Origin of the sequence: Massilia rhizosphaerae (assembly GCF_016093545.1) — a bacterium.
Taxonomy (GTDB): domain Bacteria; phylum Pseudomonadota; class Gammaproteobacteria; order Burkholderiales; family Burkholderiaceae_D; genus Telluria; species Telluria rhizosphaerae.
This window is the reverse complement of the sequence record NZ_JADKYX010000022.1, coordinates 56,701-114,371: the sequence shown is the minus strand read 5'-3', so window position 1 is coordinate 114,371 and position 57,671 is coordinate 56,701. Positions and strand designations below refer to the sequence as shown.

At 67.9% G+C, this 57,671-nt stretch carries 43 protein-coding genes (1 of these 43 running past the window's edge); 29 read left to right on the top strand and 14 right to left on the bottom strand.

The window, feature by feature from the left end; genetic code table 11:
- The first annotated feature begins 86 nt into the window (after positions 1-86).
- Positions 87-2,678, top strand: coding sequence for a hybrid sensor histidine kinase/response regulator (locus tag ISF28_RS25575; protein ID WP_198119996.1), 2,592 nt, complete (start codon positions 87-89; stop codon positions 2,676-2,678).
- Here ISF28_RS25575 and ISF28_RS25570 read toward each other — a convergent pair.
- A complete protein-coding gene (locus ISF28_RS25570; RefSeq protein WP_198119995.1) occupies positions 2,670-3,686 on the bottom strand; it encodes a GlxA family transcriptional regulator in 1,017 nt (338 codons plus the stop codon). The genes ISF28_RS25575 and ISF28_RS25570 overlap by 9 nt on opposite strands.
- Positions 3,687-3,778: 92 nt before the next feature.
- Here ISF28_RS25570 and ISF28_RS25565 point away from each other — a divergent pair, with 92 nt between their 5' ends.
- Positions 3,779-4,591, top strand: a complete 813-nt coding sequence (locus ISF28_RS25565; protein WP_198119994.1) for an MBL fold metallo-hydrolase — start codon at positions 3,779-3,781, stop codon at positions 4,589-4,591.
- A gap of 45 nt (positions 4,592-4,636) precedes the next feature.
- Entirely contained in the window at positions 4,637-5,428 is a 792-nt protein-coding gene (gene hisN, locus ISF28_RS25560) for a histidinol-phosphatase (protein WP_198119993.1), read from the top strand.
- On the opposite strand, the gene ISF28_RS25555 is transcribed toward hisN, so the two are convergent.
- The gene (locus ISF28_RS25555) at positions 5,414-8,059 is read right to left on the bottom strand and encodes an ATP-binding protein (RefSeq protein WP_198119992.1); all 2,646 of its coding nucleotides are present in this window, start codon (positions 8,057-8,059) and stop codon (positions 5,414-5,416) included. The genes hisN and ISF28_RS25555 overlap by 15 nt on opposite strands.
- 413 nt (positions 8,060-8,472) lie before the next feature.
- On the opposite strand from ISF28_RS25555, the gene ISF28_RS25550 reads away from it, so the two are divergent.
- Positions 8,473-9,831, top strand: a complete 1,359-nt coding sequence (locus ISF28_RS25550) for a diguanylate cyclase domain-containing protein (protein WP_198119991.1) — start codon at positions 8,473-8,475, stop codon at positions 9,829-9,831.
- A 1-nt stretch (position 9,832) separates the two neighbouring features.
- Here ISF28_RS25550 and kdpE read toward each other — a convergent pair whose 3' ends face one another.
- The 8 genes from kdpE to ISF28_RS25510 all read right to left on the bottom strand — a co-directional run bounded on the left by kdpE (position 9,833) and on the right by ISF28_RS25510 (position 18,600).
- The gene (gene kdpE, locus ISF28_RS25545) at positions 9,833-10,528 is read right to left on the bottom strand and encodes a two-component system response regulator KdpE (RefSeq protein WP_198119990.1); all 696 of its coding nucleotides are present in this window, start codon (positions 10,526-10,528) and stop codon (positions 9,833-9,835) included.
- Positions 10,521-13,244, bottom strand: coding sequence for a DUF4118 domain-containing protein (locus ISF28_RS25540; protein ID WP_198119989.1), 2,724 nt, complete (start codon positions 13,242-13,244; stop codon positions 10,521-10,523). The genes kdpE and ISF28_RS25540 overlap by 8 nt, the downstream gene beginning before the upstream one ends.
- 10 nt (positions 13,245-13,254) lie before the next feature.
- Entirely contained in the window at positions 13,255-13,830 is a 576-nt protein-coding gene (gene kdpC, locus ISF28_RS25535; RefSeq protein WP_198119988.1) for a potassium-transporting ATPase subunit KdpC, read from the bottom strand.
- A 14-nt stretch (positions 13,831-13,844) separates the two neighbouring features.
- Positions 13,845-15,890, bottom strand: a complete 2,046-nt coding sequence (gene kdpB, locus ISF28_RS25530) for a potassium-transporting ATPase subunit KdpB (protein WP_229519384.1) — start codon at positions 15,888-15,890, stop codon at positions 13,845-13,847.
- Between the two features lie 85 nt (positions 15,891-15,975).
- The gene (gene kdpA / locus ISF28_RS25525; protein ID WP_198119986.1) at positions 15,976-17,718 is read right to left on the bottom strand and encodes a potassium-transporting ATPase subunit KdpA; all 1,743 of its coding nucleotides are present in this window, start codon (positions 17,716-17,718) and stop codon (positions 15,976-15,978) included.
- Complete coding sequence (locus tag ISF28_RS25520) at positions 17,718-17,807, bottom strand: potassium-transporting ATPase subunit F (RefSeq protein WP_198119985.1); 90 nt, start codon at positions 17,805-17,807, stop codon at positions 17,718-17,720. The genes kdpA and ISF28_RS25520 overlap by 1 nt, the downstream gene beginning before the upstream one ends.
- Positions 17,804-17,896 (bottom strand): potassium ABC transporter ATPase, encoded by a 93-nt coding sequence (locus tag ISF28_RS25515; RefSeq protein ID WP_198119984.1) that lies wholly within the window; start codon positions 17,894-17,896, stop codon positions 17,804-17,806. Before ISF28_RS25515 ends, ISF28_RS25520 begins: the two co-directional genes overlap by 4 nt.
- Positions 17,897-17,919: 23 nt before the next feature.
- Positions 17,920-18,600: a hypothetical protein gene (locus ISF28_RS25510; protein WP_198119983.1), complete on the bottom strand. Its 681-nt coding sequence runs from the start codon at positions 18,598-18,600 to the stop codon at positions 17,920-17,922.
- Between the two features lie 259 nt (positions 18,601-18,859).
- Here ISF28_RS25510 and ISF28_RS25505 point away from each other — a divergent pair, with 259 nt between their 5' ends.
- The 7 genes from ISF28_RS25505 to ISF28_RS25475 all read left to right on the top strand — a co-directional run bounded on the left by ISF28_RS25505 (position 18,860) and on the right by ISF28_RS25475 (position 27,124).
- Positions 18,860-20,737 carry a potassium transporter Kup gene (locus ISF28_RS25505; protein WP_198119982.1) on the top strand — a complete coding sequence of 626 codons (1,878 nt, stop codon included), beginning with the start codon at positions 18,860-18,862 and terminating at the stop codon, positions 20,735-20,737.
- 89 nt (positions 20,738-20,826) lie between these two features.
- On the top strand, positions 20,827-22,425 hold the full coding sequence (locus tag ISF28_RS25500) for a sensor domain-containing diguanylate cyclase (RefSeq protein ID WP_198119981.1): 1,599 nt from the start codon (positions 20,827-20,829) through the stop codon (positions 22,423-22,425).
- A 53-nt stretch (positions 22,426-22,478) separates the two neighbouring features.
- Entirely contained in the window at positions 22,479-23,240 is a 762-nt protein-coding gene (locus tag ISF28_RS25495; protein WP_198119980.1) for a hypothetical protein, read from the top strand.
- 172 nt (positions 23,241-23,412) lie between these two features.
- Entirely contained in the window at positions 23,413-24,210 is a 798-nt protein-coding gene (locus ISF28_RS25490; protein ID WP_198119979.1) for a prohibitin family protein, read from the top strand.
- A gap of 250 nt (positions 24,211-24,460) precedes the next feature.
- A complete protein-coding gene (locus ISF28_RS25485) occupies positions 24,461-25,036 on the top strand; it encodes a porin family protein (protein WP_198119978.1) in 576 nt (191 codons plus the stop codon).
- Between the two features lie 58 nt (positions 25,037-25,094).
- Positions 25,095-25,541 carry a MarR family winged helix-turn-helix transcriptional regulator gene (locus ISF28_RS25480; protein WP_198119977.1) on the top strand — a complete coding sequence of 149 codons (447 nt, stop codon included), beginning with the start codon at positions 25,095-25,097 and terminating at the stop codon, positions 25,539-25,541.
- 20 nt (positions 25,542-25,561) lie between these two features.
- On the top strand, positions 25,562-27,124 hold the full coding sequence (locus ISF28_RS25475; protein WP_198119976.1) for a DUF6351 family protein: 1,563 nt from the start codon (positions 25,562-25,564) through the stop codon (positions 27,122-27,124).
- Positions 27,125-27,192: 68 nt separating this feature from the next.
- Here the strand turns inward: ISF28_RS25475 and ISF28_RS25470 are convergent, their stop codons facing one another.
- On the bottom strand, positions 27,193-29,658 hold the full coding sequence (locus tag ISF28_RS25470) for a TonB-dependent receptor (RefSeq protein WP_198119975.1): 2,466 nt from the start codon (positions 29,656-29,658) through the stop codon (positions 27,193-27,195).
- A gap of 233 nt (positions 29,659-29,891) precedes the next feature.
- Between ISF28_RS25470 and ISF28_RS25465 the strand changes: the two genes are divergently transcribed.
- The 4 genes from ISF28_RS25465 to ISF28_RS25450 are packed head-to-tail and all read left to right on the top strand — an operon-like array spanning position 29,892 to position 35,242.
- Positions 29,892-30,899, top strand: coding sequence for a LacI family DNA-binding transcriptional regulator (locus ISF28_RS25465; RefSeq protein WP_229519378.1), 1,008 nt, complete (start codon positions 29,892-29,894; stop codon positions 30,897-30,899).
- Positions 30,900-30,958: 59 nt separating this feature from the next.
- Entirely contained in the window at positions 30,959-33,301 is a 2,343-nt protein-coding gene (locus ISF28_RS31305; protein ID WP_370663498.1) for a glycoside hydrolase family 65 protein, read from the top strand.
- Complete coding sequence (gene pgmB, locus ISF28_RS25455) at positions 33,301-33,957, top strand: beta-phosphoglucomutase (RefSeq protein WP_229519377.1); 657 nt, start codon at positions 33,301-33,303, stop codon at positions 33,955-33,957. The genes ISF28_RS31305 and pgmB overlap by 1 nt, the downstream gene beginning before the upstream one ends.
- A 34-nt stretch (positions 33,958-33,991) precedes the next feature.
- Positions 33,992-35,242 (top strand): MFS transporter, encoded by a 1,251-nt coding sequence (locus ISF28_RS25450; protein ID WP_198119974.1) that lies wholly within the window; start codon positions 33,992-33,994, stop codon positions 35,240-35,242.
- A gap of 141 nt (positions 35,243-35,383) precedes the next feature.
- On the opposite strand, the gene ISF28_RS25445 is transcribed toward ISF28_RS25450, so the two are convergent.
- Together ISF28_RS25445 and ISF28_RS25440 are read right to left on the bottom strand one after the other, a co-directional pair.
- A complete protein-coding gene (locus ISF28_RS25445; RefSeq protein ID WP_198119973.1) occupies positions 35,384-37,489 on the bottom strand; it encodes a sensor domain-containing protein in 2,106 nt (701 codons plus the stop codon).
- A gap of 90 nt (positions 37,490-37,579) precedes the next feature.
- Entirely contained in the window at positions 37,580-38,395 is an 816-nt protein-coding gene (locus ISF28_RS25440; RefSeq protein WP_229519376.1) for a hypothetical protein, read from the bottom strand.
- A gap of 355 nt (positions 38,396-38,750) precedes the next feature.
- Between ISF28_RS25440 and ISF28_RS25435 the strand changes: the two genes are divergently transcribed.
- From ISF28_RS25435 to ISF28_RS25380, 12 genes are all read left to right on the top strand, one after another.
- On the top strand, positions 38,751-40,091 hold the full coding sequence (locus ISF28_RS25435; protein ID WP_198119972.1) for an MFS transporter: 1,341 nt from the start codon (positions 38,751-38,753) through the stop codon (positions 40,089-40,091).
- A 102-nt stretch (positions 40,092-40,193) separates the two neighbouring features.
- Positions 40,194-41,144: a glycoside hydrolase family 43 protein gene (locus tag ISF28_RS25430; protein ID WP_198119971.1), complete on the top strand. Its 951-nt coding sequence runs from the start codon at positions 40,194-40,196 to the stop codon at positions 41,142-41,144.
- 12 nt (positions 41,145-41,156) lie between these two features.
- A complete protein-coding gene (locus ISF28_RS25425) occupies positions 41,157-42,215 on the top strand; it encodes an aldose epimerase family protein (protein ID WP_198119970.1) in 1,059 nt (352 codons plus the stop codon).
- Between the two features lie 24 nt (positions 42,216-42,239).
- Entirely contained in the window at positions 42,240-43,127 is an 888-nt protein-coding gene (locus tag ISF28_RS25420) for an SMP-30/gluconolactonase/LRE family protein (protein ID WP_198119969.1), read from the top strand.
- A gap of 148 nt (positions 43,128-43,275) precedes the next feature.
- Positions 43,276-45,018 (top strand): IlvD/Edd family dehydratase, encoded by a 1,743-nt coding sequence (locus tag ISF28_RS25415; protein ID WP_198119968.1) that lies wholly within the window; start codon positions 43,276-43,278, stop codon positions 45,016-45,018.
- Positions 45,019-45,149: 131 nt separating this feature from the next.
- On the top strand, positions 45,150-46,142 hold the full coding sequence (araD1, locus tag ISF28_RS25410; protein WP_198119967.1) for an AraD1 family protein: 993 nt from the start codon (positions 45,150-45,152) through the stop codon (positions 46,140-46,142).
- Positions 46,139-47,728, top strand: coding sequence for an aldehyde dehydrogenase (NADP(+)) (locus ISF28_RS25405; protein WP_198119966.1), 1,590 nt, complete (start codon positions 46,139-46,141; stop codon positions 47,726-47,728). The genes araD1 and ISF28_RS25405 overlap by 4 nt, the downstream gene beginning before the upstream one ends.
- A gap of 67 nt (positions 47,729-47,795) precedes the next feature.
- On the top strand, positions 47,796-48,563 hold the full coding sequence (locus tag ISF28_RS25400) for an SDR family NAD(P)-dependent oxidoreductase (RefSeq protein WP_198119965.1): 768 nt from the start codon (positions 47,796-47,798) through the stop codon (positions 48,561-48,563).
- 142 nt (positions 48,564-48,705) lie between these two features.
- Positions 48,706-50,259 (top strand): alpha-N-arabinofuranosidase, encoded by a 1,554-nt coding sequence (locus ISF28_RS25395; protein WP_198119964.1) that lies wholly within the window; start codon positions 48,706-48,708, stop codon positions 50,257-50,259.
- Positions 50,260-50,262: 3 nt separating this feature from the next.
- The gene (locus ISF28_RS25390; protein WP_198119963.1) at positions 50,263-51,810 is read left to right on the top strand and encodes a glycoside hydrolase family 43 protein; all 1,548 of its coding nucleotides are present in this window, start codon (positions 50,263-50,265) and stop codon (positions 51,808-51,810) included.
- Between the two features lie 15 nt (positions 51,811-51,825).
- The gene (locus tag ISF28_RS25385; protein WP_198119962.1) at positions 51,826-52,851 is read left to right on the top strand and encodes an arabinan endo-1,5-alpha-L-arabinosidase; all 1,026 of its coding nucleotides are present in this window, start codon (positions 51,826-51,828) and stop codon (positions 52,849-52,851) included.
- On the top strand, positions 52,848-55,223 hold the full coding sequence (locus ISF28_RS25380) for a glycoside hydrolase family 127 protein (protein ID WP_198119961.1): 2,376 nt from the start codon (positions 52,848-52,850) through the stop codon (positions 55,221-55,223). The genes ISF28_RS25385 and ISF28_RS25380 overlap by 4 nt, the downstream gene beginning before the upstream one ends.
- A 5-nt stretch (positions 55,224-55,228) precedes the next feature.
- On the opposite strand, the gene rsgA is transcribed toward ISF28_RS25380, so the two are convergent.
- On the bottom strand, positions 55,229-56,257 hold the full coding sequence (gene rsgA / locus ISF28_RS25375; protein WP_198119960.1) for a ribosome small subunit-dependent GTPase A: 1,029 nt from the start codon (positions 56,255-56,257) through the stop codon (positions 55,229-55,231).
- A gap of 387 nt (positions 56,258-56,644) precedes the next feature.
- Between rsgA and ISF28_RS25370 the strand changes: the two genes are divergently transcribed.
- Complete coding sequence (locus ISF28_RS25370) at positions 56,645-57,607, top strand: ABC transporter substrate-binding protein (protein WP_229519375.1); 963 nt, start codon at positions 56,645-56,647, stop codon at positions 57,605-57,607.
- Positions 57,608-57,614: 7 nt separating this feature from the next.
- A protein-coding gene (locus ISF28_RS25365) for a sugar ABC transporter ATP-binding protein (protein WP_229519374.1) crosses the window boundary here: on the top strand, positions 57,615-57,671 show its beginning. Its footprint extends 1,461 nt past the window's final position; only the first 57 of its 1,518 coding nucleotides appear in the window; it begins with the start codon at positions 57,615-57,617; the stop codon falls past the right edge of the window.

Genomic DNA, 57,671 nt, shown 5'->3' with positions numbered 1-57,671 from the left:
GCGCCGTCCCGCCACGCTTTTCGCTAGCATGCGTCGTTCGTACAGTTCGTACAGTTCGTACAGTTCGTACATTCGGTGTTGTTCCGATGGAGACCCAGCCTACATGCGCCCCGTGCTGCGTCGATGACGTCCTCATCACGGCGGAACTGGAGCGGCGTCCGCGCCGGGCGCCGGATTACGCGGCGGAGAACCGCGCCATGGCCGCGCTTGCCAGGCAACTGGCCCTCGATCCCCATGGCGTGCCGCAAAAATTGGCCGAGCTCGTGCTCGACCTGTGCGACGCCGGCTCGGCCGGCATCAGCCTGCTCGAGGAACAGGACGGCGCGCGCGTGTTCCGCTGGCGCGCGGCCGCCGGCTTGTTCGCGGCGCACCTGGACGGCACGGTCCCGTTCGACGTGAGCCCGTGCGGCGCGGTCGTCGACCGCAATCAAACCATGCTGATGCGGCACGGCGAGCGCTGCTTCGCGGTGATGGCCGGTTTCGACCCGCCGATGATCGAAAACCTGCTCGTGCCATGGACCGCGGAGGGGCGCGCGGTCGGCACCGTGTGGGTCATCAGCCACCGGCTTGATCGCCACTTCGACGCCGAGGATGCGCGCGTGCTGCGCAATCTGGCCGATTTCGCGGCCGCCGCCTACCAGGCCATCGTCGCGCTGGAAGAGACGGCCGAGGGCCGGCGCGAGCTGGTGCAGGCGGCGGAGGAACGCACGCGCGTGCTGGCCGGGCATAACCGCATGCTCGAACACGAGATCGCCCAGCGCCGCCAGGCCGACGAGGCGCTGCGCGCCAGCGAGCAGCGATACCGCGACCTGATCGGCGCGATTCCCGCCGGCGTCGTCGCCTGCGACGCGGCGGGGAACGTCGTATTCCACAACGCGTGCGCCGACCGCCTGTGCGGCGGCCCGCCCGGCGTGGTGCCGGCCTGCTGGGGCCCGGAACCCGAGGCCGCGCAAGGCTGCCGGTTCGCCAATTTCGCGGCGCCGCTGCGCGCGGTGTTGGGCGGCGGCGAACCCGTCGTCGACTGCGAGTCGTCCATCGAGCGCTCGGACGGCAGCCGCATCGACGTCCTGCTCAACATCTCGGCGCTGCGCGACCACGCGGGCGGCATCGCCGGCGCCGTCAACATCGTGCAGGACATCACGGCGCGCAAGCGCGTCGAGGGCGAATTGCGGGCGTCGGAACTGCGCTTTCGCACGCTGTCGAACACCGTGCCCGTGCTGATCTGGCAGAACGACGTCGAAGGCCGCAACGTGTTCGTCAACCAGTACTATCTCGACTTCACCGGCAAGTCATTGGAGGCCGTGCTGGGCTCGGGCTGGCACGACCTGCTGCATCCGGACGACGCCCCCGCCTACGTCGCGGGGTATATGGAGGCCGTGCGCACGCGCCGGCCGTGGCGCAACCTCGACCGCGTGCGCCGTCGCGACGGCCAGTGGCGCTGGTTCGACAATTACGCGCAGCCGCTGTTCGCGCCGGACGGCAGCTATGCGGGTCACGTCGGCGCCGCGCTCGACATCACCGACGCCGTGCTGGCCGAGCAGGCGCTCAAGGAAACGGACCGCCGCAAGGACGACTTCCTCGCCGTGCTGGCGCACGAACTGCGCAATCCGCTCGCGCCGATCAGCAACGCCGTGCACCTGCTGCGCCATCCGGACGGCCGCCGCCGCGCCGACCGCCTCGTCGAGATGCTGGGACGCCAGGTGCGCCAGATGATCAAGCTGGTGGACGACCTGCTGGAGATCTCGCGCATCACGCGCGACAAGATCGAACTGCACCGGCAGCCGCTGCTGCTGGCCGACGTCGTGCAGGGCGCCGTCGAGACGAGCCGGCCGCTGATCGACCAGCACCGCCACCACCTGGACGTGCGCCTGCCCGACGAGGCGCTCACGCTGCACGCGGACAGCGTGCGCCTGACGCAGGTGCTCGCCAACCTGCTGAACAACGCGGCCAAGTACACGGACGCGGGCGGCCGCATCGAGCTCGCGGCGCGGCGCGACGGGGACGACGTCGAGATCGCCGTGCGCGACAACGGCATCGGCATCCCGCCCGCCAACCTGCCCGACGTGTTCGACATGTTCACCCAGGCGCACCGCGCGGCCGGGCGCGGCGAGGGCGGGCTCGGGATCGGGCTCGCCATGGTGCGCAGCCTCGTGCAGATGCATGGCGGGACCGTCGAGGCGAGGAGCGCCGGGCCGGGGCAGGGCAGCGAATTCGTCGTGCGCCTGCCGCTGGCGGACAGGCACGACGCGGCCGGCGACGCGGGCACGGCGGCGCACGCGGCGCCGCTGGCCGGACCGCGCATCCTCGTCGTCGACGACAACCAGGACGCGGCCGATACGCTCGCCATGCTGCTGGAAGCGGACGGCGCCCGCGCGCGCGCCGTGTACGACGGCCAGTCCGCGCTGGCGGCCATGCCGGGCCTGCGGCCGCACGCGGTCCTGCTCGACCTCGGCATGCCGGGCATGGACGGCCTCGAGGTGGCGCGCCGCATCCGCGCCGATCCCGCCTGGTCCGGCGTGCGCCTCGTCGCGCTGACGGGCTGGGGGCAGGCGAGCGACCGCGAACGCACGCGCGGGGCGGGGTTCGATTTTCATCTCACCAAGCCGGTCGACCTGGGCGTGCTGCGCGCGTGGCTGGGCGCAGTGATTGGTGGGCACGGGGTGCCCACCCTACGATGACCGGCCGTAGGGTGTGCGCCCCGCGCCCACCTTCGCCTCCTGCCGGAACGCCTTGCGGTACGCCGCCGGCGACGTCTGCAGCGCCGCGCGGAAGTGCTGGCGCAGCGACAGCGCCGAGCCGAAGCCCGCTTCGGCGGCCACCACCTCCACGGCGGCGTCGCCCGTCTCCAGCATCCAGCGCGCGTGCGCCAGCCGCTGGGCCAACAGCCATTGCTTGAACGACGTGCCCGTCGCCTGGCGGAAGTGGCGCGTGAAGTTACGCCGGCTCATGGCCGCGCGCCGGGCCAGGTCGTCGATGGCGTGGTCCTCGCCCAGGTGCCGCGTCACCCATTCCAGCACCGCGGACAGCCGGCCGTCGCTGCCCGACACGGGCAGCGGCCGTTCGATGAACTGGGCCTGGCCGCCTTGCCGGTGCGGCGCCACGACGAGCATGCGCGCCACCTGGTTCGCCGCGTCCGCGCCGCACAGCCGGCGCAGCAGGTGCAGGCAGCAGTCGATGCCGGCCGCCACGCCGGCCGACGTCAGCACGTCGCCGTCGTCCACGTACAGCACGCCCGGATCGACCTTCACGCGCGGATGGCGGCGCGCCAGCTCCGCCGCCGAGGCCCAGTGCGTGGCCGCGGTGCGGCCGTCCAGCAGGCCCGCCTCGGCCACCGGAAAGGCGCCCAGGCACAGCGCGACGATGCAGGCCCCGCGCGCGTGCGCGGCGCGCAAGGCCCGCAGCAGCGCGGGCGGCGCGGGGCGGCAGTCGTCGTGCCAGGCCGGCATGACGACGATGTCGGCGTCCGCCAGCGCTTCCAGGCCGTGCCGCGGCACGATGCCGAAGCCGGCGCTCGTCGCCAGCGGCGCTTCCGGACCGGCGCCGCACACCGTCAGCGCGAAACGCGAGCGCGCATCCGGGCCGGGGCGGCCGCTGAACACGAGGCAGGGCACGGACAGGTGGAACGGCGTCATGCCGTCGAAGGCGATGACGGCCACGCGGTAGGTTTGGGGAGCGGTTCGGGTCATGGCCCGATTATATCGAAAGGTGTCCTTCGGGCCACTGTCCGGATGCGGGCCGCGCCGCGAGAATGGCGTCACACCACCAAGGAGCCGCCATCATGCAACTGACCCAGATTCGCAATGCCACCCTGCTCGTCGACTACGCCGGCAAGACCCTCCTCGTCGACCCGCTGCTGGCCGCGCGGGGCGCCTACCCCGGCTTTGCCGGCACGGCCAACAGCCACCTCGCCAATCCGCTCGTCGACCTGCCCGTGCCGCTGGCCGCGCTGCTGGACGTGGATGCCGTCGTCGTCACGCACCTGCACCTCGACCACTGGGACGAGACGGCGCGCCGCGTGCTGCCGAAAGGCCTGCCGGTGTTCGCGCAGGACGAGGCCGACGCGCAGGCCATCCGCGCCGACGGCTTCACGGACGTGCGTCCGCTCGCGGCGGCGGGCGACACGGCGTTCGGCGGCATCCGCATCGCCCGCACGGGCGGCCGGCACGGCAGCGACGCCCTCATGGCCGCCGCGCCGCCCGCGTTCCGCACGCGCATGGGCGAGGTGAGCGGCATCGTGCTGCGCCATCCGGACGAGCCCACGCTGTACATCGCCGGCGACACCGTGTGGAACGCGCACGTGGCGGCGGTGCTGGAGACGTACGATCCGGACGTCGTCGTGCTGAACTGCGGCGACGCGCAGGTGCCGGGCCTGGGCCCCATCATCATGGACCTGGACGACGTGGGCCGGGTGGCGCGGGCGGCGCCGCGCGCGGCCATCGTCGCCAGCCACCTGGAGGCCGTGAACCACTGCGTGCTGTCGCGCGCCGGCCTGCGCGCCTGGCTGGACGGGCAGGGCTTGCGCGCGCGCGTGAGCGTGCCCGAGGACGGCGAGGCGTGCGTGTTCCTTCAACCCGGCGCGGGTTCAAGGTAGTATGCGGGGAATGCGGCGCCGTGCCGCGCACCGACGAGGATGGACATGCCCATCGATGCCACCGAATTCGACGAGTACCTGCACTTCGCCAACGAGCTGGCCGACGCGGCGGCGGGCGCCATCCTCCCGCATTTCCGCGCGGGCAGCGGTGCCGAGAACAAGAGCGCGCACGGCTTCGATCCGGTCACGGCGGCCGACCGCGCGGCCGAGCGCGCGATGCGCGCGCTGATCCGCGCCCGCTATCCGCAGCACGGCATCCTCGGCGAGGAAGAGGGCAGGCACGCGGGCACCGCCGGCCTCACGTGGGTGCTCGATCCCATCGACGGCACCAAGGCGTTCATGCTCGGCCTGCCGCTGTGGGGCACGTTGATCGCGCTGAACGACGGCACGCGTCCGGTGCTGGGCCTGATGAACCAGCCGTTCACGCGCGAGCGCTTCGTCGGCACGGCGCACTGCGCCTGGAACGGCGGGCACGTGCTGCACACGCGCCCCTGCGCGCGGCCGGAGGAGGCGTACGTGATGTGCACGTCGCCCGACATGTTCGATCCCGCCCGGCGCGCCGCCTTCGATGCCGTGGCGGGCCGGGCGCGCCTGCTGCGCTACGGCGGCGATTGCTACGCCTATTGCATGCTGGCGTCCGGCCTCGTCGACGCCGTCATCGAAGCGGGCCTGCAGCCGTGGGACGTGCAGGCGCTCGTCCCCATCATCGAAGGCGCCGGCGGCGTCATCACGGCGTGGGACGGCGGCGACGTCCAGCACGGCGGCACGGTGCTTGCATGCGGCGACGCGCGCCTGCATGCGCAGCTGGTCGGCGCGTTGGCGTTACGCCGGGCCTAGCCAGGCCGCCAGGGTGTCGAGATCGACCGGCTTGGTCAGGTGATGATCGAAGCCGGCGGCGCGCGTGCGGGCGCGGTCGGCCTGCTGGCCCCAGCCCGTGAGGGCGACGACGCGCACGTGCCGGTTGCCTTCGGCCCGGATGGCGCGGGCGACGTCGAAGCCGTCCATGTCCGGCATGTCCAGGTCGAGCAGCACGACGTCGGGCGCGAATGCCGCCAGGCTCGCCAGCGCGGCCGGGCCGCCGTACGCGGCGCGTGCGTGCGCCCCGTGCGATTCCAGCAGCAGGACCAGGGTGTCGGCGGCGTCGAGGTTGTCGTCGACGACGAGGATGCGGTGGCCGGCCAGCGTGCCGCACGGCGCGGCCAGGCCGTCGTCGGGCGCCGTCTCCTGCAGCAGCGGCAGGCGCACGACGAATTCGCTGCCCTTGCCTGGGCCCGCGCTGTGGGCTTCCACGGTCCCGCCGTGCATGTCGACGAGCTTGCGCACGATGGCCAGGCCGATGCCGAGGCCTTCGCCGGCGCCCTTGGCGCCCAGGTGCGGCTGCGCGAACATGTCGAACACGCGGGGCAGTTCGGCGGCCGCGATGCCGCGGCCGTTGTCGGCCACCGCCAGGACCGCGCTCGCGCCGCAGCGCTGCGCGGTCACGTCGATGCGGCCGCCCGCATCCGTGTACTTGGCCGCGTTGTTGATGAGGTTCGTGAGCACCTGCGTGAGGCGCACCGCGTCGCCATGCACGACGAGGGGCTCGTCCGGCACCGCGACGTCGAGGCGGTGCCCGGCGCGCTCGACCTGCGGCCGGCAGGCCTCGACGGCGTCGCGCACGACGTCGGCGAGCGGCAGCGGCTTGCGGTCCAGTTCGACCTTGCCGCGCGAGATGCGCGCGATCTCCATCAGGTCGTCGACCAGCTTGACGATCTGCCGCACTTGGCGTTCGATGATGCCGGACAGGCGATCCGACGTGCGCTGTCCGTCGGGACGGCGCATCAGCTGGATCGCGTGGCTGATCGGCGCCAGCGGATTTCTCAGCTCGTGCGCCAGCGTCGCGAGAAACTCGTCCTTGCGCCGGTCAGCATCCTTGAGCGCCCGTTCGGCGCGCACGCGCTCGAGCGCGGCCCACGTCCGCTCGGCCGCCTCGCGCACGAGGTTCACTTCCGCGCCGCTCCAGTGCCGCGGCGCCGCGTGGTGCACGCAGAACGTCCCGGCGACGCGCCCGCCGGAATACAGGCCCACCGCGACCTGGGCCGCGACGCCCGCGCGCGCCCAGCCGTTGCGCGTGAACGGGTCCACGTGCGGGTCGCGCGCCATGTCGTCGACGACGAAGGCGTCGCCCCGCTCGAACGCGGCCTGTGCCCGCACGCCCAGCGCGGGCAGCGGGCAGGATCCCGCCGGCGACGCCGCGCCGTCCGCGTGGTCGCGCCGGATGTGGACCCGGCCGTCCTCGAATTCGCCGATCAGCACGCGGCTCGCGCCCAGGTGCGCGGCCACCATGCGCGTGGCCGTCGTCTCGATCGCGGCGGGATCGTCCAGCGAGCGCATGGCGTCGGACAGGCGCAGCAGGAAGGCCGTGCGTTCCTCGGTCTCGCGCAGGCGCGCTTCCAGCATGCGCCGGCCCGTCGTGTCGCGCGAGACGCCCACGACCTGCTCGACCGAGCCGTCCTCCGCCAGCACGGGGCCCCAGCGGAACTGGAGGTACGCGCTCGTGCCCGTGGGGCTCGTGAAGAACACTTCGTCCTGGATGGTGACGCCGGTGCGCAAGACGGTGTCGAGGTGGTCGTCGAGGCGGGCGGCCAGGTGGAACGGGAAATCCAGGTCGGCGAAACCGCGGCCCAGCATGTCGTCGGCGCGCATGCCGAACAGTTCTTCCATGGCGCGGTTGACGTAGACGAAGCGGTGCGCGCGGTCGAACGCGTACACGTAGTCGGGCAGGGCATCCAGCGTCGTCTCGCCGGAGCGCGGCCGGTGCACCGGCGCCAGCGGCAGATCGGCCCGGCCGGTCGCGCGCAGCTCGACCTCGCGGCGCAGCGCCGCGAGCTTGCCTTCGGCGCGCCGGCTCGTGTCCAGCGCCTGCACGAGCTGGTGCGCGCTGGCGGCGAACGACGACAGTTCGGCCAGCAGGCGCGCATCCTCGGCGTCGAACCGCCGCGCCGGATCGTGCGAGATGGCCCAGACGGTGCCGACCGGCCGGTCGTCGACCATCCACGGCACCAGCAGGCACTCCGCCAGCGGCGGGCCGTCCCAGCGCAGCGTCGCGAAGTGCCGGTCGGGGGCCTCGAACAACAGCGTCGTGTTGCGCTCGACGACGATGCCGCAGGGGCTGTCGTCGCGCGGTATCGCGCCGTCGAGCAGGTCGGCGCACGCGCCGGCCACGGCGGGCCAGCGGAACACGTCGCCGTCGGCGCCATGTTCCAGCACGCTGACGCCGGCCGTGCCGGCGCGGCATAGTTGCAGTATGAGTTCGGCGAGCCGCTGCAACACGCCGTGCGGATGCGTCACGAGATCGTGGCTGAGCAGGGTGAGCGCGCGGCTTTCCTCGCGGTAGTCGGGCGCACGCGCCTGGCGGCGTGCGAGTTCGTGCGTGATCAACACCTCGTCGAGGGTCGCCACGACATTGCCCGTATCGTCATGCGTCATGTCTTGTTGTCCGTTGTTGTCCCGGGCAGACTCGGTGCGGCTGGGCCGTGAAGGGCAAGCATAGGGGCAGACGGCTGGACAGGGCAAGCGAAAGATGAGTTTTGGTGATTTTCAGGATGAGCGGCGTTGCCGGCGCGACAGGCACGCGGCGCTGGCCCGGCCGGGCGAACCGGATGTGACATTTGTGCAGCACATCCCATGTTTTTCGCATAAAGAATGAATTATCGCTAATTGTTTCGCTGTAGAATGTTTCAGAAGTTTTATGTTGGAACGTGCTGTACCTCCGATGCAACGGTCGTGGCCCTAGCGCACAGCCCGGTGATAATCGGATAGAATTTATTGCAAAGGCTGCGTGCTTCGTCCGATTCGCCCCATGCCGCCGGTTCTTTCTTCGTCGTCAGGCAAGGATGCCCATGCTCAGTCAACAAGATCTTGCGGAAGAAGCGCGCATACAGGCCTTGCACGCATCGGGGTTGCTCGACACCCCCGGAGAAGACCGGTTCGACCGTTTCATCCGCCTTGCCGTGGCCGCGTTCCGCGTGCCCATCGCGCTCCTGTCGCTGATCGACCGCGAGCGGCAGTGGTTCAAGTCGCGCGTCGGCCTGGAGCATGAGGAGATCCCCCGTTCGCTCGCCATCTGCAGCCACGCCATCGCCCTGGACGACATGCTCGTCGTGCCCGACACGCTGCAGGACGAACGCTTCACGGACCATCCGCACGTGACGGGCGCGCCCGGCATCCGTTTCTATGCCGGCCAGCCGCTGCACAGCCTCGACGGCCAGCCCCTCGGCACCCTGTGCATCATCGACACCGTCCCGCGCACGTTCGGCGACGCCGACCGGCGCCTGCTGCGCGACCTGGCGCGCCTGGCGGAAGACGAACTGAATCGCGGCGCGCTGATCGAGAGCGGGGAGTGGCTGCGCACCATCGCCGACAACGTGCCGGCATTGATCGCCTACGTCGACACCGACCTGCGCTACCGCTTCGCCAACGAGCGTTACCGCGAATGGTTCGGCGTGAAGAGCCAGGACATGATCGGCAAGACGGTGCTCGAATCGATGGGCGAGGCGTTTTATGCGTCGCGGCGCGAAGCGCTGGAGCGCTGCCTGGCCGGCCACGCGTCGCACCTGGAGATCGAGGAAGTCCGCCGCGGCCACATGCGCGTCGTCAGCTCGACCTATCTGCCGCACGTGCGCGACGGCGTCGTGCAGGGCATCTACGTGCTGTCGACGGACGCCACCGCGGCGCGCGAATACGAACGCCAGCTGCACGCGCTCGCGCATTCCGACCACCTGACCGGACTGCCCAACCGGCGCAGCCACGAGGAACGCCTGGCCCAGGCCATCGCACGCGCGCGCCGCAATGCCACGCCGCTGGCGCTGGCCTATCTCGACATCGACCACTTCAAGCAGATCAACGACAGTCTCGGCCACGCCACGGGCGACGCCGTGCTGCGCGAATTCGCGCAGCGCCTGGCCGCCACCGTGCGCAGCACGGACACCGTGGCGCGCCTGGCCGGCGACGAATTCGTGATCGTCCTCGAGCAGGTCGGCTCGCCGCTGGAATGCGACCGGATCGCGGCCAAGCTGCACGATGCGATCCGTCCGCCGTTCGAACTCGACGGCCGTACGATCCGGGTGACTAGCAGTATCGGCATCGCGTGGAGCGCGCATCCCGATCCGTCCGCGCTGGCACACGTGGCGGACGAGGCGCTGTACCGGTCCAAGCACGCGGGGCGCGACACGGCGACCGTGTTCGTCGTCGGCGCCTGAATCACGGCAGCTGGAACCGATAGCCGACGCCTGTCTCGGTGATCATGTACCGGGGCTGGGCGGGATTGTCTTCCAGCTTGTGCCGCAGATGCCCCATGTAGATCCGCAGGTAGTGCGCATGGTCGGACTGGTTCGGGCCCCAGACGCTGCGCAGCAGCTGGGGCGTCGTCATGACCTTGCCCGCATTGGCGACGAGTACCGCGAGCAGGCGGTGTTCCGTGGGCGTGAGGCGCACGACGCCGCCGCCCTTGGTGACGCGCCGGTTCTGCACGTCCACCACGACGTCGCCGAACCGCACCTTGCCGTCGCCGCCCGTGGCCGCGCCGCGCAGGCGCCGTTGCGACGCGCGTACGCGCGCCAGCAGCTCGCCGACGCCGAACGGCTTGGTGAGATAGTCGTCCGCGCCGCGGTCGAGCGCGCGGATCTTTTCTTCTTCGGTCACGCGGGCCGACAGCACGATGACCGGCACCGCGGACCACTTGCGCAGGTCGGCGATGAAATCGACGCCGTCGCCGTCGGGCAGGCCGAGGTCGAGGATGACGACGTCCGGCTTGCGCGTCCCGGCCTCCGTCAGGCCGCGCTGCAGGGTCGCAGCCTCGTGCACCTGCCATCCTTCCTGCTCCAGCGCGCCGCGCACGAAGCGCCGGATATGGGGCTCGTCTTCCACGAGCAGGGCAATCCCGGTGAAATCACTCATCCTGTTCCTCGACTTCCAGATCCTCGTCCAGCGGGGGCGGCGCCGGCGGCGTCCCCAGCGGCAGGGTGAATACGAATGCGGCACCGCCTTCGGAACGGTTGGCCGCATGGATCGTCCCGCCGTGCGCACCGACGATCGCGCGGCAGATGGCGAGGCCCAGGCCGACCCCGGGCTTGGCGGATTCGCGCTCGCCGCGCGTGAATTTGTCGAATACCGCCTCTTCCTGGCCGGGCGGCAGTCCGGGACCGTCGTCCGTCACGGCGACGTTCAGCCACAGCCCGTGGCGCTCGGCCGAGATGGCGACCGTGCTGCCCGGCGGCGTGTATTTGCCCGCATTCTCCAGCAGGTTGGACAAGACCCGCTCGATCAGCACGGCGTCGTACTGCACCAGCGGCAGGTCGGCCGGCACGTGGGTCTCGACCGCGTGGCCGGCCAGCGCGGCGCGGCTGGCCGAGAGCGCGCTGCCGATGACTTCCTCGACCGGCTGCCATTGGAGCTTGAGCTTGACGTCGCCGCTCTCGATGCGGGCCATGTCGAGCAGGTTCGTCACCAGCATGCTCATGCGGACCATTTCGTCGCGCAGCGCGTCCGCCATCGTGCGCTGCGCCGGCGCCAGCGGCGGCGACGAGCGCGCCAGCGACTCGGCCTGCGCCATCAGCGACGTGAGCGGCGTGCGCAGGTCGTGCGACAGCGCCGCCAGCAGCGAGTTGCGCAGGCGCTCCGATTCGATTCTCACCAATGCCTCCTGCGCGACCTCGATGTAATGCACCCGTTCCAGCGCGATGGCGGCCAGCGCCGCGAACGTGTCGAGCTGCTGGCGCTGTTCCGGCGCCAGCAGCCAGTGCGGGGTCGAGGCCTCGATCGCCAGCACGCCGCGGGTGCGCATCGGCGCGACCAGCGGCATGTAGAAGACGGGACTGCCGGGCAGGGTGTCCGTGCCCATGCCGGCGCTGGTGCCGTGATCGAACGACCACTGCGCGATGCCGGCATCGAGGGCGGCGATCGTTTCGGCGCCGGTCTCGGACGTGGGATGTACGCGCCCGTCGGCGTCCGGCAGCAGCAGGACCGTGCGCGCGCCGAACGTGCGCCCGATGGCGTCGCGCGTGGCTTCCTGGATCTGCTCCGTCTGCAGTACGCCGGACAAGGCCCGCGCGAATTCGTACAACGCGCGCGTCCTGCTCTCGCGCCGGGCGGCGACGTGCGCCTGGAACCGGAGACCGGCCGTGAGATGCCCCGTGATCAGGCCGACCGCCAGCATTACGCCGAAGGCCACCAGGTACTGGAGATCCGAGATCTCGAACGTGAAGCGCGGCGGTACGAAGAAGAAGTCGAAGCAGGCCACGCTGACGCACGTCGCGGTGACCGACGGGCCGCGGCCGAAACGCACGGCGATCAGCAGCACGACCAGCAGGAACAGCATGGCGATGTTGGCCAGGTCCAGCCAGGCGATGGTCGGCGTGGCCGCCAGCGCCATGCCCAGGCTGGACAGGACCGCCACGCCATGTGCCACGACGGCCGCGCGCGCGGGAACGGCAGGCACGGCGGGCGCGGCGCGAAGGCCATCGGCCGCCGTGTGCTGCGGCGCGGCGACTTCGAGCAGTTCGATGTCGGGAGCCAGGCGCGCGATGCGGCGGCCGCACGGCATGCGCCACGGCCGTCCCGCATGGCCGCGCCCGAGCGCGATGCGCGCCAGGTTGTGGCTGCGGGCGTAGTCGACGACGGCGGCTTCCACGCCGTCGCCCGACAGGACGGTCGTGGCGGCGCCGAGATCGCGTGCCAGCTTGAGCGCCGCCAGGGTCCGCGCGCGCCGGCCGGCGTCGAGGCGCTGCAGCGCCGGGGTCTCGACGTAGACCGCGTGCCAGTCGGCGCCGAGTTGCGCGGCCAGGCGGGCCGCGCTGCGCACCACGCCCTCCGCGTCCGCCCCGGGCCCGACGCAGGCCAGCAGTGCCGTCCCCGTGCGCCACACGGCGTCGATGGATTGTTCGACGCGGTAGGCGCGCACGTCGTCGCCGATGCGCTCCGCGGTGCGGCGCAGCGCCAGTTCGCGCAGCGCGATGAGATTCCCCTTGCGGAAGAAATTCCGGCCGGCCCGTTCGGCCTGCGCCGGCTGGTACACCTTGCCGAGCTTCAGGCGGGCCAGCAGCTCGTCCGCCGGCAGGTCCACCAGCACGACCTCGTCGGCGCCGTCGAACACGGAGTCCGGCACCGTCTCCCCGACGCGCACCCCGGTGATGCCGCCGACCACGTCGTTCAGGCTTTCCAGGTGCTGCACGTTCACCGTCGTGAACACGTCGATGCCGGCGGCCAGGAGCTCGTCGATGTCTTGCCAGCGCTTGGGGTGGCGCGAACCGGGAACGTTCGAGTGGGCCAATTCGTCGACGAGGACGAGTTGCGGGCGCCGTTCGAGCGCGGCGTCGATGTCGAACTCGGACAACGTCTTGCCGCGGTAATCGATGCGCCGGCGCGGCAGGACGTCCAGTCCGTCCAGCAGCGCCTCGGTCTCCGCGCGCCCGTGGGTTTCGGAGATGCCGACCAGCACCGTGCGCCCGGCGGCGAGCTGCCGCGCCGCGGACAGCATCGCCCAGGTCTTGCCCACGCCGGCCGACGCGCCGAAATAGATGCGCAGCCGGCCCCGCGCCGCGCGCCGCTCTTCCGCGCGCACCTGGGCCAGCAGCGCGTCCGGGTCGCGCCGCTGCTCGTCGCCAGGGGCGTTCATGGCGTGGTCCTCATTGCGCCTTGCCGTCCAGCGCCAGGTTCAATGCCAGCACGTTCACGCGCGGCTCGCCCAGGAAGCCGAGGACCGGCTCCTGCCGATGCCGGGCGACGAGCGCGCGCACCTGCGCCTCAGGCACCTTGCGCGCCGCGGCGACGCGCGCCACCTGGTAGTCGGCCGCCGCCAGGCTGATCTCCGGGTCGACGCCGCTCGCGGAGGCGGTGACGAGATCGACGGGTATCGGCGCGCGGTTGGCGGGATCGGCGCGGCGCAGCGCGGCCACGCGGTCCTTGACGGCGTCCAGCAGGGCCGGATTGGTCGGCCCCAGGTTGGAAGCGCCCGAGCCGGCGGCGTTGTCCGCCATCGGCGTCGTGGCCGACGGCCGGCTCCAGAAGTAGCGGGGCGCGGAAAAAGGCTGGCCGATCAGGCTGGAGCCGACGGTCTTGCCGCCGGCCTCGATCAGGCTGCCGTCCACCTGGCGGGCGAATACGGCGCGGCCGATGCCGGTGACGGCGGCGGGGTACAGCACGCCGCACACGACGGTCAGGGAGCCGAACAGGACCAGCGCGGGACGAAGGATGGTTGCCATGCGATTCTCCTTGTTCAGACGAGGTTGAGCGCGGCCAGCAGCACGTCGATCAACTTGATGCCGATGAACGGCAAAATGATACCGCCGATGCCGTAGACGAGCAGGTTGCGGCGCAGCAGGGCGGTGGCGCCGATCGCGCGGTAGCGCACGCCGCGCAGGGCCAGCGGGATCAGGAACACGATGATCAGGGCGTTGAAGATCAGCGCCGACATGATCGCCGAGGACGGGCTGGCCAGGTGCATGACGTCGAGCGCCTTCAGTTGCGGATAGGTGCCGACGAACGCGGCCGGGATGATCGCGAAATACTTGGCCACGTCGTTCGCGATCGAGAACGTGGTCAGCGAGCCGCGCGTCATCAGCATCTGCTTGCCGATCTCGACGATCTCCAGCAGCTTGGTCGGATTCGAATCGAGGTCCACCATGTTGCCCGCCTCCTTGGCGGCCTGGGTGCCGGAGTTCATCGCCACGGCCACGTCGGCCTGGGCCAGCGCCGGGGCGTCGTTGGTGCCGTCGCCCGTCATCGCGACCAAGCGGCCTTCCGACTGGTAGTGCCGGATCAGCTTCAGCTTGTCCTCCGGCGTGGCCTCGGCGAGGAAATCGTCGACCCCGGCCTCGGCGGCGATGGCGGCGGCCGTCAGCTTGTTGTCGCCGGTGATCATCACGGTCTTGATGCCCATGCGGCGCAGCTCGGCGAAGCGCTCCTTGATGCCGCCCTTGACGATGTCCTTCAGCTCGACGACGCCCATCACGCGGTCGTCGTCGGCCACGACGAGCGGCGTGCTGCCGCGGCGCGCGGCGTCTTCGACCGTGCGCACGACCTCGGGCGGGAACGGCATGCCGAGCGCCTCGACGTGGCGCCGGACGGCGTCGAAGGCGCCCTTGCGGATCTTGCGCCCGCCGCAATCGACGCCGCTCATGCGGGTCTGCGCGGAAAACGGCACGAAGACGGCGTGCAGGTGTTCCAGCTCGCGTTGGCGGATGTTGAAGCGCTGCTTGGCCAGCACCACGATGCTGCGGCCTTCCGGCGTCTCGTCGGCCAGCGAGGCGAGCTGTGCCACGTCGGCCAGTTCGCGGTCCGTCACGCCCGGCGCCGGCAGGAAGGCGGCGGCCTGGCGGTTGCCGAGCGTGATGGTGCCGGTCTTGTCGAGCAGGAGCACGTCGACGTCGCCCGCGGCTTCCACCGCGCGGCCCGACGTGGCGATCACGTTCGCGCGCATCATGCGGCTCATGCCCGCCACGCCGATGGCCGACAGCAGGCCGCCGATGGTGGTCGGGATCAGGCACACGAGCAGCGCGATCAGCACGGTGATCGTGACGGGCGTGCCGGCCTTGGCGACTGCCACCGCGTACAGCGAGAACGGCAGCAAGGTCACCGTCACGACGAGGAACACGATCGTCAGTGCCACCAGCAGGATCGTCAGCGCGATCTCGTTGGGCGTCTTCTTGCGTTTCGCGCCCTCGACCATCGCGATCATGCGGTCGAGGAAGGTCTCGCCCGGGTTCGCCGTCACCCGGACGACCAGCCAGTCGGACAGCACGCGCGTGCCGCCGGTGACGCTGGAAAAATCGCCGCCGGATTCGCGGATCACCGGCGCCGATTCGCCCGTGATCGCGCTCTCGTCCACCGATGCGACGCCTTCGACGACCTCGCCGTCGATCGGCACCACGTCGCCCGCTTCGATCAGGATGTGGTTGCCCTTGCGCAGGTCGGTGGCGGGGCAGGGCAGCCAGGTGGTGCCGTGCTTCGGCACGGCCAGCTTCTTCGCGATCACGGCTTCCTTCAGGCCGCGCAGCGACGCGGCCTGCGCCTTGCTGCGGCCTTCGGCCAGCGCTTCCGCGAAGTTCGCGAACAGCACCGTGAACCACAGCCAGACGGCGCAGGCGAGGATGAAGCCGCGTGGGGCCTCGCCGGTGCCGAGCGCCGCCTGCGCGTACAGCAGCGTCGTGACGATGCTGCCGGCGTACACGACGAACATGACGGGACTGCGCAGCTGCGTGCCTACGCCGAGTTTCTTGAAGGCGTCGACCAGCGCCGGGCCGACGAGGCCCGTGCCGAACATGGGCAGATGCTTGCCGGCCGTCGCGGCGGGCGACGCGTCCGCGGGCGCCGTCGGCGCGGGATGCAGTTGGGACATGGCGGCTCCTTTATTTGGCGAACAGTTGCAGGTGCTCGACGACGGGACCGAGCGCGAGCGCCGGCACGTAATTCAGCACGCCCACCAGGACGACGACGCCGACCAGCAGGCCCACGAACATCGGGCCGTGCGTGGGCATGGTGCCGGCCGTCGTCTGCAGGCGCTGCTTGGCCGCGAGCGAGCCGGCGATCGCGAGCACCGGCACGATCATGGCGAAGCGGCCGAACCACATCGCGATCGCCAGCATCCAGTTGTAGAACGGGGTGTTGGCGGACAGGCCGGCGAAGGCGCTGCCGTTGTTGTTGGCGGCCGAGCTGAACGCGTACAGGATTTCCGCAAAGCCGTGCGCGCCGGGGTTGGCGACGCCGGCCTTGCCCGCCGCGGCCAGCACGGCGACAGCGGTGCCGGTCAACACCAGCACGGGCGTGACGAGGATGGCGACCGACGTCATCTTCATTTCATAGGCCTGGATCTTCTTGCCCAGGTATTCCGGCGTGCGGCCGATCATCAGGCCGGCGATGAAGACGGCCATGATCGCGAAGATCAGCATGCCGTACAGGCCGGACCCGACGCCGCCGAAGATCACTTCGCCGAACTGGATCAGCAGCAGCGGCACCGCGCCGCCCAGCGGGGTGAACGAATCGTGCATTGAGTTCACCGCGCCGCACGACGCGGCCGTGGTCACCGCGGCGAACAGCGCGGAGGCGTCGATGCCGAAGCGGGTTTCCTTGCCTTCCATATTGCCGCCCGATTGCAGGCTGCTCGCATGCTGGTCGATGCCCAGCGCGGTCAATGCCGGATGCGCGTGGTGCTCGGCCATCATGACGCTGCCTGCCATCACGACGAACAGCAGCGCCATGGCGGCCAGGACCGCCCAGCCCTGGCGGCGGTCGCCGACGAGGCGGCCGAACGCGAAGCACAGGCCGGCCGGGATCAGGAAGATGGACACCATCTGGAACAGGTTCGACAGCGGGGTCGGATTCTCGTACGGATGCGCGGAGTTCGCGTTGAAGAAGCCGCCGCCGTTCGTGCCCAGCATCTTGATGGCTTCCTGCGACGCCACCGGGCCCATCGCGATGGTTTGCGTGGCGGTTGCCGTCTGCGCGTGGGTGAGCGGTTCCAGCAACTGCACTTGCCGGTAGGCGGAAAAGTTCTGGATCACGCCCTGGCCCATCAGGAATACGGAAAATACCAGCGACAGCGGCAGCAGCACGTACAGGGTGATGCGGACGAGGTCGACCCAGAAATTGCCGATCGACCGTGCTGACTTCGACGCGAAGCCGCGGATCAGCGCGAACGCGACGGCGATGCCGGTGGCGGCCGAGAAGAAGTTCTGGCACGTGAGCGCCAGCATCTGGGTCAGATAGCTCATCGTCTGCTCGCCCGAGTAGCCCTGCCAGTTGGTGTTGCTGACGAAGCTGACGGCCGTGTTGAACGCCGAATCGGGGCTGACGTTGGCGAGGCCCTGGGGATTGAAGGGCAGCCAGGCCTGCGTGCGCTGTAGCAGGTAGACGACCAGCGTGCCGAGCGAATTGAACGCGAGCAGGGCCAGGGCATAGGTTTTCCAGTCCATGCCCGCGTCCGCGTCGACGCCGGCGGCGCGGTACAACACGGCTTCGACGCGGCGGAGCCAGCCGAAACCGCGCACTCGGCCGCCGTCGGCTACGCGCGCGAGCAGGATCCCGAGCGGCCACGACATGGCCAGCAACAGGACGAAAAACAGCGCCGGCAGCGCCAGCGAATGTATGTCCATCACAGGTCCTCCGCGCGGAACATGGCGTACAGCAGGTACGCGAGCAGGGTGCCGGATGCGAGCGCGCCAATCAGGTAAAACAGCGTCATTTGCGTTCCCCAAGTCTGGCGCAGCCGCATGCCATGCCCCAGGTCAAGGTGGCGAACACGACGATCGCGCCGATGAAGACGATGTCCACGGTGACTTCCTTATTCCAGTTGTTTAAAAAATCTTGCCGACACTGACGACCTGCGGTGCGTCGGCCTGGTAGACCTCGTCGTACAGCGCCGTCATCTCGGCGGCGCCGGTACTGCTTTCGATATCGCTGGCGCAGCGGCCGGGCTGGCCGGCGCCCCACGACAGCGCCGGCAGGTGCAGGACGGTATGCGCGACGCCGGCCGACATCACCCGGGCCGCGTCGGTGCGCATTGCGGCCAACGCCTCCGGCGCCGGATCGTGTTCGCCGCCCGCCGCGACGAACAGCACCCGCAGGCCGGGGTTGAACATGCGGGCACCATTGAGCCGGGCGATCAGCGGATGACGGGCGTCGATGCCGGCGTCTTCGGGCGCCAGCAGGATCAGCGCGACCTCGGCAGCGATCAGGGCGCGGCGGCATTCTGGACTGTTGTCGTTGCCGTCGCCGGCTTCGATCACGATGTCGTCGTAGCGCGCCAGGAACCGTTCCAGGTCCGCAGACAAGCCGCGTCCGGTCACGGTGCGGGTGGTCACGGCGGGGCGCAGGCGTGACCGGTCGCGGTCGGCGCTCCAGTGTTCGCGCATCCGCTCCGCGCCGGCATCCAGCAACAGCACCTTCCGTCCGTGGCGCCCGCGCAGCAGGGCCAAGTTTTCGGCCAGCGCGGCGCCGGCGGCCGGCAGCGCGGCGTGAACAATCGTGACGATCATGGCCGTGGCGCTCCGTAAGGACGTTCGCCCACGGCGGACAACGCGGCATGCATGTCTGCTCCTTGCTTCGTTGATCGCGATGCCTGAAGTGTAGGCAGGTGCATGTAAAAATTTTCTAAAAAGACGTGCGGCCCGGATAAAGGGTTTGTTTATACGGCGCGGGCACGCCGGCGCACCCTCGGCGGGTGCGTTCTTTTTACAAAATCTTTACGGGCCGGCCGGTACGATACCGGTCACGACAAACGCCCGGAGAATTTGGTTGGATACGCCGCACAACAAGAAGAACGTGGCCGGCCTCGCGCTGGCCGCCATCGGCATCGTCTACGGCGACATCGGCACCAGTCCGCTGTATTCGCTGAAGACCGTGTTCGATCCCGTGCACGGGCTGGCGCTCACGCCGGCCAACCTGGTCGGCGTCGTGTCGCTGATCTTCTGGGGCTTGACCCTCATCGTCTCGTTCAAGTACGTGACCCTGGTCCTGCGCGCGGACAACCGCGGCGAAGGCGGCATCATGGCCCTGCTGGCGCTCGCGCTGGGCGCCGTCGGCAACCGCCGGCGCCTGCACGCCGCGCTGCTCCTGATCGGCGTGTTCGGCGCGTCGCTGTTCTACGGCGACAGCGTGATCACGCCCGCCATTTCCGTGCTGTCGGCCGTCGAAGGGCTGGAAGTCGCGACGCCGGCGCTGCAGCCCTACGTCGTGCCGCTGACGATCGTCGTCCTCATCTGCCTGTACGCGGCGCAGCGCCATGGCACATCGGGCATCGGCCGCTGGTTCGGTCCCGTCATGCTGGTGTGGTTCGCGGCGCTGGCGGCGATGGGTGTCCTGAACATCGTCAAGAGCCCCGGCATCCTGGTCGCCCTGAATCCCTGGCACGCGGTGCGCTTCTTCGTCGACAACCGCGGCACGGCGTTTCTTGCGCTCGGCGCGATCGTGCTGGCGTTCACCGGTGCCGAGGCGCTGTACGCGGACATGGGGCACTTCGGCCGCACGCCGATCCGGCTCGCGTGGTTCGCCGTCGCCTTTCCGGCGCTGGCGCTGAACTATCTCGGCCAGGGCGGCCTGCTGCTGGCCCGCCCGGACGCGATCGCCAATCCGTTCTACCAGCAGCTGGGCGCCTGGAGCGTGTATCCGCTGGTCGTGCTGTCGACCGTCGCGACCGTCATCGCGTCGCAGGCGACGATCTCGGGCACCTTCTCGATGACGAAGGAAGCGATCGCGCTGGGCTTCCTGCCGCGCATGCGCACGGTGCACACGTCGGAGCGCGAGATCGGCCAGGTCTATCTGCCGCTCGTCAACTGGCTGCAGCTGATCGCGGTGCTGCTGGCCGTGGTCGGATTCCGCTCGTCCGACAACCTGGCGTCGGCGTACGGCATCGCGGTCACCGCGACGATGCTGGCGACGACGATCCTGACGTTTTTCGTGATCCGCTACCGCTGGCGCATGAACCTGCTGCTGTGCGTGGGCGCGACCGGGTTCTTCTTCGCGATCGACGCGGCGTTCTTTTCGGCGAACGTGCTCAAGCTGCTGCACGGCGGCTGGTTCCCGCTGACGCTGGGCGTGCTGCTGTTCACCCTGATGCTGACGTGGCGCCGGGGTCGCCAGCAGGTGTTCGACAACCTGCAGAAGCACGCCATCCCGCTCGACGCGTTCCTCGAGTCCTTGTTCATCGGGCCGCCGACGCGCGTGGCCGGCACGGCGATCTTCCTGCGCGGCGAAAGCGACGGCGTGCCCCATGCGATGCTACACAATCTATTGCATAACAAGGTGCTGCACGAGCGCGTCGTGTTTCTCACGGTGCACATCGCGGACGAGCCCCGTGTCGACGCGGCGTCGCGGATCCGCGTCACGGAGTTGGGCCATGGCTGCCACCAGGTCGACGTCCGGTTCGGTTTCAAGGACGAGCCCGACATTCCCGGCGTCCTCGCGCAGTGCGCGGCGCACGGACTGGCGTTCGACATGATGCAGACCTCGTTCTTCGTTGCCCGCCAGACCGTGATCTCGACGCCAGGCGGCGGCATGGCGCCGTGGCGCGAGCACCTGTTCGTCGCGCTGCAGCGCAACGCGCGCGACGCCGCCGACTATTACCGCATTCCCACCAACCGGGTCATCGAGCTGGGCACGCAGGTGGAAATCTAGCGCCAAGCGGCGGCCCGGATGGCCGTGCGCCGGTGGACGCCGCGCCGCGACGCGACTAAGCTGGTGGCCGGAGGGATTCGGAGCATCGCATGCACATTTCCGATGACAGCGCCGGCCATGATGGCGAACACGCCGGCTCCGCACTGCCCGTGCTCGACGGGGCGCGCCGGCCATTGGTGGCGCTGGCCGTCGGGTTGCTGTCCTGCTTTTGCCTGTTGCTGGCCGGCCTGGAAACGTGGAGCGCCTGGCATGCGTACCGGGCGGAGCTGGAGAACAGCCGCGTCGCCACGGCCAATATGGCGCGGGCGCTGGCATCGCATGCGGAGACGTCGATCAAGCTGGGCGATACCGTGCTGGCGGAGATGGTCGAGCGCATCGAGCACGACGGCCTGGGCGATGGCGCCACCGTCCGCCTGACGAGGCGGCTGCAGGAGGTCGCGGGCAACGTCGGCGAAGTGCACGGCGTGTTCGTGTACGGGCCGGACGGCAAGTGGCTGACGTCGTCGCTGCCGCGTCCCATGCAGGGCAATAATTTCGACCGCGAGTATTTCCAGTATCACTTGCTGCACAAAGGGCGCGGTACCCACGTGAGCGTGCCCGTGCGCAGCCGCTCGACCGGCGCGTGGATCCTGCCGCTGTCGCGCCGCATCGAGACGCCCGACGGCAGCTTCGCCGGGGTGGCGCTGGTCACGCTCGACCTGCCGTGGTTCGGCCACTTCTACGACAGCTTCGACGTCGGCACGAACGGCACCATCCTGCTGGCGCTCGACAACGGCACCCTGGTCTACCGCCGGCCGTTCCACGACGAGCAGGTCGGCATGGACATCCGCAACCGCACCATCTGGCAGCGGGCCATGCGCAAAGACGGCTCCGGCTCGGCCATGCTGATGTCCAGGATCGACAACGTCGAGCGCCTTTTCAGCTACCGGCACCTGCAGCACTTCCCGCTGTTCGTCGCCTTCGGGGAGGCCAAGGACGACATCCTGGCCGACTGGTGGCGCGGCACGCTGCAGACGGGCGTCCTGGGCCTGGCCGCGCTGCTCGTGCTGGCGTGGGGCGGCAGGATCCTCGTGCGCCAGATCCGCGTGCGCGAGCGGCTCGAGCGCGACCTGCGCCGCGCCGGCACCGCGCTGCAGCGCCACAATGCGTCGCTGCAGAACCTGGCCGACACCGACGGCCTGACGGGCCTGGCCAACCGCCGCATGTTCGAAGAGCGCCTCGTGCGCGAATACGAGCGCGCGCGCCGCAGCGGGGCGCCGTTCGCCCTCGTCATGGCCGACATCGACCATTTCAAGCGCTACAACGACAGCTTCGGGCACCTGGCCGGCGACGAGTGCCTGCGCAAGGTGGCCGGCGCCATCGCCGACGGCACGCGCCGTCCGGCCGACCTGGCCGCGCGCTACGGCGGCGAGGAATTCGCCGTCATCCTGGCCGATACCGACCTGATCGGCGCCAACGCGGTGGCGGACGGCATCCGCTCGGCCGTGGCGCACCTGGACCTGCCCCATCCGGACAATCCCGGCGGCCGCGTCACCCTCAGCATGGGCGTGTACGTCGGCCATCCGGCGCTGGCCGAGCGCGACGATCCGCTGGCCTGGGTCGACGTGGCCGACCGCTTGCTGTACGAGGCCAAGCACGCCGGGCGCAACCGCGTCGTCGCGCGCGAGGGCCACGCGGCCGCGGCGTGACCCCTGCCATGCGCATGTTGTGCCAGAATGGCGGCCGATCGACAGGGACGCACATGGATAAACTGATTTCGGAATTGACCCGCCTGTACCTGCTGCCGGACAGCCCGGCCGCGCAGGCATTGGCGCAGCGGCGCGACGGCGGACCGTGCGCGCCCGTCGACCTCGCGTCGCGCGACGGGTTCACGCGCGCCATCGCGCTCCCGTTCCGCAAGACGGCCGGGGCGGACGTCCAGCATTGGGAGCGCCTGTGCGCCGTCGCCAACGGCCTGCAGGAGACCTTCGGTTTTCCGGCGCCGGCCGTGAGCGTCGCGAGCGCGGGCGGCTTCGTGCTGTGGCTGTCGCTGGCGGCGCCCGTCCCGGTGGCGCAGGCGCGGCGCTTCGTCGAGGGGCTGGACCGCCTCTGGCCCGACACGCTGCCGCCCGCCGCCGGCGTCACCGGTCCCGTCGAACTGCCGCCTTGCCTGAACGGGGCGACCGGCACCTGGGCCGCGTTCATCCATCCGGGCATGGGCGCGTCGTTCGTCGACGAATCCGGGCTCGACATGGCGCCGCCCGCGGCGGGGCAGGTCGCGTTCCTCGACGGCCTGGACAGCATCACGCCCGCAGCGTTCAATGACGCGCTGGCCCGGCTGGCGCCCGCCGCGCCGGCCGCACCGCCGACCGTGCCGCTGACCGTGCCGCCGGCGCGCGACGACGGCATCCCGGACGGCCTGCTGCTGAAGGACGCGACCCTGGAGGACATCGTCCGCTTCCTGCACGCGCGCCATATCGAGCCGACGTTCCGCTTCACGCTCGCGGAAGATCCCGCACGGTGAACGTCCGCCGGGCCATGCTTCGGCTTTCCCGCAGTTGAACCTCCGATATTTCTGATTCTTTTGTTGCCCTGACAGCGATACACTTTGCCTGTCGTCAATACAGGACGATCTGCCGACCCGAAGGCGATCGGCGGAACCAAGCAGAAAGGGAATTGAAATGAATGGAGTGTCATTGAACGCGGCCAAGAGGCTCGTCGTCGCGGTCGTCGTGCTGGTCCTGCTGTTCGCGCTGGCCCCGTTCGGGACGGTGCCGGCCGGCTACCGGGGCGTGATGACGACGTTCGGCAATCCGAGCGACCAGGTGCTGAGCGAGGGCATCCACTTCCGCGTGCCGCTGGCGCAAAAGCTCAACCTCGTCAACGTCTCGATCCAGAAGGGCGAAGGCGACGGCGACGCCGCCTCGCGCGACCTGCAGACCGTGCACACCCGCGTGGCGCTGAACTACCACGTGCGGCCGGATGCCGCCGTCACGGTGTTCCGCGACCTGGGCAACGAGCCGGGCCAGCGCATCATCATCCCGTCCGTGCAGGAAGCCGTGAAGGCCGTCACGGCACGCTTCACGGCCGAGGAACTGATCGCCAAGCGCACCGACGTGCGCGACCAGATCGTGGCGCAATTGCGGCAACGGCTGGCCCGCCACGGCATCATGGTGGACGAGTTCTCGATCGTGAACTTTAATTTTTCGCGCTCGTTCAACGAAGCGATCGAAGCGAAGACGACGGCCGAGCAGCTCAAGCTCAAGGCCGAGCGCGACCTGCAGCGCATCGAAGTGGAAGCGAAACAGCGCGTGGCCCAGGCCAAGGCCGAGGCGGAATCGCTGGCCGTGCAGCGCCAGCAGGTGACGCCGGAACTGATCCGCCTGCGCGAGATGGAAAACCAGCGCCTGGCCATCGAGAAGTGGGACGGCAAGCTGCCGAACGTGGCGGGCGGTGCGATCCCGTTCATCAACGTGGCGAACGAAGCGAAGTAAGCACCACAATTGTAAAAAGATGAAACAGAAATGGCGCCGGCGTACGGCCGGCAACCCGCAGCCTACGTCGCGCTATTTCTTGCAATAATCGTTGCCGCATTGCCATGCATATTTGCCTTTTCGGTCAGTTGTCTGCATAGCGGTAACAGATCCTTACCATTCCCGCGTTTTTGCTTTTTGAACACATTGCTATCGTGGCGGCCGTCGCGATCGATCCGGATCGCGCAAACGACCAGAACAGGAGATAGCCATGAAAGCATTGACCTTCGTCCTCGCCGCCGCCGCGCTCGCCGCCGGCACCGCCGCCCGGGCCCAGCAATCGTCGACCGCATCCGGCACGCCGGACTACCATCCGTACGTCGGCGCCGGCGTCGTGTCCGCGAACAATATGCTGACGGACAGCCGCCATGCCGACGCCAAGATTTTCGGCGGCATCGATTTCTCGAACAACCTGGGCATCGAGGCGGGCTACGTGAATTTCTCGCGCCAGGAACGGCAATTTTCGGAACAGCAGACCGGCATTTCCGGCGGCGTCACGGGCGTGACGAAGGGCTATGGCACGTATCTCGCGGCCAAGTACACGGTGCCCATCAACGACCGCTTCTCGGCCTACGGCAAGCTCGGCGTGTCGCACAACGAGCGCCAGTACAAGAGCAACGTCGGCTCCAACACCGACATCGACAACGGCGTGTACGCCGGCCTGGGCGCGCAGTACAAGCTGAACGAGAACCTGTCGCTGGTCGGCGAGTTCGAGCAGTACGGCGAGGGCAAGCGACTCGGGGCGCGCGCCGGCGTGTGGTCGGCAGGCCTGAAGGTCGGTTTTTGATCCCAAGTCGGGAATGGCTGCTAAAATAGTTTAATTATTAAACTATTTTCGGACCGCCATGACGCTGAACCGGGAGGCACTGGCCGAGCTGCTGGGCTTCCGCCTGCGCCGGGTGAACCTGGCGCTGTCGCGCGAGTTCGCCCGGGCCACCGGCGACTACGGGTTGCGGGAGGGCGAATTCACCTCGCTGGCCACCATCGCCTCCAACCCGGGGATATCCCAGGGCGAGATCTGCCGCGTGACCGGACTCGATAAATCGTCCGCCGTGGCGGTGATCGACGACCTGGAGCGGCGCGGCTGGATCACGCGCGCGCGCGCCCCCGACGACCGGCGCCGCCACGTCCTCCGGATCGAACCGGCGGGCCAGCGCGCGCTCGAGGATCTCGTCGGCCGCACCCGGGACATCGAGGGCGAGGTCCTCGCCGCCTTGACCGATGCCCAGCGCGGCGCGCTGTTTGCCGCGCTGGACGTGCTGGTCGAACGCGTGCTGGCAGGCGACCGATAACACCACGAACTGGAGACGTCATGCGAATCGCCCCCCTCATGCTCATTGCCCTGCTGCCCGGTGCGGCGCTGGCGGACGACCTGGCCGCGCGCTGCGCGGCGCTCGGCAAGTCCGGCCTCGACGACGTGCACGTCACCGCCGCCCGCATCGAAAGCGCGCCGGCGCGCCACTGCCTGGTGCAGGGCGATTTCGAGCGCCGCACCGGCGCCGACGGCAAGCCTTACGCGATCCGCATGGAATTGCGCCTGCCCGACGACTGGAACGGCCGCCTGCTGTTCCAGGGCGGCGGCGGCATGAACGGCTTCGTCGCGCCGGCCCTGGGCGGCGACATCAACGCGCAGTCGAGCCGTCCGACGGCGCTGGCGCGGGGCTTCGCCGTCGTCAGCACCGATACCGGGCACGTCGCCGCGAACGGCGCCGACGCCAGTTTCGCGCGCGACCAGCAAGCCAAGCTGAATTACGCGTACGCGGCCATCGGCAAGGTCGCGCTGCGGGCGAAGGCATTGACTGCCGCGCTGGGCGGACGGGCGCCCGCGCACAGTTATTTCATGGGGTGTTCGAACGGCGGGCGCGAAGGCATGCTGATGGCGCAGCGCTATCCGACCCTGTTCGACGGCGTGCTCGTCTCCAATCCCGCGTTCAATCTGCGCGATGCAGCCGTGCTGTCGTACGCGACCGGCAAGGCCTACGACCGCGCGTCCGGCGGGGCCGCGGCGCGCTACGTCACGCCGGCCGAAGGGGCGCTGATCCGCGGCGCGCTGCTGGACAAGTGCGACGCGCTCGACGGCGCGCGCGACGGCATGATCTTCGACCACGCGGCCTGCCGCTTCGACGTCCGGACGCTGGCCTGCAAGCCCGGCCAGCCGGCCGGCACCTGCCTGGCGCCCGCGAAGGCCGACGCCATCGCGCGCGCCTTCCAGGGGCCGCTCGACGCGTCGGGCAAGCCGCGCTTCACCCCGTGGACGTGGGACGCGTCGGTGTTCACGCCCGGCTGGCTCGGGTGGCAGACCGGCGGCGTCAACCCGGACGGCAGCACGAATACCGGCCTGCGCGACCTGGTCGCCAGTTCGCTGACCGGGTACTTCGCATATCCGCCCATCGACCCGGCCAGCTTGACCGGCGGGGAGGACGACGTCGAACGCCTGCTGCGGGCCAGCGAGCAAACCGCGGCGTGGACCGACGCCACGTCGACCGATCTCGGCACGTTCGCCGCGCGCGGCGGGAAGCTGATGCTGATCGACGGCTGGTCCGATCCGATCTTCAGCGCCGACGACCTGGTGCGCTGGCACGAACGCCTGGCGGCCGACATGCGGCAGGCCGGCGGGAAGCCGGCCGACGATGTCGCGCGCCTGTTCATGGTGCCCGGCATGACGCACTGCGCCGGCGGCAATGCGCTCGACGACATGGACGGACTCTCCGCGCTGGTGAAATGGGTCGAGCACGACGACGCGCCCGCGTACCTCACCGCCACCGGCCGCGCCTTCCCGGGCGTGAGCCGCCCGATCTGCGCGTGGCCGAAGATCGCCCGCTACAAGGGCAAGGGAGCGCTCGACGACGCCGCCAGCTTCGCTTGCGAACGTTGATGGAAAAAAAAAGGCGGGACCGGAGTCCCGCCAAGAGGGTACAGCAGAGGAGGCGATAAAGCGTTACATCAGAAGCGGTAGGTCAGCGACGCTTCCCACGCGCGGCCGAAGATCGGACGGGCGTTGATGGGGCCGACGCTGCTGCCGACGAGGCGCGAATTGCCTTCGGTCAGGCCGAGTTCGTTGTTCACGTTGGTGCCGGTGACGCGCAATTCCAGCTTGTCCGACAGCTCGGCCAGGATGCCCAGGTCCAGCGTGTTATACGACGGCAGGTACTGGGTGTTCTGCTGGTCGGCCCAGCGCGCGCCCACGTGCGCGTAGGTGCCGTAGAAGCGCAGGGCGTAATCCCCGATCGGCAGGCGGTAGCTGGGCGAGAAGCGGTACTGGAACTTCGGCTGGCGCTGCACTTCGTTGCCGGCGATGGACGGGTTGTCCTTGTACGTGGAATCCTGCCAGTCGCCCGTCAGCTGCAGCTGCAGGCCCGCGATCGGACGCACGGCCAGTTCGAATTCCAGGCCCTTGCCGTGCGAGCCGCTCACCGAGTACAGCACGCCGTTGGTCGTGATCTGCTGGAACGAGATGCCCGTGAAGTCGGCGAAGAACGCGTTCACGTAGGCGCTGTACAGCGGGGTTGCGGTCTTGTAGCCGATCTCGTACTGCGTGACTTTCGGCGTCGGGACGCGGTTGCGGTCGTTCACGACGTCCTGGCTGCCGGCGTTGCGCAAATCGTCGAAGTAGATGAACGTGTGGCCCCGGTTGGCGCGCACGAACACGCTCGAATCGCGCGTCAGTTTATACAGGCCGCCGGCCGTGAACGAGTTGGCGGAGTCGTCGCGCGACAGGCCCGTGAAGCTGCCGCTCGGCTGCGACGTGCCGTTGTTGTACACGGTCAGCGGGTTGTTGTCCGTGTCGCCCGAGGTCAGGTTCGAGATCGAGCCCGAGATGTGCTGCTTCTCGTGGCGCATGCCCGCGTCGACTTTCACGCGGTCGTTGATGCGCCATTCGTCGGCCAGGAACACGGCCGTGTTGTTGCCGTCGTACGAGGCGATCGGGGCGTAGAACACATTGCCGTCCGTGCCGTTGTGCGCGACGACGACGCCGTTGTCCAGCTTGACGTCGATGAGGCGCGCGTTCGGCGTCGCGGTCATCAGGTGGCTGTTGCCGAGATACCAGACGTCGTGCGACGAGTAGTTCGCGACGTAGGCGCCGGCCGTCACCGTGTTGCCGTGGCCGATGTCGCGGCTGACGCGGAATTCGTCCGTGAACGAGCGCAGCTTCTTCTCGACGGCCCACAGGCCCGCCTGCACCACCTGCTGGTTGCCGGCCACGGCGCCGCCGCCGTTCACATAGGTGATCGCGCCGCTGGTGGCCGGCGCGCCGGCCGCGGCCAGCACGGCCGCATTGCCGTTGTTCGCCGCGATCGCCTGGCTCACGTAATCGGCCGCGCTCAGCGGGTTGTTACCCGTGAACATGGCGATCGTGTTCAGGTCGCCCTTGAAGTCATTGAATTTGTTCGACACGTCCCAGCCGTTCAGCTTTTGCTGGAAGTCCGCGCCGACCAGGTTCGACGACAGGCCGCGGCCGTCGCCCAGGTCGTACGTCAGCGTCTTGCCCGGACCCGCCTCCACGGTGAAGTTGCGCATCTCGTTGCTCATCAGCGTGCCGCGCAGCGGATCGAAGCCGGGGAACGAGGAAATCGTGTGGCCGTTGTTCGACGAGATCAGCGGCACGCCCGTATAGAACGCGTTCTTGTCGGACGTGGAGCGGGCATAGACCGTCAGCTCGCCCTGGTCCAGCTTGCGGGTGAGGGAGCCGGACAACTGGCCGCCGTCGTCGGCCGGGAAGCCGGAATCGCGCACGCCGTGCGTCGTGCGGTAGAAGCCGCCGATCATGCCGTACCAGTGGTCGGCGATCTTGCCGCTGTAGACGCCGTCGACGCGGCGCAGGCTGCCGGTGCCCGTCGTGAAGCGCAGGCTGCCTTCCGGTTCGTCGTCGCCTTTCTTCATGATGAAGTTCATCGTGGCGCCCGGCTGGCCGCTCGAATAAATCGTGCTCGGACCGCCGCGCAGCACCTCCACGCGCTCGATCGTGTCGTCCAGGCGGAACGCGGACGAGCCTTCGAAGAACGACAGCACCGGCACCGGGAAGATCGGGTTGCCGTTCATCTGCACCGACACGAACGGCGAGTCGCTGCCCGACGGGAAGCCGCGCACTTCGATGTTGGCGCCGGACTGGCCGCCCGTCGCCTCGGCGTACACGCCTGGCACGATCTTCAGCACGTCGGCCGTGCTGGACGGGGCGGCCTGCTTCAGTTGCTCTTCGGTCGCGGTGGTGATAGAGAAGCTCGTGTCGATCTTGCGCGTGCCGGAGGCCGACGCCGTACCGGTCACGACGACTTGCTGGATTTCCTGCTGCACCGAGTCCTGCGCAGGAACGGGCGAGGCCTGCTGGGCGCTCGCCTGGGACTGGGCCACGAGTGCGACGACGGCGAGGGCAACTGCCGACAGTTGGGGGAACTGCATGGTGTTTTTCATATTGTGCTCTCTTGTACGATTGGGAACCGGCTGCGGGGCGTCTCCTCCCCGTTTTTCCTGTCGATTGATGGTTCGACAAGGAAAGTCCGGCCATTGAAACACTGGATGACATCGATGTCAATCAAAATGCTATCGATGTCATTTTTTGTCGACAGCGCAAAAAAATCTGTCATAATGCGTTCCGCTCAAGTAACCTGTTATCGCTATCCCAGCATTACCGAACACGAAGAACCATGGCGCAAGCGAAAAAAAACCTGCCCGGCGACACCGCCGTGACGATGGAAGACCTGGCGAAGATCGCCGGCGTCTCCACGATCACCGTGTCGCGCGCGCTGCGCGACAGTCCGCTCGTGACGGAAAACACGCGGGAAAAGATCCGCAAGATCGCGCAAGAGCAGGGCTACCGCTTCAACATCAGCGCGCGCAACCTGCGCATGCGCCGTTCGTATTCGGTCGCCGTCGTCGTCGAGATGACGCCCGTGAAGGGCCGGCCGATGTCGGACCCGTATCCGCTCGAACTCCTGGGCGGCATCACGCAGGAACTGACGACGGCCGGCTACAGCGTCGTGCTCACCTCCAAGCAGTTGCTCGACACGGCCCCGGTGCAGGGTGCCGACGGCCTGATCCTGCTGGGCCAGGGCTCGCACGGCGAGGCCGTCAAGGCCTTGCAGCACACCACCTTGCCGCTCGTCGTGTGGGGCGCGCCGGAAGACGGCGCCACCTATACCGTCGTCGGCTCCGACAACCGCAAGGGCGGCGCCAGCGTGGCCGAGCGCTTCCTGGAGCAGGGCCGGCGCAAGCTGATCTTCGTGGGCGACGTCGACCACGCCGAGGTGCAGGAACGCTGCGCGGGCTTCATCGATGCCGTGTCCGGCCGCGCCACCGTGCACATCCTGCGGCCGAAGGCGTTCACGTTCGAGGCGGGATTCGATTGTGTGACGTCGCTGCTGAAAAAGAAGAGCGGCCACAGCATCGACGGCCTGTTCGCCGCCAGCGACTTGCTGGCGATGGGCGCCATCCGCGCGCTGACGGAAGCGGGATTGCGCGTGCCCGACGACATCTCCGTGATCGGCTACGACGACACGCCCGGCGCCGCCAGCTTCGTGCCGCCGCTGACGAGCGTCCACCAATACCTGCGCGACGGCGGCGTGCTGCTCGCGAAAAAAATGCTGGCCAAGATCGAAGGCCAGCCGGCGCATTCGGAAATGCTGCCGACGACGCTGATCGTACGCCACACCTGATCGCCCCCGACCACCGACAAGCTTGAAAACGCGCGCCGCGCACGAACGAGGAAACTGAAGTGACGAATGACATCGATACCAAAAATGACATCGATAACAACAGCGCGATCGCGGCCGAGCCCTGGCGCATCCGCGAAACGGTGTTCGATCCGGCGCGCGCCTTCCTGCACGAGACCCTGTTCACCTTGGGGAATGGCTGGATCGGCATGCGCGGCACGCCGGACGAAGGCACCGCCGGCGGGGCCGGCGAGACGCTGGAAGGCACGTACCTGAACGGCTTTTACGACACGGAAGCGATCCGCTATCCGGAAAACGCCTATGGCCTGGCGCGCGTGAACGAATTCATGCTGAATGTGCCAAACGCGAAGCGCGTCGCGGCCGTCGTCGACGGCGAGCGCTTCTCCATCGATGGCGGGCGCGTGCTGGCGTGGGAGCGCACGCTGGACTTGAACACCGGCCTGCTCGCGCGCACGGTCGACTGGGAGACGGCGAGCGGCAAGCGCCTGCGTATCGCTAGCCGCCGCCTCGTCTGCCTCGCACGCAAGCACGTGGCGGCGATCGAATACGCCGTCACGCCGCTGAATTTCGCGGGAACGGTCAGGATCGTCGCCGACGTCGACGCGGCCGTGACGAATCTGCAGGCGGGCGACGATCCGCGCGTCGGGTCCGCGCTGACGGGAGCGTCGCTGGTCGAGACCGGGCGCGAGGTCGGCGCGCGCGACGTCCTGCTGCTGCAGCGCACGCGCCACAGCGGTTTCACGCTCGCCACGGCGACGGACGTCGCGGTGGCCGCCGACGTCCGCGTCGAGCAGCTCGACCTGGGTCACGCGTTCGAGGCCGACGTCGCGCAGGGTGCCACGTTCACCTTGCACAAATTCGTCGCCTACGCCAGTTCGCGCGACATGGGACTCGACGCCGTCGGTCCGCACGCCCGCGCCGAACTGGCCCGCGCCCGCGCGGACGGCTTTGCCGCGCTGGCGGCGGAGCAGGCCGACTACCTGGCGGGCTTCTGGCGCGAGGCCGACGTCGCCATCGCCGGCGACGACGCGCTGCAGCAGGGCGTGCGCTTCAACCAGTTCCACCTGCTGCAATCCGTCGGCCGCGACGGCCGGACGAACATCGCGGCCAAGGGCGTGACGGGCGAGGGCTACGAGGGCCACTATTTCTGGGACACGGAAATCTACGTGTTCCCGTTCTTCCTGTTTTCCCGCCCCGAGATCGCGCGCGCGCTGCTGCAGTACCGCTACAACGGCCTGCCGAAGGCGCGCGAGCGGGCGCGCCGGATGGCGCACGCCAAGGGCGCGCTGTACCCGTGGCGCACGATCGCGGGCGAGGAATGCTCCGCCTACTTCCCGGCCGGCACGGCGCAATACCACATCAACGCGGACGTCGCGTACTCGATCCGCCTGTACTTGCTGGCCACGGGCGACTTCGACTTCATGGCGGAGCAGGGCGCCGAGATCGTGCTGGAGACGGCGCGCATCTGGACCGGCATCGGCAGCTACGACCGCAAGGGCCGCTTCTGCATCAACGAAGTGACGGGGCCGGACGAGTACACGGCCCTCGTCAACAACAACTACTACACGAACGCGATGGCGCGCATGCACATGACGTTCGCGGCGGACGTCGCCGAGCGCCTGCGCGCCGAGCGTCCGGACGACTATGCGCGCGTGGCGCAGGCCATCGGCCTCGCGCCCGACGAAATCGCAGCATGGCGCGCGGCCAGCGCCGCCATGTTCCTGCCGTACGACGACGACCTCGGCATCCACGAGCAGGACGACAGCTTCCTGTCGAAGAAACCTTGGGATTTCGCGAACACGCCGCAGGACCACTACCCGCTGCTGCTCAACTACCACCCGCTCGTCATCTACCGCCACCAGGTGTGCAAGCAGGCCGACGTCGTGCTGGCGCTGCTGCTGCTGTCGAACCAGTTCTCGCTCGAGGACAAGCGGCGCGACTTCGATTTCTACGAGCGCGTGACGACGCACGATTCCTCGCTGTCCTCGTGCATCTTCAGCATCGTCGCCAGCGAGATCGGCTACCGCGACAAGGCTTATGCCTACTTCATGGAGACGGCCCGCCTGGACCTCGACAACACGCACGCGAACACGCAGTACGGCGTGCACACGGCCGCGATGGCCGGCACGTGGCTCGGCGTCGCCTACGGCTTTGCCGGCATGCGCCTGGACGACGCCGGCCTGCGCTTCGCGCCCACGCTGCCGGACCGCTGGACCGGCTACCGCTTCAAGGCGCAGGTGCGCGGCGCGCTGCTGGACGTCGCCGTCGACGCCACCGGCACCGACTACCGCCTGCTGCGCGGCGAACGCCTGACGTTCGCGCACCGCGGCACCACGATCGCGCTCGACGCGCAACGCGCGCACATCCGCATGGAGAACCCATAATGCATCCCCGCATGGTCAGCAAATTCAAAGCCGTGATCTTCGACCTCGACGGCGTCATCACCGACACCGCGCACTACCACTACCTGGCCTGGAAGCGCCTCGCGGACAGCGTGGGCGCGCCGTTCGACGAAGCGTTCAACGAACAACTGAAAGGCGTCGACCGCGTGGGGTCCCTGGAACTGATCCTCGCGCGCGCGCCGCGCACGTACGCGCCCGAGGAAAAACGCAGCCTGGCCGACGCGAAGAACGGCCATTACCAGGAACTCATCGCGACCATGACCCCGGCCGACCTGCTGCCGGGCGCCCTGCGCGCGCTGGAAGACGTGCGCGCGGCGGGCCTGAGGATCGGCCTCGCGTCGGTCAGCCGCAACGCGTTCACGGTGCTGGACCGCCTGGGCATCCGCGACCGCTTCGACGACGTCGTCGACGCCGCCACCATCGTCAACGGCAAGCCGGATCCGGAGATCTTCCTCACCGCGGCCGCGCACCTGGGCGTGGCGCCGGCGGACTGCCTGGGCGTGGAAGACGCCGCCGCCGGCGTCGCGTCGATCAAGGACGCGGGCATGGTCGCGGTGGGCGTCGGCAGCAGGGACGTGCTGCACCGGGCCGACCATGTGATACCGTCGCTGGCAGCGTTCCGGCTGCAAGACTACTGACACGTCGCGCACGATAAAAAAATACGGAGACAACGTGAACCAACGACGCATCCTGCTGGCCCTGTTCCTCATCTACTTCATGTTCGCCATCCTGCTCAACAGCGTGGGCACGGTGATCCTGCAGGTCATCCACAACTACGGCGTCGACAAGGGCGCGGCGAGCGTGCTGGAAGGCTTCAAGGACCTGCCGATCGCGATCGTGTCGTTCCTCGTCGCGTCGACCCTGCCGCGCTTCGGCTACAAGAAGGCGATGCTGCTGGCGCTCGCGATCGTCGCCGTCGCCACCTTGGCGATGCCGCTCGTGCCGGGCTTCGCCACGGCCAAGCTGCTGTTCCTGTGCGTGGGCGTCGGGTTCGCGCTGGCGAAGGTCTCGGTGTATTCGACCATCGGCCTCGTCGCGCGCGACCGCAAGCAGCATGCCGGCATCACGAACCTGCTGGAAGGGTTCTTCATGGTCGGCGTGCTGTCGGCGTACTGGATCTTCGGCTTCTTCATCGATTCCGACCATCCGGCGTCGACGAGCTGGCTGAACGTGTACTGGCTGCTTTCCGGCCTGTGCGTGGCCACGTTCCTGCTGGTGCTGTCGACGTCGTTCGACGAGCGGGGCGCCGCGCCGCCGCACAGCCGCGGACCGGCCGCCGACTTCGTCGAGATGCTGCGCCTGTTCGCGCGCCCGCTCGTGTGCGTGTTCGTGCTGACGGCCTTTCTGTACGTGCTCGTCGAGCAGGCCGTCGGCACGTGGCTCCCGACGTTCAACAACGAAATCCTCAAGTTGCCCGCCGCGATGAGCGTGCAGGTCACGAGCATCTACGCGGGGTGCCTGGCCGCGGGCCGCCTGTCCGCCGGCTTCATCATGCGCCGCCTGAACTGGTATCCGGTGCTGAGCGTGTGCATGCTGGCGATGGGCGCCACGGTGCTGCTCGCGCTGCCGCTGACGCACGGCATCGCCCACGATCCGAACGTGACGTGGGCGACGGCGCCGGTGGCCGCGTTCCTGTTCCCGTTCATCGGCCTGTTCATGGCGCCGATCTACCCGGGCATCAATTCCGTGATGCTGAGTTCCCTGCCGCGCCACCAGCACGCGCCGATGACGGGGCTGCTCGTGATCTTCTCGGCGCTCGGCGGCACGACAGGGTCGCTGATCACGGGGTATGTGTTCGGGCATTTCAACGGGCATTTCGCGTTCTACCTGACGCTCGTGCCGATCACGCTGATGCTCGGCAGCCTGTACGCGTTCAAGCGGCAGGTGGAAAAAGTGATACCGGAGGTGGCGGTTACAGCGTAGGGTGGGCGGGGAGGTAATGCCGGGGGCATTGCCTCCGCCCACCATGCGTATGCGGTCCGCAAACGTTTGGTGGGCGCGGGGCGCCCACCCTACACGTTCGCGGAGCCGTAATCGGTAACCGAGACGAGGTGAATCGATGGGTTACGTGTCCGGTTGGTGGCACCCGGGTTCGTCTTTTTGGGCCAGCAGCAGCGCCCGGAAATCGCTGGCGCGCATCGGCTTGCCGATCAGGTAACCCTGCAGCACGTCGCACCCCGTCGAGCGGATCGCTTCCTTCTGCAGCTCCGTCTCGATGCCTTCGCAGATCACGTCCAGCTGGAGCGACTTGGCGAACGCGATCACGCCGTTGACGATGTCGAGGCAGCGCCGGTCCTGCCCGATCTCGCGCACGAACGAGCGGTCGATCTTGATCGTGGTGATCGGCAGCTGGCGCAGGTAGGACAGGTTCGAATAGCCGGTGCCGAAGTCGTCGAGGGCGATGCGGAAGCCGTCGTCCTGCAGTGACCTCAGCACGGCGGCCGCCTTCTCGATGTCCTGCATCAGCATGCTCTCCGTGACTTCCAGCTTGATGCACTCGGCGTCCAGGCCGTAGCGCTCGACGAGGTTCTTCAAGAGGGGCGGCAGGTTCTCGTCCGTCAGCTGGCGCGGCGAGACGTTCACCGCCATCCGCAGGCGGTAGCCCAGCAACTCCCATTCGCGCGCCTGGCGGCAGGCCTCCTCGCAGACCCAGGCGCCGACAGCCGTGATGGCGGGCGAGCCTTCCAGCATCGGCAGGAACAGGTCGGGCGCGAGGACGCCGAGGCGCGGATGTTCCCAGCGCAGCAGCGCCTCCGCGCCGACGACGGCGCCGTTGGCGGCGCTGACCTGCGGCTGGTAGAACAGCACGAACTGGCGCCGGTCGAGGGCCGAGAACACGTCCTGGCGCAGTTCCAGGCGCTGCTTGAGCAGGTGGCGCGCGTGCGTCGAGAACACGGCGAACGTGTGGCGGCCATTGTCCTTGGCCTCGTACATGGCGGCGTCCGCGTTGTTGAGCAGTTCGTCGGCCGAGTACTCGCCGCCGCCGCCGATCGCGATGCCGATGCTGGCGCCGACGGCGACGTGTTGCCCGTCGACGGGAATCGGCATGGCCAGTTGCTGCAGGACGGCGCCGGCCACACCTTTCGCGCCCTCGATATCCATCCGTTCGAGCACGAACACGAATTCGTCGCCGCTGATGCGCGCCACGGTGACGCCGTCGCGCGCCAGGCTGCCCAAGCGGCGTCCGATCTCCTTCAGGGCCAGGTCGCCGGCGCGGTGGCCGTGGGCGTCGTTGACTTCCTTGAAGTGGTCGAGGTCGACGAACAGCACGCCCACCTCCCGCTGTTCCTCGGCCGAGCGCGCGAGCGCCTCGTCGAGCGTGCGCAGGCAGGACAGGCGGTTGTGCAATCCCGTCAGGCTGTCGTGCGTGGCCAGGTGCATGAGCCGCGTCTCGGCTTCCTTGCGTTCGGTGACGTCGGCAAAGAACACCGTCAAGCCGTCGCGCGACGGGTGGGCGCGCACTTCCAGCCAGATGCCGAGCGGCGGATAGAAGGCTTCGCAGCTGGCGAATTCCTGTTCGTCCAGCGCGCGGTGGTAGGTCTGGTAGAACGGCCCGCCGACGCCTTCCGGGAACTCGTCCCACATGCACTTGCCGATCAGGTCTTCCGGCCGGCGCCCGACCCAGGTCGCGCCGCGCTTGTTGATGTAGGTGAAGTGCCATGCGCGGTCGACCGAGAAGCAGCCGTCGCCGATGCCCTCCAGCACGGTGCTCAGGCGTTCGCGCGCCTGCACGGCTGCCTGCTGCGCTTCGACGACCTCCGTCACGTCCTGCAGGAAGGCGACGAAGTGCGTGGGCGCGGCGCTGTCTTCGCGCACCGGGAACAGGTGCATGCGGCTCCAGAACAGGCTCCCGTCCTTGCGGTAGTTGCGCAGCAGGGCCGTGCAGATTTCGGCGTGTTCCACGCAGTGGCGGACGCGCGCGATTTCGGGCTGGTCGCGATCGTCGCGCTGCAGGAAGCGGCAATTGCGGCCGACGACTTCGTGCAGCGCGTAGCCCGTCATGCGCTCGAACGCGGGGTTGACGTAGGCGATGGGATTGTCCGGCAGGCTCGCGTCGGCGATGATGATGCCCGTGTTGCTCGCTTCGATCAGGCGCTTGAAGAACGGCACCGGCAGATGCTCGACTTTTTCGAGGAGGGAGCGAACCTCTTCAGGAGAACAATTCTGCATGATCGTCGACCTCGGGCCTGGACGCTGCCAGTGTAACGCCGGGTGCGCTTCGCATGCAGCACGAAAGACAGTCGTGCCCGCCTTTGTTGCCTACACGCCGGAATCGTGCCGATCCACGCCCAACGCCGCCATTTTCGCGTGCAGCGCGCGCCGGTCCGCATCGATCTGCGCGCCGTTCGTGCGGCTCGACAGCGCGGCCTTGTCCTTGCGGCCCAGGAAGTAGGCGATGCGTTCCGCATTGGCGCCGGACGGGTGCGGGATGCCGTGCAGGATGCGTTCCGGGGCGAGCACGCCCTGCCTGGCCAGCCAGTCGAGCGCGAGACCGACCATGGGGCCCAGCGGCACGTAGACGGCGTCGGGCAGCGACCGCGCCTCGGCCGCGAAATAGTCGAGCAGCTGGGACTGCAGCAGCGGCGTCGTCAGCATGTTGGGCGCCGCGCCGTTGTAATTCTTGTCCGTGACGAACACCGGATGGCGCAGCACGGCCGTCACGTGCATCAGGTGCGCGTGCGCGTCGAACAGCGACGCGCAACTGGCGATGCCGAGCCAGTGCTGCAGCCCGACGTGGTCGAGCAGGGCGACGAGGTTGGGACGGATCGCGCCGGAAAACGCGCCCGTGTACTTGGCCGCGCGCAGCATGTCGTCTTCCGGCGTGCCCAGCGCCAGGTGGCGGCGGGCTTCGCGCACGGCGTTCTTCCATTGCACGAAGCCGGGCGAGATCCCGACCAGGACCAGGCGCGCCGCGGAGTTCACGTAATCGAACGGGATGTAGTGGACGCTGAGCGGGGCGGCGCGCGCCAGCAGGAAACCGTCGGGAATCTGCGCCGGGGTCGCGACGGCGTCCGGATCGGTGTCCAGGATCAGGTCGCGGAATGCGGGAAACGTGGCGATGGCGGGCGTCGGCATGCGTTCATGGGAATGTTCGGATACCTCGCATTGTGCCACGTGTAATCGATGTCATACGGCCGCAGTCGGTGTTAAAGATACGAAAAACGATATCGAAGTTGCGGAAAAATTGATTTGATCGTTCTCAATCGAGCGCCTAACATTACCGTTGAGCATGCCAGTGCAGAAATAACAATACCTACATAGGAGACGTATGAAACCCATCGCAACGGGCCGTTTCGCGCCCGCTTCCCGCACTTTCGCATTGCGCGGCACCGTCGCCGCACATGGATTGTAGTTTCTGATCGTTAGGAAATAATGAGGGTGCTGCCCGGGAAATCCGCGTAGCACCCTGTTCGCTTGGAAGGACGTCCGCATGCAAACCCAGAAACTCTCCACGCTCGAAAAAGTGGGCTTCGGCGCCGGCGACATGGCGCTCAACGTGGTGATCTCGTCGATGATGCTGATCATCACCTTCTTCTACACGGACGTCTACGGACTCAAGACGACCGACCTCGCGCTGCTGTTCGTGCTCGTCAAGATCGTGGGCGCGTGTTCCGACCTCGTCGTCGGCCAGATGACGGATACCTTCCTCAGCCGCTGGGGCCGCTACCGTCCCTACCTGCTGTTCCTCGCGGTGCCGTATGGCCTGTCCGTGTTCGCCGTGTTCAGTACGCCGGCCTGGAATTACGACGCCAAGCTCGTGTGGGCGTATTCCACGTATATCCTGATGACCCTCATGACGTCGGGCGTGGGCGTGCCGTACATCTCGCTGATCAGCGGCCTCACCAGCGACCCGCAGGAGCGCCTGTCCGCCAACGGCTACCGGCTGTTCCTGGCCAAGGTCGGCGCGTTCATGGTCACCATCGTCGTGCCGATCCTCGCGCAGCGCTGGGGCAACGGCAGCCAGGCCGCCGGCTACCAGGCGGCGATGGCGCTGATGGCCGTGCTGGGCGTCGTGCTGTTCCTGTTCACGTTCTTCACGACGACCGAGCGCGTCGTCTACAAGACCCGCCGCCAGCCGCTGGTGGAACAGATCAAGGTGCTGGCGCAGAACGACCAGTGGCTGATCCTGTGCGCCGTCTGCGTGACGGGCACCATCGGCTACGTGATCCGCGGCTCCGTCGCGATCTATTACGCCAAGTATTATCTGCACGGCGACACGGCGACCGTGTCCGCATTCCTGTCGACGGGCGTCGCGGCCGCCATCATCGCGATGGTCGTGTCGACGTGGGTGACCAAGTTCTATTGCAAGGTCAAGCTGTTCCGCTACACGCAGCTGACGGTGGCGGTGCTGTCCGTGATGATTTACTTCCTCGTCAAGCCGGGCGACACGGCGCTCGCGTTCTTCCTGTATTTCCTGCTGTCGCTCGTCGTCGACCTGCACGCGCCCGTGTTCTGGTCCGCGATCGCCGAGACCATCGACTACGGCCAGGTCAAGACGGGCAAGCGCGTGTCGGGCTTCGCGTTCGGCGGCATCTCGGTCGCGCAAAAGGCCGGCATGGGACTGGCGGGCGGCATGGTGGGCCTGCTGCTGAATTATTTCCAGTACCAGCCGAACCAGGAGCAGGGCGCGCTGGCGCTGCATGGCATCGCGCTGATGCTGTCCGTGATTCCGGGCTTCTTCCATTTCCTGATGGGGGCGTTGATGTTCAAATACCGCATCAGCGATGAGTATTATTCGACCGTCAAGGAAGAGCTTAGAGTCGGCGCGTAGGGTGGGCACCCCGTGCCCACCAATGCACGCACCGCGGTGACGCATTGGTGGGCGGAGGCCGCCCACCCTACGTCAGACGAAACGAATTTTTTGGATTAGGCCATGCAAGACACCGTACTGAAACCCCTCATCGAGCAGCGCGCCGACCCGTACATCTACAAGCACACGGACGGCTATTACTACTTCACCGCGTCGGTCCCGCAATACGACCGCATCGAACTGCGCCGCGCGCGGACCATCGCCGAACTGGCCGCCGCGCCCACCGTCGACGCGTGGATCAAGCCGGACACGGGCCCGTACAGTGAACTGATCTGGGCACCGGAGCTGCATTTCAATATGGGGGCGTGGTACGTCTACTTCGCCGCCGCGCCGAGCCGCGAGATCAAGTACAAGCTGTTCCAGCACCGCATGTACGCGATCCGCAACACGAACGCGAATCCGCTCGAAGGCACGTGGGAATTCATGGGCCAGGTCGACACCGGCATCGACACGTTCTGCCTGGACGCGACCACGTTCAACCACGACGGCCAGCTGTACTACCTGTGGGCGCAGAAGGACAACGAGATCGAAGGCAATTCGAACCTGTACATCGCGAAAATGAAGACGCCGTGGCAGATCGAAGGCAAGCCCGTGCTGCTGTCCAAGCCCGAATACGACTGGGAAATCCGCGGCTTCTGGGTCAACGAAGGACCGTCTGTCCTGCGCCGCAACGGCAAGATCTTCATCTCGTATTCCGCCAGCGCCACCGACGAGAACTACGCGATGGGCCTGCTGTGGGCGGACGAGAATGCGGACCTGCTCGATCCGGCGTCGTGGACAAAGTCGCGCGAGCCGGTGTTCCGCACATGCTACGATCACGGCATCTACGGACCCGGCCATAACAGCTTTACGTATGCCGAAGATGGCGATACCGTCATGCTCGTGTACCACGCGCGCACCTATACGGAAATCGTCGGCGATCCGCTGTGGAACCCGGACCGCCATACCTTCGTCAAACCGCTGCGTTGGGACGACAACGGCATGCCGGTATTCGGGCGGCCTTCCACCCTCTGAGGACATAACAACGTGCAAAACGGAATCACCCAGGCGCCGTTCGGGACCTTGCCCGACGGCAGGCAAGTCACCCAGTACACGCTCCAAAACAATCGCGGCATGGTCGTGAGGGTCCTGGATTTCGGCGGGATCATCACCGAGATCCACGTCCCGGACCGCGACGGCGTCTTTGCCGACGTGGCGCTCGGCTTCGAGACGCTCGCACCCTATGTCAAGGACAGCCCGTATTTCGGCGCCCTGATCGGCCGCTACGGCAACCGCATCGCCAAGGGCCGCTTCACGCTGGACGGCAAGGATTATCAGCTGACGACGAACGACGGCAACAACCACCTGCACGGCGGCAATCCGGGCTACGACAAGGTGCTGTGGACGGGCGTCGTCGAAGGCGATAGCCTCGTCCTGCGCTATGACAGCCCGGACGGCGAGCAGGGCTACCCGGGCAACCTGGTGGCCACGGTCACGTACCGCGTGACGGACGACAACGAGATCGTCGTGCGTTTCCACGCCGTCACCGACCAGCCGACGCCCGTCAACCTCACGCAGCACAGCTATTTCAACCTGGCCGGCGCGGGACAGGGCGACATCCTTGCCCACGAGATCACGATCGACGCCGACAAATTCGTGCCCATCGACGCGGAATCGATCCCGTTCGGCGAACTGGCGCCCGTGACCGGCACGCCGTTCGATTTCCGCAAGCCGCGCGCGATCGGCGAGCGCATCGGCCAACCGGACAAGCAACTGCGCCACGGCACCGGCTACGACCATTGCTGGGTGCTGAACAAGCGCCCCGGCGACCGCGCCCTCAAGCGCGCCGTGCACGTGCTGGAGCCGGTGTCGGGCCGCGTGCTGGAATTGTTCACGCAGGAACCGGGCGTGCAGTTCTACAGCGGTAATTTCCTGGACGGTTCGCTGGAGGGCAAGGGTCACCCGTGGATCTTCCGCAGCGGCTTCTGCATCGAACCGGAACACTACCCGGATTCGCCCAACCAGCCGTCGTACCCGAACACGATCCTGCGTCCGGGCGAGGTGTACGAAACGGAATCGCGCTTCCGCTTCTCGGTCGCGCAATAAGCAAAAAGAGCAAAGAGGCTTGCGATGACGATGGAACTGGCGGTGGATGGCCGGCACGTGCTGGGCGAGGGGATCATCTGGGACGACAGGGCCGGGTGCCTGTTCTGGACCGACATCGAACGCAGCGAGCTGTGGTCGCATGCGCCCGCGACGGGCGCGTTGCGGCGCTGGCCGCTGCCGGAACGGCTCTGTTCGCTGGCGCTGACGGGCGCCGAAGGCCGCCTGCTGCTGGGATTGGCGTCCGGCCTGGCGTTCTTCGACCTGGCGAGCGGCGAGGTCGAACGCATCTGCGACGTCGAAGCCGACCTGCCCACCACCCGCCTGAACGACGGCCGTACGGACCGCCAGGGCCGTTTCGTGTTCGGCGTGTTCAACCAGGCCGAGAACCCGAAAGAGCCGATCGGCAGCTTTTACCGCCTGAACCACGATTTGTCGCTGGAACGCCTGCCGCTGGGCGGCGTCGCCATCGCCAACAGCATCTGCTTCAGCCCGGACGGCCGCACCATGTATTACGCGGACTCGGGCACGCGCGAGATCCGCTGCTGCGATTACGATCCGGACACGGGCGCCGTGGCCAATCTGCGACAGTTCGTGGCGGCCGACGTCGCCCCCGGCGATCCGGACGGCTCCACGATCGACGCCGACGGCTATCTGTGGAGCACGCGCTGGGGCGCCGGCCAGGTCGTGCGCTTCGCGCCCGACGGCAGCGTCGACCGCGTATTGTCGTTGCCCGCGCCGCAACCGACCTGTCCCGCGTTCGGCGGGGCGGACCTCGACGTGTTGTATGTCACTTCCGCAACAGTCGGGCTGCGCGCCGGCCAGCTGGCGGACGCCCCGAAATCCGGTGGCGTCTTTGCGCAAGCCCTGCCGATTCGGGGTTTACCAGAGGTGTATTTCGCCGGACAGCGCTGATTGCGTTAACATTGATGCCGATAACGATATCGATCCCTGCTAAAAATTGATTGGAAAGTTATCTTATCGGCCTTTAGACTTTCTCCATCGCTGAGCTTGGCATCACCAAGGCACTCAGAAATACAAAAACGACGACGGAGGAAGGAACATGTCCGAGACAAAGAAGAAGCCCACCCTGCGTTCCGCAGCGTGGTTCGGCACCCAGGACAAGAACGGCTTCATGTACCGGAGCTGGATGAAGAACCAGGGTATCCCCGATCATGAATTCCAGGGCAAGCCGATCATCGGCATCTGCAACACCTGGTCCGAACTCACGCCCTGCAACGCGCACTTCCGCAAGCTGGCCGAGCACGTCAAGCGCGGCATCCTGGAGGCGGGCGGCTTCCCGGTCGAATTCCCGGTGTTCTCGAACGGCGAATCGAACCTGCGTCCGACCGCCATGTTGACCCGCAACCTGGCCAGCATGGACGTCGAAGAATCCATCCGCGGCAACCCCATGGACGGCGTCGTCCTGCTGGTCGGCTGCGACAAGACCACGCCGGCCCTGCTGATGGGCGCGGCCAGCGTCGACCTGCCGACCATCGTCGTCACCGGCGGCCCGATGCTGAACGGTAAGCTGAACGGCCAGGACATCGGTTCCGGCACCGCCGTCTGGAAATTGCACGAGCAAGCCAAGGGCGGCCAGATCTCGATGCACGACTTCCTCGCCGCCGAAGCGGGCCACGCGCGTTCCGCCGGCACCTGCAACACGATGGGCACCGCGTCGACGATGGCCTGCATGGCCGAATCGCTGGGCACCTCGCTGCCGCACAATGCCGCGATCCCCGCCGTCGACGCGCGCCGCTACGTGCTGGCGCACATGTCCGGCATGCGCATCGTCGAGATGGTCAACGAAGACCTGAAGCTGTCGAAGATCCTGACCCGCGAAAACTTCGAGAACGCGATCCGCGTGAACGCCGCCATCGGTGGTTCGACCAACGCCGTGATCCACCTGAAGGCGATCGCCGGCCGCGTGGGCGTGCCTCTGGAACTGGAAGACTGGACCAAGATCGGCAAGGGCACCCCGACCATCGTCGACCTGCAGCCGTCCGGCCGCTTCCTGATGGAAGAGTTTTATTACGCCGGCGGCCTGCCGGGCGTGATCCGCCGCCTGGGCGAAAACAACCTGCTGCCGCACAAGGATGCGCTGACCGTCAACGGCAAGACGCTGTGGGAAAACAACCAGGATGCGCCGATCTACAACGACGAGGTGATCCGCAAGATCGACAACCCGCTGATCGACGACGGCGGCATCTGCATCCTGCGCGGCAACCTGGCGCCGCGCGGCGCCGTGCTGAAGCCGTCGGCTGCGTCGCCGCACTTGATGACGCACCGCGGCCGCGCCGTCGTGTTCGAGGACTTCGACCACTACAAGGCTCGCATCGCCGACCCGGAGCTGGACGTCGACGAGAACTCGGTCCTCGTGATGAAGAACTGCGGTCCGATGGGCTACCCGGGCATGGCCGAAGTGGGCAATATGGGCCTGCCGCCGAAGCTGCTGGCCAAGGGCATTACCGACATGGTGCGCATCTCGGACGCGCGCATGAGCGGCACCGCCTACGGCACCGTCGTGCTGCACGTGGCGCCGGAAGCGCGGGCCGGCGGCCCGCTGGGCATCGTCAAGGACGGCGACTTCATCGAACTCGATTGCAAGAACGGCCGCCTGCACCTGGACGTGCCGGAAGAGGAAATCCAGGCCCGTCTGGCCGACCGCGCCGAAAACCAGAAGGAGCCGCCGCGCACCGGTTACGCGGGCCTGTACCTGGACCACGTGCTGCAGGCGGACGAGGGTTGCGATTTCGACTTCCTCGTCGGCTGCCGCGGCTCGGCCGTGCCCAAGCATTCCCATTGATCCGGCACGCGTAATGGTGGGCGGGGGCCGCCCACCCTACGTAGGGTGGGCATTTGAGGCCGGGGGCCTCAAATGAAACGTGCCCACCATTGCCATATTCATCGCGCACTGCGCACCGGAGACATTTGACCATGCTGCTCATCCAATACCAATCCGCCGCCGGCGACCGCCGCGTCGGCATCCTGAACGGCGACACCGTCACCGCCATCACCGGCTACGCCACCACGCTGGAACTGGCCAACGCCGCCATCGCGCAAGGCAAGGGCCTGGCCGCGCTGGCCGACGCCGCCGCGACCGGCGACAAGGAATCCTACGAAGCGATCGCGCAAGCGGGCCGCCTGCTGGCCCCGATCGATCACCCGGACGCCGCCCACTGCTACGTCACCGGCACCGGCCTGACGCACCTGGGCAGCGCCGACACGCGCGACGCCATGCACAAGAAGATCGGCGGCGACGTCGAGACGCTGTCCGACTCCATGAAGATGTTCCGCATGGGCGTCGAAGGCGGCAAGCCGGAAGCCGGCAAGGCCGGCGTGCAGCCGGAATGGTTTTATAAAGGCGACGGCTCGATCGTGCGCGCCGGCGGCCAGGAGATGGAAATGCCGGACTTCTCGCTGGACGGCGGCGAAGAGCCGGAGATCGCCGGCCTGTACGTGATCGGCGCGGATGGCCAGCCGTACCGCGTCGGTTTCGCGCTCGGCAACGAGTTTTCCGACCACGTGACGGAACGCCAGAACTACCTGTACCTCGCGCACTCCAAGCTGCGTAACTGCGGCGTCGGTCCGGCGCTGCTCGTCGGCGAACTGCCGGCCCACGTGCAGGGCGTGTCGCGCATCCGCGCGGCGGACGGCTCCGTGCGCTGGGAAAAGGCCTTCGTGTCGGGCGAACAGAATATGTCGCACACGATCGGCAACCTGGAATATCACCACTTCAAGTATGGCCTGTTCAACCGCCCGGGCGACGTGCACATCCACTTCTTCGGCACCGCCACCCTGAGCTTTGCCGACAGCGTGCAGGTCAAGGCGGGCGAAACGTTCGAGATCGAATCGCCCCAATTCGGCCCGGCGCTGCGCAACAAGCTGGCCGTCCACCCGACTCAATTTGCGAAAGTAAAGACCTTATGACCGACATCACCCTGGCACAGATCACCGGCGAAGCCCTCATCGGCGGCGCCGCCCAGCGCGGCAACGGCGGCTCGTTCAAGGCGTGGAACCCGACCGCGCGCGAGCACCTGGAACCCGCTTTCCACATGGTCGACATCGCCCAGATCGACCAGGCCTGCAGCCTGGCCGGCCAGGCGTTCGATGTCTTCCGCAACACGACCGACGAAGAACGTGCCGCGTTCCTGGACACCGTCGCCGAGCAGATCATGGCCCTGGGCGATGCGCTCGTCGAGCGCGCGATGGCGGAGACCGGCCTGCCGCGCGGCCGCATCGAGGGCGAGCGCGGTCGCACCTGCAACCAGCTGAAACTGTTCGGCAGCCTGCTGCGCGAAGGTTCGTGGCAGGACCCGCGCATCGACCCGGCGCTGCCGCAGCGCACGCCGCCGCGTCCGGACCTGCGCAGCCGCCTGATCGGCGTCGGCCCCGTCGCCGTGTTCGCGGCATCGAACTTCCCGCTCGCATTCTCGGTCGCCGGCGGCGACACGGCGTCCGCCTTCGCGGCCGGCTGCCCGGTCGTGCTGAAGGCCCACTCGGCCCACCCGGGCACGTCGGAACTGGTGGCGCGCGCCGTCGTGAAAGCCGTCGAACTGTGCGGCCTGCCGGCCGGCACGTTCGCGCTGCTGACCGGCACGGGCAACGGCATCGGCCAGGCGCTGGTCGCGCATCCCGCGATCCAGGCCGTCGGCTTCACCGGCTCGCGTTCCGGCGGCACGGCGCTGATGGCCGTCGCTGCGGGCCGCCAGCAGCCGATCCCGGTCTACGCCGAGATGAGCAGCATCAACCCGGTGTTCCTGCTGCCGCAGGCGCTGGAACAGCACGGCGAGCGCATCGGCCGCGAATTCGCCGCGTCGCTCACCCTGGGCGTCGGCCAGTTCTGCACCAACCCCGGCCTCGTGCTGGCGATCGACGGCCCGGGCCTGTCGACGTTCTGCGCGGCGGCGACGAGCGCGCTGAACGACACCCAGCCGGCCACGATGCTGTCGGCCGGCATCGCATCGAGCTTCCGCCGCGGCGTCGCCGCGCTGGCCGGCAACGAGGCGGTGACCACGCTGCTGCGCCTCGAGCACGACGATAACCAAGGCCACGCCGCGCTGTTCCGCGTGGAAGGCGACGAATTCCTGGCCCGCAAGGAGCTGCACGAGGAAGTGTTCGGCCCGGCCTCGCTGCTGGTCGTGTGCAAGGACGTCGAGCAGATGCGCGCCGTCATCGAGCACCTGGAGGGCCAGCTGACGGCCGCGATCCACCTCGAGGAAGGCGATATCGCGGCGGCGCAGGTGCTGCTGCCGACCTTGGAGCGCAAGGTCGGCCGCATCCTGGCCAACGGCTTCGGCACCGGCGTCGAAGTGGCGCACGCGATGGTGCACGGCGGTCCGTTCCCGGCCACGGCCGACGGCCGCAGCACCTCGGTGGGCACGGGCGCGATCTTCCGCTTCCTGCGCCCCGTGGCGTACCAGAACCTGCCGCAGGCATTGCTGCCGGCGGTGCTGCGCGACGAGAACCCGCGCGGGATCTGGCGCCGCCGCGACGGCGCGCTGGGCAAGGAATAAGCTTTAATGTAGCAACGGCGGTGCCCGCGCGGCACCGCCGACAATAATTATTCGGATGGAGACGACAATGAGTACTTTAGCCAAGTACGGGAGCCTGGAAGGCAAACGGGTATTCGTGACGGGCGGCGGCAGCGGGATCGGCGAAGCGATCGTGGCCGCGCTGGTGGAGCAGGGCGCGCTGGTGGGGTTTGTCGACATCATGCGCGACGCCAGCGAGGCGCTGGTCGCGCGCCTGGAGAAGGCGGGCCACACGGCACCGATGTACCGCTACTGCGACATCACGGACATCCCGAGCCTGCAGGCCGTGATGGCCGAGATGGCCGCCAAGCTGGGCGATTTCGACGTCGTCGTCAACAACGCCGCCAACGACCAGCGCCACCAGATCGGCGAAATCTCGGTCGAGTACTGGGACGAGCGCATCGCCATCAACCAGCGTCCGATGTTCTTCACCGTGCAGGCCGCGCTGGAGGGCATGAAGCGGCGCGGCGGCGGTTCCGTCATCAACTTCAGTTCGATGTCGTGGCACGCCAAGAACCCGAACTACCCGATCTACGCGACGACCAAGGCGTCCGTGATCGGCCTGACGCGCTGCCTGGCGCGCGACCTCGGTCAATTCAACATCCGCGTCAACACGGTCACGCCGGGCTGGGTGATGACCCAGCGCCAGATCGACCTGTGGCTGGACGAGTCGGGCGAAGCCGAGATCGCGCGCTCGCAGTGCCTGCCGGGCAAGCTGATGCCGGAGGATATCGCCGCGATGGTGCTGTTCCTGTCCGCCGACGACAGCAAGATGTGCACCGGCCAGGAATTCATCGTCGACGCAGGCTGGGTGTGACGCGCCCGCCGCGTTTTTCCCGTTAGCCCCAAAGCGTCGTTCCCGCATGCGTGGGGACGACGCTCTGCAGGATCCCCGCCGCGCTCGCGGCATCTGCCGTTCATCCCTGAAAACGTTCATCGACTATAACAACGGAGACCCCATGAAACCATTCCAACCCACCATCCTCGCCCTCGGCATCGCCGCCGCGTTCTGCGCCGGCGCCGCGTTCGCCCAGGTCAACGTCACGGTCGACGCGAACAAGCCGGGCGCCGTGATCGACAAGGACGTCTACGGCCAGTTCGCCGAACACCTCGGCACCGGCATCTACGGCGGCCTGTGGGTCGGCCCGGATTCGAAGATCCCGAATACGCGCGGCTGGCGCAACGACGTCGTCGGCGCCCTGAAGGCCATGCACGTGCCGCTGGTGCGCTGGCCGGGCGGCTGCTTCGCCGACGAATACCACTGGCGCGAAGGCATCGGCCCGCGCGACAAGCGTCCGGTGAAGGTCAACACGAACTGGGGCGGCGTGCCGGAAACGAATGCCGTGGGCACGCATGAATTCTTCGACCTCGTCGAGCAGCTGGGCGCCGACGCCTACGTCAACGGCAACCTGGGCACCGGCACGCCGCAAGAAGCGTCCGAGTGGATCGAATACATGACGTCGGAAGGCAAGTCGTCGCTGGCCCAGCTGCGCGCGAAGAACGGCCACCCGGCGCCGTTCAAGGTCGCCTATTTCGCCATCGGCAACGAGTCGTGGGGCTGCGGCGGCAATATGCGTCCGGAGTACTACGCCGACCTGTACCGCCAGTGGAATACGTTCCTGAAGGCGCCGCAGCATCTGCGTCCGAAGATGATCGCCAGCGGCGGCACGGCCGACGACACCAGCTGGACCGACGTCCTCTCGCGCGACCTGAAGGGCCGCACGGACGGCATCAGCTTCCACTACTACACGCTGCCGACGGGTAACTGGCAGCACAAGGGCGCCGCCACCGGCTTCCCGGAATCGGAATGGTTCTCGACCATGCACCAGACCCTGCGCATGGAAGACTTCATCCGCAAGAACGTCGCGATCCTCGACAAGAACGACCCGGAGAAGAAGATCGGCTTCGACGTGGACGAGTGGGGCACCTGGTACGACGTCGAGAAGGGCACGAACCCGGGCTTCCTGTTCCAGCGCAATACGATCCGCGACGCCATCGTCGCCGCGCTCAACTTCAACATGTTCCACGCCCACGCCGACCGCGTGCGCATGACGAACATCGCGCAGATGGTCAACGTGCTGCAGGCCATGATCATCACCGACAACGACAAGATGTTGCTGACGCCGACCTACTACGCGTACAAGATGTACGTGCCGTTCCAAGGCGCGACGTCGTTGCCGGTCACGCTGTCCAACAACACGACCTACGGCGAGAACGGCCAGGGCGTGCCGGGCATCAGCGCGTCGGCCGCGAAGGCCAAGGACGGCAAGACCTATGTCGCCCTCGTCAACACGAACCCGATTGAGGCCACCGACGTCGTCCTGAACGTCGCCGGCCAGAACGTCGGCGCCGTGCGCGGCCAGCTGCTGACCGCGAATGCGATGGACGCCCACAACACGTTCGAGCACAAGGACGCCGTCAAGCCGGTGCCGTTCAGCGCCAACGCCAGCGGCGGCAAGCTGACGATCAAGGTGCCGGCCAAGTCGGTGCTGGTCCTGGCCGTGGAGGGCTGAGCCATGGCGCACGCATTGACTCCGCGTGCGCTGGCTGCCGCCGTGGCCGCCGCGCTGCTCCTCGCCGGTTGCGGCGGGGGCGGTGGCGGCGGTGCCGCGGCGGTGAGCACGCCGATCGCGACCACGCCGTCGACCCCCGCGCCGACGCCGGCGCCGACGACCGATACATCGACGCAGGCCGCGATCAGTTTCGCCAACGTGTCCGTGCACGACCCGGCCGTCATCAAGGTCGGCGACACCTGGTACGCGTTCGGCTCGCACCTGGCGGCCGCCAAGACCACGGACCTGATGAACTGGACGAGGATCGCCGACGGCGTCAACGACGCCAATCCGTTGTTCACGAAGGTGACGACGGCGCTGGCCGACACGTTCGCGTGGGCCCAGGTCACGGACCTGTGGGCGCCGGACGTCATCCAGCTCGACGACGGCAAGTTCTACATGTACTACGACGCGTGCAAGGGCGATTCGCCGCGCTCCGCGCTGGGCGTGGCCGTCGCCGACAAGATCGAGGGCCCGTACGTCAACAAGCAGGTGTTCCTCAAGTCCGGCATGTGGGGCGAGGTCAGCCCGGACGGTACCGTGTACGACGCGCTCAAGCATCCGAACGTCGTCGATCCGAACACGTTCCGCGACGCGAACGGCAAGCTCTGGATGATCTACGGCTCGTACTCGGGCGGCATCTTCATCATGGCGATGGACCCGGCCACCGGCCTGCCGGTCGCCGGCCAGGGCTACGGCAAGCACCTCATGGGCGGCAACCACGCGCGCATCGAAGGCGCGTACGTGATGTACAGCCCGCAGACGAAGTACTACTACCTGTTCACGTCGTTCGGCGGACTGGCTGCCGACGGCGGCTACAACATGCGCGTGGCGCGTTCCACGAACCCGGACGGCCCGTACCTGGACGCCACCGGCAAGGACATGGCCGACGTGAAGGCCGATCCGACCAAGCCCCTGTTCGACGACGCCAGCATCGCGCCGTACGGCCAGAAACTGTTCGGCAACTACCAGTTCGCGGTGGCGAACGGGGAGTCGGGCACGCCCATCGGCTATGTCTCGCCGGGCCACAACTCGGCGCGCTACGAGGCGGCGACGAACCAGTACTTCCTGATCTTCCACACCCGCTTCCCGGGCCAGGGCGAATACCACGAAGTGCGCGTGCACGAGATGTTCATCAACGAGGACGGCTGGCCGGTGGCGGCGCCGCTGCGTTACGTGCCGCTGGCGACGAGCGCGACGACGCTGTCCGCGACCGTCACGAGCGCGGACGCGGCCGGTGCGTACAAGATGGTCGACCACGGCAAGGATATCTCGGCCACGGTCAAGCAGTCGCAGGCCATCCGGCTGGAGAGCGCCGGCACGGTGACGGGCGCGGTGAGCGGCACCTGGACGCACAACGGCAACAACAACGTCGCCATCGTGATCGGCGGCGTCACCTACAGCGGCGTGCTGTCGCGCCAGTGGAACCCGAACGCGAACGCCTTCGTCGTGACCTTCACGGCGCAGTCGAAGACCGGCGTGTCGTTGTGGGGCATCCGCACCGGCACGTAATCGAAAGGACGAACCATGCGTAAGACGAGACTCGGGGCCGGCGCGCTGGCGCTCGCCGCGGTGCTGGCCGCGGCGCTGACGGCCCACGCGTCGCAGGTCGGCGTGCACGACCCCGTGATGGCCAAGGAAGGCGGCACGTATTATGTGTTCAGCACCGGCCCCGGGATCACGTTCTACTCGTCGTCCGACATGCTGCACTGGAAGCCGGAAGGCCGCGTGTTCGCCGGCGCACCGGCGTGGGCGAAGCGCGCGGCGCCGACGTTCAACGACCATATCTGGGCGCCGGACATCCACCGGCACGACGGCCGCTGGCTGTTGTACTACTCGGTGTCCGGGTTCGGCAAGAACACGTCGGGCATCGGCGTGACGACCAATGCCACGCTGGATCCGCGCGCGCCGAACTACCGCTGGGAAGACCAGGGCATGGTGGTGCAGTCGGTGCCGGGCCGCGACATGTGGAACGCCATCGACCCCAACGTCGTCGAGGACGACAAGGGCCAAGGCTGGATGACGTTCGGCTCGTTCTGGGGCGGCATCAAGCTCGTCAAGCTGGACGCCGGCTGGACGAAGCTCGCCGAGCCGCAGGAATGGCACACCATCGCGCGGCGCGAGCGTCCCGCGTTCACGCCGGACGAGCAGGCCGGGCCGGCCGAGATCGAAGGGCCGTTCATCTTCAAGAAGAACGGGTACTATTACCTGTTCGTCTCGTGGGGCCTGTGCTGCCGCGGGCCGGAGAGCACCTATCACGTCGTCGTCGGCCGCGCCCATGACGTCAAGGGGCCCTATCTCGACCGCGCGGGCAGGGACATGGCGCAGGGCGGCGGCTCGCTCGTGATCCAGGGCGACAAGGACTGGAAGGCGCTGGGCCACAACAGCGCCTACACGTTCGACGGCCGCGACGTCTTCGTGCTGCACGCCTACGAGACGGCCGACCATTACAAGCAGAAGCTGAAGGTGCTGGACATCCACTGGGACAAGGACGGCTGGCCGACCGTCGATCCGAAAGACCTCAACCGATACGTGAGCGAGGAAGTCAAATGAAGCTGAGCCGCATCGCCGCGCTGCTGCTGGCCCTGGGCGCCGCCTCGGCGCAAGCCGCCGACCTGTTCCCGCTGCGGGACGTGCGCCTGGGCGCGAGCCCGTTCCTGGACGCCCAGGCGACGGACCTGAACTACCTGATGGCGCTGGAGCCGGACCGCCTGCTGGCGCCCTACCTGCGCGAGGCGGGCCTCACGCCCAAGCAGCCCAGCTACGGCAACTGGGAATCGTCCGGCCTGGACGGCCATATGGGCGGCCACTACCTGTCCGCGCTGGCCTTGATGTACGCGTCGACCGGCGATGCGGAGGTCAAGCGGCGCCTCGACTACTTCGTCGCGGAGCTCAAGCGCGCGCAGACCGCCAACGGCGATGGCTACCTGGGCGGCATCCCGGGCGGACGCGCCGCGTGGCGCGACGTCGCCGCCGGCAAGCTCCACGCCGATAATTTTTCCGTCAACGGCAAATGGGTCCCGTGGTACAACCTGCACAAGATCTTCGCGGGCCTGCGCGACGCCTACCGCTACGCCGGCAACGAGGATGCCAGGGCGATGTTGATCGCTCTGTCCGACTGGGCGCTGCGGTTGACGAGCCACCTGACGGACGAGCAGATGCAGCAGATGCTGAAGGCCGAGCAGGGCGGCATGAACGAGGTGCTGGCCGACGTCGCCCAGATGACGGGCGACAGCAAGTATATGGATCTGGCGCTGCGGTTCTCGCACCAGGCCCTGTTGCAGCCGCTGGAAAAGCACGAAGACAAGCTCACGGGCCTGCACGCCAACACGCAGATCCCGAAAGTGATCGGCTTCAAGCGCATCGGCGAACTCACGGGCCGCAAGGACATGGCGGATGCCGCCGCGTTCTTCTGGCAGACCGTCGTCGACCACCGCACGGTGGCCATCGGCGGCAACAGCGTGAGGGAGCACTTCAACGACGCCAACGACTTCAGCCCGATGATCGACGAGGTCGAGGGACCGGAGACCTGCAACACCTACAACATGCTCAAGCTGACCGAGATGTTGTTCGAGACCTCGAAGGACGGAGCAAGGCGGGCGTCTTACGCGGACTATTACGAGCGCGCGCTGTACAACCACATCCTCGCGTCGGAGCATCCCGGCACGGGCGGTTTCGTCTACTTCACGCCGATGCGCCCGAACCACTACCGCGTGTATTCGCAGGTGGACAAGGCGATGTGGTGCTGCGTCGGCTCCGGCATCGAGAGCCACGCGAAGTACGGCGAATTCATTTACGCGCATGAGGCGAAGGGCGGCGATGCGGCACTGTTCGTGAACCTGTTCATCCCGTCCACGCTCGACTGGCGCGAGAAGAACGTCAAGATCACGCAGGCGAACGACTTCCCGGACCAGGCCAACACGCACATCACCGTCGACGGCGATGCCAAGTTCACGATGAAGATCCGCTACCCGGCCTGGGTCGCGCCGGGCAAGCTGGCCGTCAAGGTGAACGGCAAACCGGTCAAGGTGGATGCGCAACCCGGCAGCTACGTCGGCCTCGATCGCACGTGGCGGAAGGGCGATCGCGTCGACGTGAGCCTGCCGATGGCGATGCACCTGGAGCAGATGCCGGACAAGTCGAATTACTACGCCGTGCTGTACGGCCCCATCGTGCTGGCCGCGAAGACGAATCCGTTCCCGACGGAGCACCTGAACTTCTTCGCGGACGATACGCGCATGGGCCACGTGCCGTCCGGCCAGGTGTGCCCGCTGGAGGCGGCGCCCACCTTCGTGGCGGACAGCCGCGATTTCACGAAGCGCTTCAAGCCGGTGAAGGGCAAGCCGCTGACGTTCACGGCGCCCGGCGTCGTGCAGGGCGGGGCGGGATCGCTGACCGAGTTCATTCCGTTCTTCCGCCTGCACGATTCGCGCTACATGATCTACTGGCCGCAAAGCACGCCGGCCGAGTACGCGCACCTGAAGCAGGAAGAAGCCGCCAAGGAAGCCGAGCGGCTGGTGCTGGACGCCCAGACCATCGACCAGGTGGCGCCGGGCGAGCAGCAGCCGGAAGTCGACCACGGCTTCAAGGGCGAGGGCGCCGACGCCGGCATCAACAGCGGCCGCCATTGGCGCCACGCGAGCAAGTGGTTCAGCTACCAGCTCAGCGATCCGAAACGCGAAGCGAAGGCCCTGCGCCTGACGTTCGCGCGCGGGGACGCGGGCCGCAAGTTCGACATCGTCGTGAACGGCCAGCGTGTTGCGGAAGTCGAACTGGCGGCCGGAGAAGCGCAGGATTTCTATACCCGCGACTTCGCGCTGCCGTCCGCGCTCGTGCAGGGCGCGAACGGCAAGCTGGAGGTGAAATTCGTCGCCAGGGACGGTTCGATGGCGGGCGGCTTGTACGGGCTGCGGCTGCTGCGCTGAACCGCTCAGCGTTTGGCCTGGGCGCGCGCCCTGGCCATCCGGTTCAGCACCTTCCACTTCGACCTCTCCGCAATGCGGTCCAGCGGCGTGGCCGCCGCATGCCGCGCTTCGCGCAACAGCTTGCGGTAGTTGCACAGGCGGTCCGCGTCCACGACGCCGCGTAGCGCGCATCCCGGCTCCTCCATGTGGGTGCAGTCGTGGAAGCGGCAGTGCGCGGCGAGCGTCGCGATGTCGGCGAAGGCCGCGTTGACATCGTCCTCGTCGGCGTCGGGCTGCCAACTGCGCAGTCCCGGCGTGTCGATCACGCACGCGCCGCCGGCGCACAGGTGCAGCGAACGCGACGTCGTCGTGTGGCGCCCGCGGTCGTCGCCCTTGCGCACGCCGCCGGTCGCCTGGTGCGCGTTCGCCAGCGTGTTCGTGAACGTCGACTTGCCGACGCCAGAGGTGCCGAGCAGGACGAGCGTCTGGCCCGCGCCGGTCCACGGCGCCAGCGCGTCGGCGGCCGCCTGCTCCAGCGGATGCACGCGCAACACGGGGATCTCCGCCGGCAGGCGGGCGCCGACCTGCGCGGCCTTCCGGTCCGCGTCCGGCACGAGATCGCCCTTCGTCAGGGCGATCACGGGCGACACCTCGCACGACCGCGCCACCATCAGGTAGCGCTCCAGCCGGCGCAGGTTGAAATCGCCGTCGAGACCCATCACGAGCAAGGCCGTGTCGATGTTCGTGGCGAGCCGCTGGCGCGTGCCGTGGGCGTCGCGCCGTACCAGTTCATTCAGCGGGTCGACGAGCGTGTGGACCCAGGCTTCGTCTTGCTCGTTGTGGTCGAAGAGGACCCAGTCGCCGACGGCGGGCGCCGCGTCGAGGGCGGGATGGAGCCGGGCAGGGAAGTCGCGCAGGCCGTCGTGCAGGACGAGCGCGCTGCGGTGCACGCTCGCCACGCGCGCGGGATGGCCGCGGTCGTGCATGGCCAGGCGTGCGGCGATGGGGTTATTGAGTCCGATGCGGCGCAGCGCCGCGAAATCGAAGTCGATCATGATCGTTGTGTTCCTGTCGTGAAGTGCGCACGGGCGCGCGGGTACGCCGCCGCGTGACGCGCGGCGGTGACGGATTCGGTCAGGGAAGATCGGCGCGGCTGGCGCGCCCGGTCACGACGATTGAGTGATCGACGGGGGAGCGCGGTCAGGCGGCCGACGAGAGGGCAATATCCGGCTGGTTCATGAGGCTCTCCTTATGGCGTTGAATTCGCGTTGAATTTGCGCTGAATGATAGGATCGAATTATAGCGTGGAGAATCCACGTCGGGCCAAGTGGGCAAGGGTGATGTTGATATCAAAACGAGTATCGTTTTGGTCAAAAAAATGATTGGATGTGCATCTCGTTTCTGGCATAGTATCCGTGCACAACAATTCTGGAGACCAAGTGATGACCATCACCCGCAGAACCCTCCTGGGCGTTGCCGCCGCCGTCGCGTGCGCAACCGCCATTCCGGCCTTTGCCGCCAAACCCCTCACGATCGGCTTCTCGCAGGTCGGCGCCGAAAGCGAGTGGCGCACCGCGAATACCGCCTCGATCAAGGACGCCGCCAGGAAGGCCGGCGTCATCCTGAAATTCGCCGACGCCCAGCAACAGCAGCAGAACCAGGTCAAGGCGATCCGCTCCTTCATCGCCCAGCACGTCGACGTGATCGCATTCTCGCCCGTCGTGGAAACCGGTTGGGAAACCGTGCTGCGCGAAGCAAAGAACGCGAAGATCCCCGTGATCCTGACCGACCGCGCCGTCAAGGTCAGCGACCCGTCGCTGTACGTCAGCTTCATCGGTTCGGACTTCGTGGAAGAGGGCCGCCGCGCCGGACGCTGGCTGCTCGACTACGACAAGAAGATCGGCGGCAAGCCGCTGAACATCGTCGAGCTGCAGGGCACCACCGGCGCCGCGCCGGCGATCGACCGCAAGACCGGCTTCGCCGAAGCCATCGCGGCGAATCCGAAGCTGAAGATCATCCGTTCGCAGACCGGCGACTTCACCCGCTCCAAGGGCAAGGAAGTCATGGAAGCCTTCCTGAAATCCGAAGGCAAGAACATCAACGTGCTGTTCGCGCACAACGACGACATGGCCATCGGCGCGATCCAGGCCATCGAGGAAGCGGGCCTGAAGCCGGGCAAGGACATCATCATCATCTCGATCGACGGCGTGCGCGGCGCGTTCGAGGCCATGATGCAAGGGAAGCTGAACGTGACGGTGGAGTGCAATCCGCTGCTCGGTCCGACCCTGATCCAGACGGCGCAGCAGGTGGCGGCCGGCAAGCCGGTCCCCAAGCGCATCGTCGTCAACGAAAGCGTGTTCCCGGCTGAGGTGGCGGCGAATGAATTCCCGAACCGGAAGTACTGAGCCGGTCATGGTCGATTCGAAACAGCCGGTACTGGAAGTCACCGGCATCCATAAAGCGTTCCCC

Excerpts from the sequence above, each read along its gene's own strand:
- ISF28_RS25575 (WP_198119996.1), top strand. The coding sequence starts at position 87 with ATGGAGACCCAGCCTACATGCGCCCCGTGCTGCGTCGATGACGTCCTC.
- ISF28_RS25570 (WP_198119995.1), bottom strand. The coding sequence starts at position 3,686 with ATGACCCGAACCGCTCCCCAAACCTACCGCGTGGCCGTCATCGCCTTC.
- ISF28_RS25565 (WP_198119994.1), top strand. The coding sequence starts at position 3,779 with ATGCAACTGACCCAGATTCGCAATGCCACCCTGCTCGTCGACTACGCC.
- hisN (WP_198119993.1), top strand. The coding sequence starts at position 4,637 with ATGCCCATCGATGCCACCGAATTCGACGAGTACCTGCACTTCGCCAAC.
- ISF28_RS25555 (WP_198119992.1), bottom strand. The coding sequence starts at position 8,059 with ATGACGCATGACGATACGGGCAATGTCGTGGCGACCCTCGACGAGGTG.
- ISF28_RS25550 (WP_198119991.1), top strand. The coding sequence starts at position 8,473 with ATGCTCAGTCAACAAGATCTTGCGGAAGAAGCGCGCATACAGGCCTTG.
- kdpE (WP_198119990.1), bottom strand. The coding sequence starts at position 10,528 with ATGAGTGATTTCACCGGGATTGCCCTGCTCGTGGAAGACGAGCCCCAT.
- ISF28_RS25540 (WP_198119989.1), bottom strand. The coding sequence starts at position 13,244 with ATGAACGCCCCTGGCGACGAGCAGCGGCGCGACCCGGACGCGCTGCTG.
- kdpC (WP_198119988.1), bottom strand. The coding sequence starts at position 13,830 with ATGGCAACCATCCTTCGTCCCGCGCTGGTCCTGTTCGGCTCCCTGACC.
- kdpB (WP_229519384.1), bottom strand. The coding sequence starts at position 15,890 with ATGTTCGGCACGGGCCTCGTCGGCCCGGCGCTGGTCGACGCCTTCAAG.
- kdpA (WP_198119986.1), bottom strand. The coding sequence starts at position 17,718 with ATGGACATACATTCGCTGGCGCTGCCGGCGCTGTTTTTCGTCCTGTTG.
- ISF28_RS25520 (WP_198119985.1), bottom strand. The coding sequence starts at position 17,807 with ATGACGCTGTTTTACCTGATTGGCGCGCTCGCATCCGGCACCCTGCTC.
- ISF28_RS25510 (WP_198119983.1), bottom strand. The coding sequence starts at position 18,600 with ATGATCGTCACGATTGTTCACGCCGCGCTGCCGGCCGCCGGCGCCGCG.
- ISF28_RS25500 (WP_198119981.1), top strand. The coding sequence starts at position 20,827 with ATGCACATTTCCGATGACAGCGCCGGCCATGATGGCGAACACGCCGGC.
- ISF28_RS25495 (WP_198119980.1), top strand. The coding sequence starts at position 22,479 with ATGGATAAACTGATTTCGGAATTGACCCGCCTGTACCTGCTGCCGGAC.
- ISF28_RS25485 (WP_198119978.1), top strand. The coding sequence starts at position 24,461 with ATGAAAGCATTGACCTTCGTCCTCGCCGCCGCCGCGCTCGCCGCCGGC.
- ISF28_RS25480 (WP_198119977.1), top strand. The coding sequence starts at position 25,095 with ATGACGCTGAACCGGGAGGCACTGGCCGAGCTGCTGGGCTTCCGCCTG.
- ISF28_RS25475 (WP_198119976.1), top strand. The coding sequence starts at position 25,562 with ATGCGAATCGCCCCCCTCATGCTCATTGCCCTGCTGCCCGGTGCGGCG.
- ISF28_RS25470 (WP_198119975.1), bottom strand. The coding sequence starts at position 29,658 with ATGAAAAACACCATGCAGTTCCCCCAACTGTCGGCAGTTGCCCTCGCC.
- ISF28_RS25465 (WP_229519378.1), top strand. The coding sequence starts at position 29,892 with ATGGCGCAAGCGAAAAAAAACCTGCCCGGCGACACCGCCGTGACGATG.
- pgmB (WP_229519377.1), top strand. The coding sequence starts at position 33,301 with ATGCATCCCCGCATGGTCAGCAAATTCAAAGCCGTGATCTTCGACCTC.
- ISF28_RS25445 (WP_198119973.1), bottom strand. The coding sequence starts at position 37,489 with ATGCAGAATTGTTCTCCTGAAGAGGTTCGCTCCCTCCTCGAAAAAGTC.
- ISF28_RS25440 (WP_229519376.1), bottom strand. The coding sequence starts at position 38,395 with ATGCCGACGCCCGCCATCGCCACGTTTCCCGCATTCCGCGACCTGATC.
- ISF28_RS25435 (WP_198119972.1), top strand. The coding sequence starts at position 38,751 with ATGCAAACCCAGAAACTCTCCACGCTCGAAAAAGTGGGCTTCGGCGCC.
- ISF28_RS25430 (WP_198119971.1), top strand. The coding sequence starts at position 40,194 with ATGCAAGACACCGTACTGAAACCCCTCATCGAGCAGCGCGCCGACCCG.
- ISF28_RS25420 (WP_198119969.1), top strand. The coding sequence starts at position 42,240 with ATGACGATGGAACTGGCGGTGGATGGCCGGCACGTGCTGGGCGAGGGG.
- ISF28_RS25415 (WP_198119968.1), top strand. The coding sequence starts at position 43,276 with ATGTCCGAGACAAAGAAGAAGCCCACCCTGCGTTCCGCAGCGTGGTTC.
- araD1 (WP_198119967.1), top strand. The coding sequence starts at position 45,150 with ATGCTGCTCATCCAATACCAATCCGCCGCCGGCGACCGCCGCGTCGGC.
- ISF28_RS25405 (WP_198119966.1), top strand. The coding sequence starts at position 46,139 with ATGACCGACATCACCCTGGCACAGATCACCGGCGAAGCCCTCATCGGC.
- ISF28_RS25400 (WP_198119965.1), top strand. The coding sequence starts at position 47,796 with ATGAGTACTTTAGCCAAGTACGGGAGCCTGGAAGGCAAACGGGTATTC.
- ISF28_RS25395 (WP_198119964.1), top strand. The coding sequence starts at position 48,706 with ATGAAACCATTCCAACCCACCATCCTCGCCCTCGGCATCGCCGCCGCG.
- ISF28_RS25390 (WP_198119963.1), top strand. The coding sequence starts at position 50,263 with ATGGCGCACGCATTGACTCCGCGTGCGCTGGCTGCCGCCGTGGCCGCC.
- ISF28_RS25385 (WP_198119962.1), top strand. The coding sequence starts at position 51,826 with ATGCGTAAGACGAGACTCGGGGCCGGCGCGCTGGCGCTCGCCGCGGTG.
- ISF28_RS25380 (WP_198119961.1), top strand. The coding sequence starts at position 52,848 with ATGAAGCTGAGCCGCATCGCCGCGCTGCTGCTGGCCCTGGGCGCCGCC.
- rsgA (WP_198119960.1), bottom strand. The coding sequence starts at position 56,257 with ATGATCGACTTCGATTTCGCGGCGCTGCGCCGCATCGGACTCAATAAC.
- ISF28_RS25370 (WP_229519375.1), top strand. The coding sequence starts at position 56,645 with ATGACCATCACCCGCAGAACCCTCCTGGGCGTTGCCGCCGCCGTCGCG.